The following is a 56,688-nucleotide window of genomic DNA, read 5'->3' on the forward strand; positions in this document are numbered from 1 at the left end:
GGCCCGAAGTACGGCAACTCCTCTTTGGTTCGCGCACCGAAGAACAGCATCAGTTTGCCGGTTGCGCCTTTGAGCCGACGGCGCCGGCGATACTCGGTCATCGCGCGCATCGGCGCTGAACCGGTGCCCGTGCAAATCATCAGCAGATGGGAGTTCGGATGGTTCGGCATCAGGAACGTGCCGCCGAACGGGCCAATCACGTTGACCACGTCGCCCTTCTTCAGATCACACAGGTAGTTCGAGCACACGCCATCGATTGCGTCGCCGTGTTGCTGCGACACGCGTTTGACGGTCAGCGACACGTTGTTATAACCGGGACGTTCGCCATCGCGTGGACTCGCGATCGAATACTGGCGAGCGTGGTGCGTGCGGCCATCCGTCGTTGCGCCCGGCGGCAGAATACCGATCGACTGTCCTTCCAGCACCGGAAACGGCATCGACCCGAAATCGAGCACGATGTGATGAATGTCGCTGTCGGTCGAGCCGTCCGTGAGCCGGTAGTTGCCCACCACGGTCGCCGTGGTCGGTGCCTTATGCGTGTACAGATTCACATACGGCTTCGCGGCCGACCAGGGCGGCACCACCGAGCCACGCACGGTATCCACTTCGATCCCGCTCGCGCCCTCCGGCGAGTCACCCGACGCTAACGACTCGTCAACAACCGGCACCGCCATCGTGTTCTGTTCCGGCAATACGTCCCACGTCAACTGCTCGCCGATCGGATAAGCGTCGGCCTTCAGCACGGTGCGCCAGTTGTCGATCGCACCGGTCGGACACGGCGGCACGCACGCCATGCAGCCGTTGCACAGGTCGGCCTTGACGACATAGTTGTTGTCGTCGTGCGTGATCGCATCGACCGGGCAAGTCTCTTCGCACGTATTGCAGCGAATGCAGATTTCCGGATCGATCAGATGCTGCCTGAGAACTTCGATCGACACTGGGCCGTTCATGACTTCCTCCATCGGGTAATGCCAACGCAACACAACACACGCGTTCAGTTAAAGCGCACGTACTCGAAATCGACCGGCTGACGATTCACGCCCATGGCCGGCGGCGCGATCCAGTTGGCGAACTTGCCGGGCTCAGCCACTCGGCCCATCAGCGACGCAACGTACGCGCGGTCTTCCGGCGACGCGAGCCACTTCGCTTCATTGGCGGCCCATTCGGTTTCGCTGATCACGCGGCCATCGGGCGACACCCGCGTGCCTGCAAACGTGCCGATCTGCCGGTTGAACGCTTTGTGCGGCACGGTCATGCGGAAGTCGATGCCGGCTTTTTCGAGCACCTTGTTCCAGCGCCCCACGCCCGCCACCGAATCCTTGATGTAATCGTCGCGCAGTACTTCGTTCATTGCGTTGAGCATCGGCACTTCGCGTTCGGTCAGCTTGCCGTCCTGCACGTCGAGCAGTTTGTAGCTCTGTCCATTCAATTGATGGTCGTCGTCGCGCTTGTTTTCTTCATAGCGGCCTTTCAGACCCGAGCTATAAAACGTTGCCGCATTCGACGAATGATCGGCGCCGAACAGATCGATCGTCACCGAATAATGGAAGTTCAGATAGCGCTGAATGGTCGGCAGATCGATCACGCCGGCCGCGCGAATCTTCGCGACGTCGTCGGTGCCGAGTTCGTTCATCACCTGCGCGGTGCGCTGGATCACGCGCGACACACCGGACTCGCCGACGAACATGTGATGCGCTTCTTCGGTCAGCATGAACTTCGTGGTGCGCGCGAGCGGATCAAATCCCGATTCGGCGAGCGCGGACAACTGGAACTTGCCGTCGCGGTCGGTGAAATACGTGAACATGTAAAACGCGAGCCAGTCCGGCGTTTTCTCGTTGAACGCGCCGAGAATGCGAGGATTGTCGTCGTCGCCCGAGCGGCGACCGAGCAGCGCCTCGGCTTCCTCACGGCCATCGCGGCCGAAGTAGCGATGCAGCAGATACACCATCGCCCACAGATGACGCCCTTCTTCCACATTGACCTGGAACAGGTTGCGCAAGTCGTACATGGACGGCGCGGTCAAACCCAGATGCCGTTGCTGCTCGACCGAAGCCGGTTCCGTGTCGCCTTGCGTGACAATGATCCGGCGCAGATTCGCGCGATGTTCGCCGGGCACGTCCTGCCATGCCGCTTCGCCTTTGTGCTCGCCGAAGTGGATCTTGCGGTCCTGCTCGCCGGGCGTCAGGAAAATACCCCAACGGTAGTCCGGCATTTTCACGTGATCGAAATGCGCCCAGCCGCCCGCGTCGACGCTGACCGCCGTGCGCAAATAGACGTCGTAGCCGTGCGAGCCTTCGGGGCCCATATCGCCCCACCATGCCAGGAAATTCGGCTGCCATTGTTCGAGCGCGCGTTGCAACGTGCGGTCGTCGGCGAGGTTGACGTTGTTCGGAATCTTTTCGCTGTAGTTGATCGTTGACATGGTCGGTTCCTGGTTCGGAAACTGCAGTGCTTAATCTGACAAACGCGATGAGAGGTGTATCTGGCAGAAGGCGTTGTGTCAGGCCGCGTTATTGGCGTGCGGCGCCTGAGTCGAGTCGTGCGCGGTCAAACACGCGACACGTCGAATTGCGCCTTGCTGCCCTTGCCGTACACCTTGAGCGCGCCCTTCTCGCCCACTGCATTCGGCCGGTTGAAAATCCAGTTCTGCCATGCGGTGAGACGCCCGAAAATACGCGTCTCCATCGTCTCCGGACCGTTGAAGCGCAAATTCGCTTCGAGGCCGGTCAACGCGTCGGGCGACATGGCCGCGCGCTCTTCGAGTGCGATGCGGATTTCGTCGGCCCAATCGATATCGTCGGGCGAGGCGGTCACGAGACCGAGGCGTTCAGCGTCGACGGGTTTGATCGGCTGACCGATTCGCGAACGCACGGCATCGAGCGGTTCGGCTTCTTCATAGAAGCGTCGCGCGAGCCGCGATTGGTGCGTGACCATCGGATACAAACCAAAGTTGACTTCCGACAGCGTGATTGCCGGTTCCTCGTCTTCATTCGACGGCAAGGCAGCCATGTAGGAACGATCGCAGGCGAAAGCCAGTTCCGCGAACGTGCCGGCGAAACACGAGCCCGGTTCGATCAGCGCGAACAGCGAACGCGACGACACGTCGATGCGCGCGAGCGTGCGGCGCAGCAAGCCGATGGTCTCGCGCACCAGCCAGTGATCCTTGTGCTGCATCAGCGTGGCATCCGCGGCGAGCAACGCGCGGGCGTCGCCTTCGGTCTTGAACACCCAGGTGCCGACTTCGAGTTCGTTGGTGCGCATCGACAGAATCGCGTCGTCGAGTTCGCGCGCGAATTGCAGCGGCCACCAGTTCACGCCCGCGGCGACGATCGCGTCGATGCTCGTGGGCTGATCGGTGTGCGGCGCTTTGGCGGTGAAGGTGGCGATACGTTTGGCGCGATCGATCGTGACGTCGAGCGTTTTATAAGTCAGGCCGTCGTCCCGGTCGGTACGGTCGATACGCGTGAGCGCCACGCCTTGCGCGTTCTCCGGACGATCGCTCTGCGCGGCGAGTTCGAGCGCGCGCGCCTGGATCGCCTGATCGAACTGGTTCGGCTTCACGACTTCATCCACGAGACGCCACGCTTTCGCGCGTTCGCCGCGAATGCCTTCCACCACCGTGCAGAAAATGTCCGCACGATCGTGGCGCACCTTGCGCTTGTCGGTCACGCGCGTCAGGCCGCCGGTGCCCGGCAACACACCCAGCAACGGCACTTCCGGCAACGACACCGACGACGAACGGTCGTCCACCAGATAGATCTCGTCGCAAGCGAGCGCGAGTTCGTAACCGCCGCCGGCACACGCGCCGTTCACCGCCGCGAGAAACTTCAGACCGGAGTAGCGCGACGAATCTTCCAGACCGTTGCGCGTTTCGTTGGTGAACTTGCAGAAGTTGACCTTCCACGCATGCGTGGACAAACCCAGCATGAAGATGTTGGCGCCCGAGCAGAACACGCGGTCCTTCAGACTCGTCAGCACGACGGTTTTGATTTCGGGATGTTCGAAGCGAATACGCTGGATCGCATCGTGCAATTCGATGTCGACGCCGAGGTCGTACGAATTCAGCTTCAGCTTGTAGCCGTCACGAATGCCGCCGTCTTCGGCGATATCGATGCCGAGCGTTGCAACGGGGCCGTTGAAGCTCAGCTTCCAGTGTTTGTACTGCGAGGGATCGGTGCGGTAGTCGACCGGCGCGATGGCGGTTGCTGCTGTGGACATGGGGCGTCTCCTGACTGGACGATGCAACATTGTTTTTTGAACAATAGTGCATCGTCACACTCATGTAAAGCACTTTAATGCATGTTAAGGCGTAAACCCTGACGCCTCAGTGCATCTCAGCCGCCCACATCGTCCGGCGCTTCCGCCGCGACGCGCGCCGCGAGACGGTCGCGCAGTTGCAGATAGGCGTCGGCGAGGGTTTTCTCGCTAGTGTCGAAGCTCATGTCGGCCCGCCCGTACAGCTCGCCGCGGCCGGCCAGGATACGCTTGAGGTCGTCCATCGCTTCCTTGTTGCCGGACATCGGCCGCAAATCGCCTTGCGCGACGACGCGGCGCATGTGCTCTTCCGGCGTGGCCTGCAACCACACGGTGAAGCAGTGCGACAGCAGCGCGTTGAAGGTGCCCGACTCCGACACCAGCCCGCCCGGCGACGCGATCACCGCGCGCTCGTGCTCCTGAATCACGGCCTCGAGCGCGCGGTGTTCATAACGCCGGTACGCGGCCGCGCCATACAGCGAGTGAATCTCCGACGGCGGGCAGCCGGCCAGTTGTTCGATCACGCGCGTCAGCTCGACGAACGGCACTTTGCGCTCCTGCGCGAGCATCCGCCCCAACGTCGACTTACCCGCGCCGCGCAGGCCGATCAACGCAATCCGGTCCTTGCGATGCGGGTCGCGCGGCGCCTGCGCGAACATCTCGGCGAGCGCCACGCGGGCGCGCTGCAACGCTGCCTGATCGCGGCCCTGCAACAGCTCCCGAATCAGCAACCATTCGGCGGACGCGGTGGTTTCGTCGCCGATCACTTCAGCCAGCGGGCAGTTCAAGGTCGCCGCGATCTGCCGCAGCACCAGCACCGAAGCATTGCCGACCCCCGACTCCAGATTCGCCAGATGCCGCTCGGACAAGCCGGTTTCGGTCGCCAGCGTCTTGCGCGTCATGCCGCGACGCGCGCGCAGCAGGCGCACGCGCTCGCCCATCGCGGTCAGGAACGGATCGCGCTCCTCGCGCTCGGGCCGTTCGGCGCGGGTGGCGTCTTCGTCGGCGGCATCGTCCAAGGGTGCGGGAGAGTAATTTTGGTTCATGTTTTACAACCTCTCAACTTCGATACACGTACTATAGTGCTTGACACACACCGGGTGAACGGTTAATTTTCGCCAAATATTGATCCAATAACAAACGCTGCCGAGATTTATCGGCGGCGTCACGGAGATGGCGCCGCACCACGCATGAATTAAGTTGCGTGCGCACCGATCTGGAGGCTCACATGTCCCCCCAAGAATTCCAGCGTCTGATTGCCGGCGTGACCACGCAACTCGCCGACCGGCCGCTCGACGGCCAGCTCGCCGCCTGGCTGAACGACACCTGGCCGGCGGATGGCGAGACTTTCCGCGAATTCGCCGCGGCGTGCCGCACCGGCGTCGCCGAAGGCTGGCTGTGCAACCGCGAAGGCGGCGGCATCCGCTACGGCCGGATCTTCAAGGCGCTCCCCGACACCCACGGTTTTTCCGTCGATGTGGTCGCGATGCACAACATCGCCGGCCCGCATCACGTGCATCCGCATGGCGAGATCGATCTGATCATGCCGCTCACCGAGGGCGCGACGTTCGACGGCCATCCGGCCGGCTGGTGCGTGTACGGCCCCGGCTCGGCGCATCGGCCGACGGTGGCGAACGGCGACGCGCTGGTGTTGTATCTGCTGCCGCAAGGCGCGATTGAATTCACTGCTGCCTGATTGCCTGTTGCTCATCGCTCACCGCTCACTGCCAGAGACATGCCATGACTGAACTTTTGAAGAACTACGTAGCGGGCCAATGGGTCGCCGGCGGCGGCACCGGTGTGACGCTCACCGATCCGGTGACGGGCGCGGCGCTCGTGCGTGTATCGAGCGAAGGCCTCGACCTCGCGCAAGCATTCGACTTCGCTCGCGAGGAAGCCGGCGCCGCATTGCGCGTACTGTCCTACGCACAGCGTGCCGCTCGTCTCGCCGACATCGCCAAACTACTGCAAGCCAGCCGCGACGACTACTATGCGATCGCCACCGCAAATTCGGGCACCACGCGCAACGATTCGGCGGTCGATATCGACGGCGGCATTTTCACGCTGTCCTACTACGCGAAACTCGGCGCGGCGCTCGGCGACGTGCATGCGCTGCGCGACGGCAACGCCGTGTCGTTGAGCAAGGATCAATCGTTCAGCGTGCAGCACGTGCTGACACCCACGCGCGGCGTGGCGCTCTTTATCAACGCGTTCAATTTTCCGTCGTGGGGTTTGTGGGAAAAGGCCGCGCCTGCCCTGCTCTCCGGCGTACCGGTGATCGTCAAGCCCGCAACGGCGACGGCCTGGCTCACTCAGCGCATGGTTGCCGACGTGGTCGACGCGGGCATTTTGCCGCCCGGCGCGTTGTCGGTGATTTGCGGCGGCTCGGCGGGCCTGCTCGACCAGATCCAGGCGTTCGACGTCGTGTCGTTCACCGGCTCGGCCGACACCGCCGCGACGCTGCGCGCGCATCCGGCGTTCGTGCAACACGGCGCGCGTCTGAACGTCGAAGCCGACAGCCTGAACAGTGCGATTCTGTGCGCCGACGCAACGCCCGAAACGCCCGCGTTCGAGTTGTTCATCAAGGAAGTGGTGCGCGAAATGACCGTGAAATCCGGGCAAAAATGCACGGCGATCCGTCGTGCGTTCGTGCCGGAAGCTTCGCTGGAAGCCGTGCTCGACGCGCTCAAGGCGAAGCTCGCGAAGATCAGCGTCGGCGACCCGCGCAACGACGCCGTGCGCATGGGTTCGCTCGTAAGCCGCGAACAGTACGACAACGTGCTTGCAGGTATCGCCACGCTGCGCGAGGAGGCCGTGCTCGCGTACGACGGCTCGGCCGTGCCGCTGATCGATGCGGACGCAAGCATCGCGGCTTGCGTCGCGCCGCATCTGTTCGTGGTCAACGATCCGGACAGTGCAACGCTGCTGCACGATATCGAAGTGTTCGGACCGGTGGCGAGCGTGGCGCCGTATCGCGTTTCGACCGATGCGAACGCGTTGCCCGAAGCGCACGCCGTCGCCCTTGCGCGACGCGGTCAGGGCTCGCTCGTTGCATCGATCTATTCGAACGACGACGCGCACCTCGGCCGGCTCGCGCTGGCGCTAGCCGATTCGCACGGCCGCGTTCACGCGATTTCGCCGTCGGTGCAACAGAGTCAAACCGGCCACGGCAACGTGATGCCGATGTCGCTGCACGGTGGACCAGGACGCGCGGGCGGCGGCGAAGAACTCGGCGGCTTGCGGGCGTTGGGTTTCTATCACCGGCGCTCGGCCATTCAGGCGCCGGCCGCGGCGATCGACGCGCTCACGCACACGACGCATTTGCCCGCGGCCTAGCAGAACGAGACAACGACGCAACGAGACATCGAGATCAGGAAACACGCAACACGCAATAAGCCACACATCGAGCGGATCAAGAGCGCACAACAGCCGGACCGCCCCACCCCGATGGAGGAGACACATGCAAGCTCTGATGGAACCGGCTGCAAGCCAGCCCGCCGCGACGGTCGCGCCGCCGCCCGCGCTGTTCAATTTCGCGTCGTATCTATTCGGACTAAACAAACTCCGCGCCGCCAAAACGGCGTATATCGACGACACCGGCGCGACCTCATACGCCACGCTCGAAGACCGCGCACGACGCTTCGCGACCGCGCTGCGCACGCTCGGCGTGCATCCGGAAGAACGCGTGCTGCTCGTCATGCACGACACGGTCGAATTGCCGATCGCCTTTCTCGGCGCGCTCTATGCGGGCGTCGTGCCGGTCGTCGCGAATACCCTGCTCACCGCCGCCGATTACGTGTACATGCTCACGCATAGCCACGCGCGCGCCGTGATCGCCTCGGGCGCGCTCTTGCCGAACGTCATCGAAGCGATGAATACGGCGGAACATGACGGCTGCCAGTTGATCGTCTCGCAACCGCGCGCCGATGATCCGCAATCCGCGCCCGTGCTCACCGACCTGATCGACGCCGCCCTGCCCTCAGTCAGGTCGGCCCAGTCCGGTTGCGACGACATTGCGTTCTGGCTGTATTCGTCGGGCTCGACGGGCAAGCCGAAAGGCACGGTCCACACGCACGCGAATCTGTACTGGACCGCCGAGCTGTACGCGAAGCCGGTGCTCGGCATCATGGAAAGCGATGTGGTCTTTTCAGCGGCCAAACTCTTCTTTGCGTACGGTCTCGGCAACGCGCTGACCTTTCCGCTGTCGGTCGGCGCCACCGCTGTTCTGATGGCGGAACGGCCCACCGCCGACGCGATTTTCACGCGCCTGATGCGGCATCGGCCCACGGTGTTCTACGGCGTGCCGACGCTCTACGCGAGCATGCTGGTGTCGCCCGCGTTGCCCGCGCGCGCCGACGTCGCGATGCGCGTGTGTACGTCGGCGGGCGAGGCGTTGCCGCGCGAAATCGGCGAGCGCTTCACCGCGCACTTCGGCTGCGAGATTCTCGACGGAATCGGTTCGACCGAAATGCTGCACATCTTCCTGTCGAATCGCGCCGGGGCGGTCGAATACGGCACGACCGGACGTCCCGTGCCCGGTTACGAAGTCGAATTGCGCGACGAGGCCGGGCACCCTGTGGCCGATAGCGAAGTCGGCGATCTGTATATCAAGGGGCCGAGCGCGGCGCTGATGTACTGGAGCAATCGCGAGAAGTCGCGCGCGACCTTCCTCGGCGAATGGATTCGCAGCGGCGACAAATACTGCCGCTTGCCGAACGGCTGCTATGTGTACGCCGGTCGCAGCGACGACATGCTGAAAGTCAGCGGACAGTACGTGTCGCCCGTGGAAGTGGAAATGGTGCTGGTGCAACACGACGCGGTGCTCGAAGCGGCGGTGGTCGGGGTCGATCATGGCGGCCTCGTCAAAACCCGCGCGTTCGTCGTGTTGAAGCGTGAATTCGCGGCGTCTGAGATACTCGCGGATGAGTTGAAGGCGTTCGTCAAGGAACGCCTCGCGCCGCACAAGTATCCGCGCGATATCGTATTCGCCGACGACTTGCCGAAAACCGCCACCGGTAAAATTCAACGCTTCAAACTGCGCGAACAGTCATAAGGTGATCCATGCAGAACCCCGCCGTCGGCGCTGCCGTCAGTAGTACGGCCAGTCGCTTTGCCGAATTGCCCGCTGGTGCGTCGCAAGCTCCGCTGCGTATCGAGTATCGCTGGGTCAACGAGGCGGCGCAAGAAGCGCCGATCGCCGTGTTCCTGCATGAAGGGCTCGGCTCGATCGCGATGTGGCGCGACTGGCCGCAAGCGTTGTGCGAACGGCTCGGCATGCGCGGTCTGGTCTATTCGCGGCCCGGCTATGGACTGTCGACGCCGCGCGCGCATGACGTGAAATGGCCGGTCGATTTCATGACGGCGCAGGCGCGCGAGATTCTGCCGGCGTTGCTCGACGCACTCGAGATCGATGCGAGCGAGCGTCGGCGCATGTGGCTCGTGGGCCATAGCGACGGCGGTTCGATTGCCTTGCTGTATGCGGCGCTGCATCCGGATGCGCTGGCCGGCGCGGTGGCGATTGCGCCGCATGTGTTCGTCGAAGATATTTCGGTGGAAAGCATCGCGCAGACGAAACAGCTTTATGAATCCACGGACCTGCGCGGCAAACTCAGCCGCTATCACGCCGACGTTGATTCGGCGTTCTATGGCTGGAACGACATCTGGTTGAATCCGGCGTTCAGGCGGTGGTCGATCGTCGACGAGTTGAGTTCGATTCGCCAGCCGCTACTCGCCGTGCAAGGTCATGACGACAACTACGGCACGATGGCGCAGATCGACACCATTGCCGAGCGCGTGCCGCATGCGCAACTCGCCAAACTCGACGCTTGCGGACATTCCCCGCATCGCGACGCGCCGCAGGCGCTGAACGACGCGATTGCCGCGTTCATTTCGCAGCAGAGCTTGTAGCAGGAAAAAACGCGGCGCGTCTTCTCGACGCGCCGCGCGCACTTCATCCTCTACTTCATCAGATCACCGTCGACAAACCCAGCGTTAACAACAACGCCGTCACCGAAATAATCGTTTCGCAGACCGTCCACGTCTTGAAGGTCTGCGGCACGGTCATGCCGAAGTACTCCTTCACCAGCCAGAAGCCGCCGTCGTTCACGTGCGACAGAATCAGCGAACCCGCGCCGGTCGCCAGCACCAGCAACTCGGGACGCACACCGCCCACCGTGCCCGCCGCCGCGGCGGCGATCGGCGCGATGATGCCCGCGGCGGTCGCCATCGCCACCGTCGCCGAACCGGTCGCCACGCGAATCAATGCCGCCACCAGCCAAGCGAGAATCAGCAGCGGCACGTGCGCGCCGGTCGCGACGTCGACGATCGCCTTCGACGCGCCGCTGTCGATCAGAATGCGTCCGAAGCCCGCACCCGCCCCCACCACTAGCGTGATGCCCGCGGTCGGCGCGAGACATTCGTTGGTGAACTTGAGGATCTGCTCACGGTTGAAACCGCGTGCCCGACCGAAGGTGATAAAGCTCAACAGCACGGCCAGCAACAGCGCCATATCAGGGTGACCGATCAGACGCAGCGCGTTGTTCGCCGCCGACTTCGCCGGCACGATCGCATCGGCCCAACTGCCCACCAGCATTAGCAGCACCGGCAGCAACACCGTCAACAGCGTGATGCCGAAGCCCGGCAGGTCCTGCTGCGAGCGCTTCGCGTCCTGCTCGATGAATTGCTGCGCCATCGGATTGATTCCGTCGAGCACGACGAACCGCGCGATCAGCTTCGAGAACAGCGGCCCGGCCAGCGCCGCGGTCGGAATGCCGACGATCAGCGCGTAGAAAATCGTGTGACCGATATCCGCGTTGTACGCGGTCACCGCGAGCAACGCGGCAGGGTGCGGCGGAATCAGACCATGCACGACGGACAGCCCCGCGACCATCGGAATACCGACGCGAATCATCGACGTGCCGGTGCGTTGCGCGACGTTGAACGCGATCGGAATCAGCAGCACGAAACCGACTTCGAAGAACACCGGCAAGCCGACCAGAAAGGCGATACACATCATCGCCCAATGCACGTTCTTCGGCCCGAACAGACCGATCAGCGTGCGCGCGATCCGCTCCGCGCCGCCCGACTCGGCCATCATCTTGCCGAGCATCGTACCGAGACCGACGACGATCGCGATATGGCCGAGCGTGCCGCCCACGCCGGTTTCGAACGACTTGAGAATCGACGTCGCCGGCATGCCGACGGCCAGCGCCAACGCCACCGACACCATCATCAACGTGATGAACGGGTTCATCTTGAAGCGCGCGATCAGCACGACCAGCGCGATGATGGCGATCAATGCATAGACGAGTAACAGACTTCCTTGAACGGTCGCCATAGGTGCTCCTGAAGAGAAAGAACCGCGCCGCCGCTTTGCACGCGTTGAAGCGCGTGCAATGTTCTATAGGTGTGCGGCGACGCGGGCCGCGTGCTTAGAACTTGTGGCGGATGCCGGCGACGGTCACCAACTGGCCGTTGTTGCTCGACGGATTCGAAATACCCTCGACCCATGCCTTCGAACCGGACGAACGCTGGTAAATACCGTTCAGGTACAGGTCGGTTGTCTTCGACAGGAAGTACTCGCCGCCCACGCTCAACTGGTTGTAGTGCGCGTTGGTGGCCGTCGTGCCGCTGGTGTTCTGCGTCGTGTAGATGTAGCCGAGCGCGAGCAGCGTAGCCGGCGTCAGTTGATACTTCAGGCTCGCTTCGTAGTTGGCGAAACGCAGGCTGCCGCCCGTGAGCAACTGGAACTGCGAGTTCGTGTACAGCAACGCGACGGTCGCCGGGCCGAACACGTACGCGCCGCCCGCGCCCCACACCTGGTTGCGCTTCACGCCGCTAATGATCGACGAGCTGGCGCTGTAGTAGTTGTCCGACGGCGCCGCGCCCGCCGTGCTGGTCGCCGGCTGATTCACCAGCGAGTACGCCGCATCGAGACGCAGCGGACCGTTCACGTAATCCGCGCCGACGCTCCACGCGCGATTGTTGGCGAATTCGCCCGCGGTGTTAGAAAACGCGTACATGGCATTCGCGGTGAAACCGGCGTACGTCGGCGTGGTGTACTTGACCGCGTTATTGGTGCGGTAGGTATTGTTGATATCGTCGTTGTCGTAGATCGCGTTGCCGTACTGGCTCATCGCGCCGACGCCGTTGATCTGCAGATTCGACAGATAGTCCTGCACGCTGTTGTACTGACGACCCAGCGTGATCGTGCCGGCCTTATCGTTGACCAGCGCGACCCATGCGCTACGGCCGAAGATCCGTCCGCCCTGACCCGCCGCGCCGGTCTCCAGGCTGAAGCCGTTTTCGAGCTTGAACATCACCTTGTTGCCGCCGCCCAGATCTTCCGTGCCGAGCAGGCCCCAGCGCGAACCCTGCACATTGCCCTGGGTCGCCTGATAAGCCTTCTCGCCCTTCTGGTTATTCGTGAAGGTAAAGCCCGCGTCGACGATACCGTAAAGCGTCACGCTGCTTTGCGCGTGCGCGGCCTGGGCGGCGAGTCCGGCGGCGGCGAGCGCCATGGCGGTACGAAAGATCTGCTTGTGCATCATGGTTTCCTCAAGTCGAAAAGTGACGAACGCCGGTGACATTTCAATGTTCCGGCGATATTGGTAGTACTAAACAGACGAGTCAAAGCAACACCGGGTGGGCGTCCGGTGTTCGGGTCAAACAACAGTCTTCGGGGTGGCTAACTGAACCGAGTCAACCGGAAAAGATCAATCGGAGGACATCAGTCGGGCCAGTTGCGGCGCGCGGCCAGACGGCGCGCGTCGCGTTGATGGAACGGCGTGACGATCGGCTCGGACGCCATGCGCGCCCGGTCGAGTTCGGCCAGTATTCTGGCCAGCACGATCTGCTCTTCGCCCGCGTGCAGGTTGCACGGGTCGAGAAAAAAGAAATGCAGTTCCGCTTCGTGATCGCGCACGATCACCGGCGCGTCGCCCTCGGGCGCGCGGGCGAGCGCATCGGCGAGATCCCAGGCGGAGATGCCCGCCAGCTTCGGATCGACATGCAGCTTCAGACGGTCGAGCGGATTGCCGGTCGGATCGGCATCGAGTTCCGCCCAGATACCTTCGCAACGATTCAGCGTTTCGCGCCACAGCGTCAGGTAGCCGCGCTCGCGGGCGCGAATCGCGACGTGGTCGCGCTGCTGCCACTGTTCGAGTGCGACGATCGCGCCGACAATGCCTTCCTTGCCGACTTTCATGCCGCGGCCAATGCCGCCGTTCTGGAAATACGCGGCACGTACCAGCGCTTTCTTGCCCGCGACGATGCCGGCCGTGAGACCACCGAGGAATTTGTGCGCCGAGTACAGCGCGAGGTCCGCGCCAGCGGCGATAAAACGTTTGAGGTCGTATTCAGAGGCGGCGTCGACGATCACCGGCACGCCTTTCGCGTGCGCGACGGCGACGAACTCTTCGAACGGGATCAAACCGAATTGCACCGTATGATGCGAGACCACATAGAGTGCCGCGGCGGTACGTTCGGTGATCGCGGTGTTCAGTTGATAACCGTGCGCTTCGGTGGCCGCGCCAACCGGCACGACGCGCGCGCCCGACAGACGGATCGCCTGGTCCACCGGTGCGCCATAATTGACGAGGTGGCCGGTCTGGATCACGACTTCATTGCGCAAGCTGGGCATGCCAGTCGTATCCGGCAAACGTTCGATCAGGCCAAGGTCGTCGCCGGTCATCGCGGCGGCGATGGTCAGCGTGATCGCCGCCGAGCACGACGCGGTGACATAACCGGCTTCGCAGCCGCACGCCTCAGCGATCACCGCCGAGGCCTTACGTTGCAGATCGTCGATCTCGACGAATTGCGGCAGCACCTGCGCCACCGCGTCGATCACCGGTGCGCCGACGCTGGACGCGCCCAGGCCTGTCATCGTGCCCGAAGCATTGATGACAGCGCGTAAGCCAAAACGAGAGCGAATGTCCATGAAGCGCCTCCAACCGGTATTTCTTAATTATGGAATATATGTTGTAATTGCGGATCAGTCTAGCATACAATCCCCCTGCGTCAACTGGACAAAAACAAGCTGTGACAGAGGAGCACGATGGCCCGTACGTCCCGACCTTCCGCGGCTGTAACCGCCGCCGCGCGCCCGTCCGCGGCATCGGCGGCCGAGCCCGTTGCGGCGCAAGCCGACGCAAACCCACCCGCTGATACGACCGCGCCGCGCACCCGCACCAGCGCGCTCGACCGCGCCGTGCAGATCCTCGACGCGCTCCAGCAGGCGAACCGCCCCGCCACCGCGTACGAAGTCGCGCGCATCGTCGGCGCGCCGTTGTCCACGGTGTATTCGATCATCAACGATCTGGTCGACAAGAATCTGCTGGCGCGTCGCATGGACGGCACGATCTGGCTCGGCTCGCGTCTGTATGGTTACGGCCTGACGTACGCGAGTTCGCTCGACTACCTCGCGGTCGCGAATGAGGAAATGCAGCGGCTCTCGGCGGAAGTCGAAGAAACCGTGCAGGTCTGCGGTCTCGAAGACGGCATGATGGTCGTTCAGCAAATGGCCGAAGGTCCGGGCCATTTTCGCGTGACGTCGCGCGTGGGCAGTCGCGTGCCGTTGAACTGGACGGCGTCGGGCCGCCTGCTGGTCGGTCATCTGCCGGACGCCGAACGCGTCGCGTTCTTCGTGCAGCATGCGCAGAGCTCGCCGACGGGTCGCGCGGAAACGCGACCCGAGGTTCTCGCGCGGATTGCGCGCGAAGCGCTCGACGCGCGGCTGTCGATTCAGATCGGCGAGTCGGACGCATCGGTGGCGTGTCTCGCGGCGCCCGTGCTCGACAACACCGGCGCGTGCGTCTTCACGATTTCGATCGTGATGCCCGAGGCTAAAGCCGAACTCGGCACCGAGCGTTTCGCGCAAGCCGTGCAAGCGGTGGCCGCCCGCATCGAAGCGCGCCTCGGCTGGCGGCATCGCGATCCGGAACCGGCTGCGTAAGCGTCGCCGCGCCACCTCCCCTTAAACGATCTCCCTCACTTTCCTATCGATGAACTGCTACGACCGGCTGCACACGCGCGGCCTCAAGCTTCCGCAGGTGCCGACGCCGATCGGCAACTTCACGCACTGCACGCGCGAGGGCAATCTGCTGTTTCTGTCCGGCCAGGGTCCGCTCGACGAAAGCGGCTCGCTGATGACCGGCAAGGTCGGCGTCACCGTCAGCGCCGACGAAGCGTACCGGCACGCGCAACTGGTCGGCCTCAATCTGCTGGCTGTCCTGCACAACGAACTCGGCGATCTCGCCCGCGTGAAACGCGTCGTCAAACTGCTCGGCATGGTCAACGCGGCGCCGGATTTCACCGAGCATCCGCGCGTGATCAACGGTTGCTCCGATCTGTTCGTCGACGTGTTCGGCGACGCCGGCCGTCACTCGCGCTCCGCCGTCGGCGTGGGTTCGTTGCCGGGCAATATTACCGTCGAGATCGAAGCCATCGTCGCGGTCGAGGATTAAATACCGCCCGACCGGTCAAATCCTCAATTTTCCCCATCTCACCATTTCTTCACAAAAGTTACACAGGTAAGCGACTATCCTTCGGCATCGCTGACCCGGGCGCATGCATGCCCTGGCGCTCTTCCCCCGTGCCGGAGACGTTGCCATGTCCTGTGTGTCGAAACCGACTGCCGCCCTGCATCGCAAACGTTTAGCCGGCGTGCTGATCGCCGTCGCGCTCTGCGCGCTGACCGGCGCCTGCAGTGACGACGACGATAAAACGCCGGACCAGGCCACCACCAGCGCCGCCGACGGTGCCAGCGGTCCCGCCGCGAACGACAACGGCGCCGACAACAGCACGGCCGTGCTGTCAGCGAACCCCGCATCCGTAGCACCCGCACCCGCAGCACTCACGATTCAAAGCCCAGCACTGCCCGCCTCAAGCACCGACCCGGCTTTGTCCGCCGCCGCGTCGGCGCCGCTCGCCCCACCCGTCATTCACACCGTGGACTGAGTTCCGCGCTCCGTACGGTGCGTGGCTCACGCTCGCGCGCCGTGTGCATCGTTCCTCTACCGAAGATCGAAAGCCAATACCATGACCTCAAAAAATCGCCGTGATTTTCTGCGCTCCGCCGCGCATGCAGCCGGTTCCGCCACCGCGCTGAGCATGTTGCCGCTGGGCATTCGCAATGCACTCGCCATTCCGGCCAACAACAAGACCGGCACGATTCGCGACGTCGAACACATCGTCGTGCTGATGCAGGAAAACCGCTCGTTCGACCACTACTTCGGCACGCTGAAAGGCGTGCGCGGTTTTGGCGACACGCGCGCGATCAATCTGCCCAACGGTCAACCGGTGTGGTATCAGCCGCTCGCCGCCGATCTCGGCTACGTGCTGCCGTTCCGCCCGAGTGCGCCGAATCTCGGCCTGCAATTCCTGCAGGATCTCGCGCACGACTGGACCAGCACGCACACGGCGTGGAACGGCGGCCGCTACGACCAGTGGGTGCCGTCCAAAGGCACCACCACGATGGCCTACCTGACGCGCGACGACATTCCGTTTCACTATCAGCTCGCCGACGCCTTCACGATTTGCGACGCGTACCACTGCTCGCTGATGGGCCCGACCGATCCGAACCGCTACTACATGTGGAGCGGCTGGGTGGGCAACGACGGCAGCGGCAGCGGCCCGGTGATCGACAACGCGGAAGCCGGCTACGGCTGGTCCACCTATCCCGAAGTGCTGCAGAACGCGGGCATTACGTGGAAGATCTATCAGGACGTCGGCACCGGACTCAACGCGAACGGTTCGTGGGGCTGGACGTCGAACCCGTATATCGGCAACTACGGCGACAACTCGCTGCTGTACTTCAACCAGTACCGCAATGCGCAACCGGGCAATCCGCTGTACGACAACGCGCGCACCGGCACGAACGCCTCGCAGGGCGACGGCTATTTTGACATTCTGAAGCGTGACGTGCAGAACAATGCGCTGCCGCAAGTGTCGTGGATCGTCGCGCCGGAAGCGTATTCCGAGCATCCGAACTGGCCGTCGAACTACGGCGCGTGGTACATCGATCAGGTGCTGCAGATTCTCACGTCGAATCCGGAGGTGTGGAGCAAGACGGTGCTGCTGATCAACTACGACGAGAACGACGGTTTCTTCGACCATATGGCGCCGCCGTTCGCACCGGCTTCGAGCGCGAACGGTTTGTCCACCGTCGACGTCAGCAACGAAAACTTCGCGGGCAATACGAACTACCCGGCCGGCCCGTACGGTCTCGGACCGCGCGTGCCGATGCTGGTGGTCTCGCCGTGGTCGAAAGGCGGCTATGTGTGCTCGGAACTGTTCGACCATACGTCGGTGATCCGCTTTATCGAAAAGCGTTTCGGCCACGACCACAACCTCGGCGAATCGAACATCACGCCGTGGCGCCGCGCGGTGTGCGGCGATCTGATGTCGGCCTTCAATTTCAGCAACCCGAACGACGCGATTCCCGCGCTGCCGAGCACGAGCGGCTACGTGCCGCCGGATCAGAACCGCCATCCGGATTACGTGCCGCTGCCGCCGCTGGTGCAGGCGGTGCCGAAGCAGGAAGCCGGCGTGCGTCCGGCGCGCGCGTTGCCGTATGAACTGTTCGTGCGCGTGCATGGCGAGGGCTCGGCCAACATGCTCACCATGCGCTTCGTCAACTCGGGCCGCGCGGGCGCGGCGTTTCTCGTCTATGCCGCGAAGAGCCTCAACGCGCCGCGCACCTATACGGTCGAAGCCGGCAAGCGCCTGCAGGATCAGTTGCCGTGCAACGCCGACGGCACCTACGACTTCACTGTCTACGGTCCGAACGGTTTCCTGCGCCGCTATGCGGGCAAGCCGGTCGCGCGTAGCTGGTGGAATGGTTCGGATATCGCGCGTCCCGAAGTCGAGGAAGGCTACGATGTGTCGAACGGCAACCTGCAATTGCGCCTGGAAAATGTGGGCAGCGCACGTTGCAAGTTCACGATCGTCAACGCGTACGATCCGGGCAACGTGATCACGCATTCGGTGCGCGGCGGCGACACGGACCCGCTCTACCTCGATCTGCGCAACGCGCACGGCTGGTACGACCTGACGATTACGGTCGATACCGACCCGCTGTTCGCGCGCCGCTTTGCGGGTCACGTGGAAACGGGCAAGAGCAGCATGAGCGATCCGGCGCTGGGTAGCTGATCGCGACGCTGCACGCTGGTGATTGAAGGCGACGGCCGCTGCGGGTAACACCGCAGCGGCCGTTTTTTTACTCGCGTTACTGTTTCACGCCGCCACCGCCGCGCTCAGCGTCTCCCGCTCGCGCAACTTGTCGCGGATCGCCTGCACGATGAATTCCGCGTCGCGCGCGACGCCGGAAAAGCGCCCCGAACCCCACGTATGCAACCACGGCAAACCGACGAAATACAAACCGTCGATCGGCGTAATGCCGCGCGCGTGCGCCGGATAACCACGACCGTTGAATACCGGCGCGTCGAGCCAACTGAAGTCCGGCGTGAAACCAATGCACCAGATGATCGCGGCGATGCCGCTGGTCTCCACGTCGAGCGTGGCGCGTTCTTCGAGCGGACGCCAGACCGGTTCGTAGGGATCGCCCGCCGGTGCATCGATACCGTGCTTCGCGATAAATCCGTCGATGCTTGCGTTGATGCGGTTATAGACGTCGTCGGCCGCATCGAGATTGGCCGCTAGTGTCGGCGCGAAATGGAACTCGCCGTCGCGCAGGTCGTCGAGCCGGCCGTACAACTCCATGCCCTCGGCGGCGAATTTGCGCAGATCGATATCGCGTCCGCCGTCGCGGCCGGTCACGTAGTGATTGGTGTTGTCGCGTACCCCTTCCCGCAACGGATGCTGTTCGACCGGCATGTCGTAATACTGCATGTCGGCAAGCCAGTCGACCACGTCGCGGCCCCGATAGAAGCGCGCGCAACGCGGCGCTTCGCCGACCGCGAGCACGACCTTGCGGCCCGCCAGATGCAAATCTTCGGCGATCTGCGCGCCGGACTGGCCGGTGCCGACCACCATCACCGCGCCGTCGGGCAGCGCTTGCGGATTGCGATACGCGGACGATTGCATTTGCACGATGCGCGCAGGCAAGCGCTCGGCGAGACGCGGCACGATCGGCGTGTGATAGCCGCCCGAGGCCACCACGATCTGATCGGCAGTGAACTCGCCTTGCGTCGTCGCGACCGTATAGACGCCGTCGTCGCGCCGCTTCACGCGTTTCACCTCCGCGCGCTCGACGACCGGCGCATCGACGTGCGCGATAAAACCGTCCAGGTACGCGAGGATTTCATCCTTCTTCATGAAACCGTGCGGATCGTCGCCGCGATACGGATAGCCGGGCAACGCGCATTGCCAGTTCGGCGTGACGAGACAGAACGCGTCCCAGCGCTGCTCGCGCCACGTATGGGTGACCGTGTTCTTCTCCACGACCAGATGATCGATGCCGGCCTGCTTCAGACAATAGCTGACCGACAGACCCGCCTGCCCGCCGCCGACGACGAGCACGCTGTAATGCCCATCGGCGTGCGCTGGATGGTTTCGATTCGACATGATGCGTCCTCTGAAAAATGACCGTCTAGCTGAAGGCGATGACCTTGACGGTCGCGTCGGGCCGGTCGCGAAACCGCGCCGCGTCGCGCTCGATCTGCGCGAGCTGGTCCAGTGCCGCCGAGCAGGCGAAACCGTATTTCTCGCGTACCCGTTCGGACGCGATGCCGAGCGCCTGCTGTGAACGCGCGACGAAATCGTCGAGCGGATAAGCTTCGCCCGGCGTGAAAAAATCGCCGATCACGAGCGACGGCGAATAGCAGTTCGCTTCGTCGCCGTCGGGCCATTGAATCCGAAAGTGCATGACAGGCATGGCTAAACCTCGATCAGTTGATAAGCGGTGCGTGCTTCGCGACGAAGCGGCGGTAAATGTCGACGTGGCGCTGTGCGCTCGCCGTCCAGTTGAAGCGCGCGAGCAAGGCGGGGACCGCGTGCTCGAAATCGGTTGCGTTCGCACCTGATGAACCCGGCGCACTTAGCGCGCGTAGCAGCGCGGCCGCAATCGATTCGACGTCGACGGGATCGGCCCAGTAGCAGGTGCTGTCGTCGAGATACTCGGTGAACGGCGCAATCGCCGAGGCCACCACCGGCGTGCCGCTCGCCAGCGCTTCGAGCACGACGAGGCCGAATCCTTCGCGCAGGGACACTATCGCCAGCACGTCGGCGCTGCGAAATAGCGCGGGCATCGCGGCATCGTCGAGTGGCCCTGTCACCACCACGCTTTCCTGCGGACCGATCGACAGACGCAACTCGGCTGCCCGTTGCAACAGACGGCGGGTGTAAGCGTCATGGTCGAGCAGGCTCGCGCCACCCGCAATGACGAGTTGCGCGCGCGGCAGAACGCGCTCTACGACAGCGAATGCTTCTAAAAGAGTCAGTGTGTTTTTGCGTGCTTCGATGCCGCCGACGGCGAGCACGATGGGACCGCCGTCGCTGTTGATGCCCAGGTGGTGTCGCAGCGATGCGTCGTTGTGCGCTTGCTCGCGCTCGCAACTAGAAAAACGCTCCACGTCGACGCCATTCGGCACGGTGATCGCATCGACGCCAAAGGTCGAGCGCATTTCCGACGTCCACATCTCGCTCACGCACAGCACCTGATCGGCGTCCTCATACGCACGACGCTGCCATGCCGCCAGCCGGGCATCGTCGAATTGATCGAGGTGATGCACCGTGCGGATAAATCCATGAATGCACTCTTCCGCTTTCAACTCGGCGAGCGCATTGCCGCTGATACTGTCCTGCGCATGCAGCAGATCGAACGACGACGCTTCGTGTTCAATCAATGCGCGTTTGAACGCATCGATACGCGCTTCGACCATCGCGACCGTGTTGGACTGAGGCAGCACGATAGGCGCATAGACCACGCGGCATGGCGGCGAGCGGAAGAGTTTTTCGCCCTGCACGGCTGGGACGAAGACAGTGACGTCGTGGCCTAACGCCGCAAGCGCCGTTGCCAGTTCGAGCGTATGCACCACACCACCGCGCGGATTGACCGAATGCGTGAGCAACGCAATACGCAGCGGATTCATCGCGCACCGCCTTTCCCGGCCATGATGAACGGCTCGCGCTCGAAGTCCCACAGCGTCGCTGCATCATCGTGCTGATGCAGTATCACCTGACGCGTCGCATCAACCGATCCGATCACCGCGCAAGCCAGCGCGCGCTCATCGAAAAGCGCCTGCACCGCTTCCACCTGATGCGCCCGCACCGACAGCAAATAACCGAAACTCGGAAACGCCGTGACCCAGCGCGACAGCGCCACCCCCTCCGGTTTCGGAATCCGCTCGAGGTCGATCCATGCGCCCACCTGCGAGCACTCGAGCAACATCAGCGCGGTGCCGAGCGTGCCGGCCATGCTGATGTCTTTCGCGGCATCGCACAGCCCGCTTTCCGCGAGACGCGGCAACAGGTCGAGATCTGCACGCAACCGCTCCGACGGCGCATCCACCGAAGCATTCCAGAACGGATACGGTTCCTCGAAGCGGCCGCGCAGATCGACCACCATCATCAGGCTGTCGCCCGGCCGCGCATTAAAACTAGAAAGCAACGCGTTAGCGCGGCCGATAATCGACACCGCCAACTGCGCGGCGTCACTGCGCGTATTCGTATGACCGCCGACAATCGGCACGCCGTAGGCCACGGATGCCGCCGCCATGCCCGCCAGGACCTGTTCCGCCGCGTCGCTGCCTTGACTCCACAGCGCGTCCACCACCGCCAGCGGCCGGCCGCCCATCGCATAGATATCGCTGACGTTGACCATCACGCTGCTATAGCCGGCGAACCATGGCATCGCGCTGACGAAATCGCTGACCAGGCCTTCGATCGCAAACAGCAGATAGCCGTTGCCATCGGCAATCGCCGCGCAATCGTCGCCGAGCGCGACCGCCTGATCGAGGTCGCGCGTACCGCGGGGCAAGTGCCCCGCCAACGCGCCGACCACGTCGACGATATCGGTCTTATGGCGAAAGCCGCGGCTCTCGCGCAAGGCGGCGACCAGATCGGCGACACTCATGCCGCGCTCCGGGCAGAAGCGGAAGCGGCTTCTGAGCCAGCTTCACGCTTCGGCGACGCAGCCGGCGTACGCGTCACGAAGCCGCCATACGGCGTGACACACGGCGCGTACCAATCCAGTTGCGCCTGCATCAAATGATGCGGACGACCGAGCAAGGTTTCTTCGGCCAGCACATCCCAATTCATCGCCCGAAACAGCGGCACATTCTGGCTCTGCACATGCGCGAGAAACGTTTCGCAACCGAGCGCATGCGCGCTGCTAACCGCAAGCCGAATCAGCGTCGCACCGATCTTGCCGTGCCGCCGGAACGCCGCATGCACCGCGAGCCGCGAGCCGAACCACACGTTGTCGTGGTCGCGATGAATCCGCACCGTGCCGACCACCTGCTCCGGCATACCGGCCACGCAACTCACCGCCACCAGTTGCTGCGCCTGCCGGTCGATCTCGTCGCGATCGTCGCCGACAAAAATGCCCTGCTCGATGCAGAACACCGCGCGCCGCAACTTAAACGCTTCATCGGCTTCCCAATCCAGCGTAGTCCACTTGATACGGAATTCGCTCGGCGTATAAGGCGCGAACTCAATATCGGAGTTCAGCGCAATGCCTGCAATCGCTTCACCAAACATGATCACGCCTCGTACGATGAAAGCGACGAACACGCGCCGCATTTGCCGCAACCCGCCTTGATATCGCTGGAGCGCATCGCAGCGGCGTTGAGCATGCCGCTGAGCGGTTGCAGCACCGACTTCATGAACTCAGGCGTGGGCGCCGGATGATCCTCGAGCGGCGTACCGCTGATCGGCACGAACGGCACCACGAACGGATAGACCCCCAACTCGATCAACTCGCGCGAGATCGTCAGAATCGCTTCCGCGCTATCGCCGAGTCCCGCGAGTAGGTACGTGCTGACCTGTCCGCGTCCGAACACCGCGACCGCCGCCTTGAAGGCCTCCATGTACCGCGACAGCGGCACGCTCGCCTTGCCCGGCATGATGCGTTCGCGCAGCGCGGGCGTCACCACTTCCAGATGCATACCGAGCGTGTCGATGCCGCTCGCCTTCATGCGCGCGAACCAGCGGTCGTCGTCGGGCGGTTCGCATTGCGCCTGGATCGGCAGATCGACCGCGGCTTTGATCGCGAACGCGCTCTCGCACAGAATCTGCGCGCCGCGATCCGGCGTGGGCGGTGTGCCGGTGGTCAGCACCATATGCTTCACTCCGTCGAGCAATACCGCCGCGCGCGCCACTTCCGCCAACTGCTCCGGCGTCTTGCGCGCAATCGTGCGTCCCGCCGCGAGCGACTGACCGATCGCGCAGAACTTGCAACTCTTGCGGCGGCTCTCGTAGCGGATACAGGTTTGCAACACCGTGGTCGCGAGCACGTCCGCGCTATGCAGCGCAGCGATCTTCGAATACGGCACGCCGTCGAGCGTCTGCATGCCGTAAAAGCGTGGCGCTTTTGGAAAGCTGATGTTCGCGATCGGAATCGTGCCGCGCAGCAACGCGCTCGATCCCGACGCATCCGGTGTTTGCGCAACGAACGGCGAGTGCCACGCGGTGCTGGTATGCACCGGCACCATGATCGTCACGCCATCCACCGTTACCGCCTTGTGGTCCGACGGTCCCGCGCCGCCGCGCCGGCTCGCCGCGCCCGCATCCGGCGAGACGAGCCGCAAGCCGGCCGACTGCAATTCAGTCATCAATTGCCGGCTCTCGGCCGACAACGTCTCGCTGGCGTTCATCGCACTCTCCTGCGGTTGAAATGAAATCGGTCTGCGCCGCGCTGGACCAACCCGGCATCGGCGCGACGGTTTCCGCCGGACGCCGGTTGATCGCGAGACTCAGCAACTCGGGCCGCGCGTAATGGCCGACCGAATCCATCATGCGTTTGCGCTTGGTGATCAGCGCCATGTCGAGATCGGCAATCACCATGCCCTCGCCTTCCCGCAACGGCGGCGCGAGATGCTGCCCTTCCGGCGACACGATCGCGGTATTGCAGCCGCCACGCAGCGCCTTCTGCAGATTCGTATCCGGTGTCACCGACGCGATCTGTTCCTCCGTGAGCCAACCCGTTGCGTTGACCACGAAACACCCCGATTCCAGCGCGTGATGGCGGATCGTCACCTCGATCTGCTCGGCGAAAATCGGCCCCACCAGCGAGCCGGGAAACTGGCTGCAATGAATCTCTTCGTGCTGCGTCATCAGCGCATAACGCGCGAGCGGGTTGTAATGCTCCCAGCAGGCGAGCGCGCCGACGCGCGCCACCGCCGTGTGCGCCACCTTGAGGCCCGCCGCGTCGCCTTGCCCCCAGATCATCCGTTCGTGAAACGTCGGCGTGATCTTGCGGCGCTTGAGCACCAGTTGACCGTCCACGTCGAAGATCAACTGCGTGTTGTAGAGGCTGCCGTGATCGCGCTCGTTGACGCCGAGCACCACCACCATCCGGTGCAAACGCGCCTGCTCGGCCACCGCCTGCGTCACGGGTCCGGGCACGAGCACGGCTTCCTCGTACAGCTTCATATGCTCGGCGCCGGAGGCAACCGGCGGCTTCACGAAAGAAAAGTACGGGTAATACGGCACGAAGGTTTCAGGGAAAACGATCAACTGCACGCCTTCGCGCGCCGCCTTGCCGATCGCCTCGCACACTTTGTCGAGGGTGCCGCCGCTGTGTTCGAAATCCGGTGAGATCTGGACCGCGGCGGCACGCACGATGCGTTTGTCGGACATAGTGGTCACCCGTGTTCCGTCAAACCGTCCACGTGTGGATGACGAGCGCGTTGTCCTTGCGATGCAGAAGCTGGATATCGAGCACGTCGAGCGGACTGATCGGCCGGATACCCTCGATCAGCGAGGCTTCGCCGTGTCCATACAGCGCCTGCAGCGCGAAACGGCACGCGTAGACCTTGCCGCCCTCTTCCATGAATTTCATCAGCTGCTTGTTGAAGTTCAGATGGCCGGGGAACGCTTCGTCGCCGAGGGTCGGAAAGCCGCGTTGCAAACCGAGCGTGACGCCGGGCCCATACAGCAGCACCGAGGTTTCAAAGCCCTTGCGTTGCAAACGCGTGGCCTGCAGCAGATTGACGAAACCGATCGAGCCTTCGAACGCGACCGTATGGAACGTGACGAGCGCCTTCTCTCCCGGTTCGGCTTTCACGTCCTCAAAGACTTTCTCCTCGTAGTCGACAAGGTAATCGCCCTTCTGATGCAGCGGTTTGTTGACGGCTGGCATGACACTCTCCGATCAGGTTTGCTAAGTAAAAGAAGGCGCGTGTTCAGTGTGTGCGCGCTTCTCTCAATGCAACGGCCGTGCCATTGATCGGCTGCGCGAATGCGATCAATCAGCAATCAATTCCGCCTCGATTCGAAGTCCGACACAAAAATTTTTCGGGTGTGAAGTTTGCATACCGCCGGGACAGGCCGCGCAAGCGCGATCCGCGCCGCGCCACCGCACCAGCCGGGTGCGATTCGCGGGCGCGAACGTGTCGGCATGGTGCAGTCATTCACCACGGGCGATCAATCCGATCATTGATCGCATTTAGATCCGATCAATTTTTTATCGGTCCTGTCACTCCAATCGAAAGCGCGCATGCGATGAACAGCCCAACCCATCACTGGATCAAACGTCTCGCCGACATCCGCAAGCCGGCCTACCTCGCGATTCCCGATCTGATCGAAGAAGACCTCGCCACCGGCCGGCTGCGGCCACGCGACCGCTTGCCTGGCCTGCGCGATCTGGCCGAGGAACTTGCGTTGAATTACACGACGGTGGCGCGCGCGTACGCGGAGGCACGCAAACGCGGCCTGCTCGATTCGCGCGCGGGCAGCGGCACGTTCGTGCGCGGCCGCACCGCCACGTTGCCGCTCACTGGCGGCAGCAGCATTGAAATGTCGATGAACACGCCGCCCGAGCCGCCCGATTACGCGAACCGTCTGCGCGATTCCGCCGCACGCCGGATGGCCGACAGCGATCCGTACCAGTTGCTGCGCTATCAGGACTTCGGCGGCTCGGCCGCCGACAAGGACGCGGGCGCCGACTGGCTCCGGCGCCGCGTGCCGCACGCGGATGCGCAGAACGTATTGGTTTGTCCCGGCATTCACAGCGCGCTGGTGGCGCTGGTGTCGCAACTCGCGCGGCCCGGCGGCACGATCTGCCTCGACTCGCTCGCCTATCCCGGCATCAAGGCGATCGCCGCGCAACTCGGCGTGCGTCTGCAGGCGTTACCGCGCGACGACGAAGGTCCGCTCGCGCATGCCTTCGAAGCGCTCTGCAAGACCGACAAGCCGAGCGCGTTCTATTGCAATCCGACGCTGCAGAATCCGAGCACGCTCACGCTCACGCACAAACGGCGCGAGGCGCTGGCCGACGTCGCGTTGCGCTACAGCGTGCCGATCATCGAAGACGACGCCTACGCGATGCTGCCGCAAAGCGCGCCAGATGCGCTCGCCACCTTCGCGCCCGAGTTGACCTACTACGTGACCGGTTTATCGAAGAGCCTCGGCGCGGGCCTGCGCGTCGCGCATCTGCATGCGCCGACGCCGCGTCAAACGCAGCGCCTCGCCGGCGCGTTGCGCGCGACCACCGTGATGGCGAGTCCGTTCACGGTCACGCTGGCCACGCAATGGATCGCCGATGGCACCGCGCTCGACATGCTCAACGCAATCCGCAACGAGTCGCGGGCGCGCCAGGCGATCGCCACGCGGCAACTCGACGCATGGCCTTATGACGCACATCCGGACGGCTTTCACCTGTGGTTGCCGGTGCCGGTAGCGAGCGGCTGGAGCGCCTCCGAACTCGCGTTGCAGTTGCGCAACCAGGGCATCGCGGCGGTCGCGGGCGCGGCGTTTTCCACCGACGGCAATCCGCCCAACGCCATGCGCGTGTGCCTGGGCGGCTCGAAGACCCGCGACGAATGCGCCGAGGCTTTGCGCATCGTGGCGGAGACACTCGACCATCCGCATCATCTGCATTCTCCGGTGATGTGAAGCGATCTCGCGGCAACGCGGCGCAGCGTTATTGTCTGATGAATATAGCGCCTCGCAGAGCCTCTGTTCATGCGGGTTTCGGTGTTTATTGAAAAGCCCGCGCCGCGCGAAAAATTGTGTAGCATCGCGGCGACCCGCCACAAGCGGGTCTCACGGCCTCTGTCACAAACTGAAAGCATTACCCGCTCAAGTCCACACTGCCCACGCCGTATACCTCTGGTGAGGCCCCCGCCTCACCGACTACGGCTCACTGCTTACTCCGAAAGACTCCCGACATGTTCTCTTCCATTCGCGCGCGCATTGTTGCCCTGTGCGTCGCTATCGTTGTGGTTGCGCTCGCCGCCAACGCGGTCCTCAACTATGTCGTCGCCAATTCGTATAACGCCGACGCGATCGAAAACAGCCTGAACGCCGTCGAAAGCGGTCACGCCGACGGGATCGACGACTGGGTCGTCACGCACAAGCAGATGATCGATTCGTTGCAGGACGCCGTGTTGCAACCTGACCCGAGCGCCGCGTTGAAGCTGGTTGCCGCCGGGGGCAAGTTCACCAACGTCTATGTCGGGTACGCGGACAAGACCGCGAAATTCTCCGACCCGACCGGCATTCCGCCGGACTACGATCCGACCGGGCGTCCGTGGTACAAGCAGGCCGCCGCGGCCGGCAAGCCGGTCGTGACGCCGCCGTACGTGGACGTCGGCACGGGCAAGCTGGTGGTCGCGTTCGCCGCGCCGGTGGTGCGCGACGGCGTGGTGAAAGCGGTGGTCTCCGGTGACGTCGCGATGGACAGCGTGATCGCCAACGTCAAGGCGATTCATCCGACGCCCGCGAGCTTTGGCATGTTGATCGACGCGAGCGGCCATATCGTTGCACATCCGGATTCGAAGCTGACGTTGAAGCCCGTGTCGGACCTCGTCCCCGCACTCACCAGCGACAAACTGGCCGCCCTCCTCAGCGCCGAGCATCCGCTCGAAGTCGACGTGAACGGCAGCGCCAAACTGCTGCGCACCGAAGCGATTCCCGGCACCGACTGGTACGCGGTCGTCGCGCTGGATAAAGCGGAAGCCACCGCCGGCATGCGTTCGTTGCTGACGGCCTCGCTGATCGCGCTGGTCGTAATCGCGGGTATTGCCGCAGCGGTCGTGGCCGCCGTCACCGCCGTATCGTTCAAGCGCCTCTCGAACGTGCGCGACGCGATGGACGCAATCGGTTCGGGCGAAGGCGATCTGACCCAACGTCTGCCCGCCGACGGCAACGACGAAGTCGCGCAGATCGCGCGTTCGTTCAACACCTTCATCGACAAACTCAGCCACGTGATGCGCCAGATTCGCGACGCCAGCGAATCGGTGCGGGTGGCCGCGAATGAAATCGCCGCGGGCAACGTGGATCTGTCGGGCCGTACGGAATCCGCAGCGGCGAGCTTGCAGCAAACCGCCGCGTCGATGGAAGAAATCACCTCGACAGTCACGCAATCGGCAAGCGCCGCAAAGCAGGCCGACGACACTGCCGTGTCCGCGTCGCAAGTGGCTTCGCGCGGCGGCGTGGTGATCGCGGAAGTGATTACGACTATGGGTGAAATCGAACACGCGTCGGTGAAGATCGCCGATATCATCGGCGTGATCGACGGCATCGCATTCCAGACCAACATTCTCGCGTTGAACGCAGCCGTCGAAGCCGCGCGCGCCGGCGAACAGGGCCGCGGTTTCGCGGTCGTGGCCGGCGAGGTGCGAAGCCTCGCGCAACGCAGCGCGCAGGCCGCGAAGGAAATCAAGGCGCTGATCGAATCGACGGTATCGAGCGTCACTTCAGGGTCAGGCCAGGTGCGCCAGGCCGGCGAAACGATGACGGAGATCGTCAGCAATGTCGCCAACGTGACCACCATCATTTCCGAAATCACCCAGGCCGCGAACGAACAGACGCGCGGCATTCAGGAAGTGAATCGCGCCGTCAGCCAGCTCGACGAAATGGTTCAGCAGAACGCCGCGCTGGTCGAGCAATCGACCGCGGCGGCCGCCGCGTTGCAGAGCCAGGCGGTGAGCCTCGCGGGCGCAGTGACGCAATTCAAGCTCGATTAATCGCACTACCGGTACGCCAGGGAAACACGCAGTGACGTTCTATCGCAATCTGAAAATCGCCATCAAGTTGGCGTTACTTGGCGCGGTGCTGCTCGCCGCAACGATGGTAGTCGGACTGGAAGGCTGGCATGCGTTGTCCGAAACGCATGCGCTGCAAATCCAGTCGGCTCAAACCTTGAGCCAGTACGCGCAAGCGGCCGACACGGCGCGCGTCGCCCAGGTCGAGTTCAAGAAGCAGGTGCAGGAGTGGAAAGACCTGCTGCTGCGCGGCGCCGATCCGGCCGCGTTCGCCAAATACCGCGACGCGTTCAGCAAGGAAAGCGGCACCACGCACGCCGCGCTGACGCGCCTGAAAGACCAGTTGAGCGCGCTCGGCGCGAGTGCGGACGGCGTCGACAATGCCCTCGCCACGCACGCCTCGTTGCAGGACAGCTACCTCGACGCGCTCAAGCATTACGACGCGGCGGATCCGAATACCGCGCACGTGGTGGACGGCCTCGTCAAAGGTATCGACCGCGCGCCGACGGCCGCGATCGACGACATCGTCGCTTCCGTCATGCAGCAGGCGCAGGCGTCGAACGTGAAGACGGCGGAAGCCGCGCAAAGCGCTTACACGCTGGCTAGCGCACTGCTGCTGAGCGTGGTGATCGGCTCGCTCGGGCTCGGCGCGTTCGCGGTGTGGTTCCTGAGCCGCAGCATCACGCTGCCGGTGAAGCAGGCGGTCGGCGTCGCGCAGGCGGTGGCGGCCGGCGATCTGCGTGCCGATGTGACCGTGGTGAGCAGCGACGAAACCGGCCAGTTGCTGGTGGCGCTGAACGACATGAACCATCGTTTGCGCACGATCGTCCACGAGATTCGCGAAGGCGCGCATACGATTTCGTCGGCGACGCAGGAAATTGCGGCCGGCAATCTCGACCTCTCGGCACGCACCGAACAGCAGGCCGCGTCGCTCGAAGAAACCGCCGCATCGATGCAGCATTTCACCGACTCGGTTCAGCGCAACGCGGAGAATGCACGCGAAGCCACCTCGCTCGCGCAAACCGCTGCGCAAGCGGCACGCGAAGGCGGCGTCGTGATGACCGACGCGGTGCGCACGATGGATCAGATCAACGTAGCGTCCAAACGGATCGTCGACATCATTGCGGTGGTCGAGGCAATTTCCGCGCAGACCAATATTCTCGCGCTCAACGCGGCGGTCGAAGCCGCGCGCGCCGGTACGCAAGGTCGCGGTTTTGCGGTGGTGGCAAGCGAAGTGCGCAGCCTCGCGCAACGTTCCGCCGACGCCGCGCGCGAGATCAAGACACTGATTCGCGAATCGGTCGCGACGATCGACGCCGGCACGCAGTTGATCAATCACGCGAGCAATACGATGGAAGGCGTGGTGCAAAGCGCCGGCAGCGTGACGCGCATCGTCGAGGCGATCGCCACGGCCAGCGTCGATCAGGCAACGGGTATCGCCGAAGTCAACGACGCGGTGACGCAGATGGATCAGGTGACGCAGAGCAACGCGGCGCTGGTCGAGCAAGCCGCCGCCGCTGCCGACGCGGTGCAGAGCAAGGCGTCGGGGCTGGTGCAGAGTGTGAGTTTCTTCCGGTTGGGCGCAACGGCCTGATGGAGCGGCGCCGCGTTTGTTGCGGCGCCGGTTGTAGCGGCAGTTGTAGTTGTAGCCGCGGTTGTCGTGTTCGTTGGCTACTTGTAAAGCGCCGCACGGGTTGCGGCGTTTTTGCTTCTGGCACGCGGCGCAGGTTACGCGCCGCTTACGATTCGAAGTCGAGCCCGCCGATCAAGGCCACCGGCTCAGCCTGCGTGTGCGACAGAAAGTCCAGTTCGCGCGCGTGGTTCCACGCGGCAAGCTTGCGCGGCAGCGCGGCCAGATAGCCCGCGAATCTCGCCTCCCCTTGCGCGCCCATCAGTCGTTCGATTTCGTCGCTGTCCCACGTCAGGTACAGATTCAGCGGATGCGGATAGTGGCCGAGATTGTCGAGCGGCGCGGCATGGATACGCACGCGTGTAGGTTGCCCGTGACCGCCGTAGGGCAGCACTTCGGTATGCACGGTGGCGGCGAAACAGGCGGCGATCGCTTCGGCGATACGCGGCGCAAACTGTTCGTCGAAACGGGCGGCATTCTCCGGGTGCATCTGGGTCTCCGACTTTTATGCTCGATGAGCGAAGCATCGTAGCATGCGAGTGGGCTCGGATCCGTTGCGTCAGTGCCGCGCTTGTTGCGCTTACGGGGGTTTCCTATAATCCGCGGCTAAGCCTAACAATTAGAGGCAGTGAATGTTCCAGAAGCAGTTCCAAACGCGGTTCCAAATGCGATCCCAAAAGCAGTTCCAGATGCATTTCACAACGCGGTGGCCAACCCGAATCGCTTGCCTGCTCGCTGCTGCCGGATGGTTCAGCACGCAGGCCATGGCGGCCGATCTGATCGCGACGAAGCCCGGTGTGATGTGTGTATCGGCGCAAGCGCTCGCGCAACTCACGCTGCCCAACGGCGAGAGCCGCAGCCACGGCGCGACGGCCACGGCCGAGCAACTCGCGCAAGCCCAGGCGGGTGGCTGCATCGACATTCAACCGGGCATTACCGTCAACGTGCTGACGGCGCGCAAGAATACGTCGGTGGTGAGCTACCAGCGTCCAGGTGCGACGACAGTCGAGACATTCGTCGTGCCGAACATCGATTTCTCGCCGGTATTTACCGACGACGCTGCGGCATCGCAACCGGCCGTGCAAGCGTCAGCGGCAGCGCCGATGCCGACGCCAATTCAAGCGCCTGCGGCAACAGCAACAACACCGGCAACACCGGCAGCGCCCGCCAAACCCGCAACGCCCACGCCCACCGTTGCCGCCCCTGACGGCTACCACGTCACGCAGCGCGCACCCGGCCTGGATGGCGATTCGATCGAACTGCTCGAAGACGAACGCATCACGCCCGCGCTGCAAAAGCAGCTATGGGGCACGGGTGCGTCGGAAGAAGGTCTGCCCGGCAACGATCCGAAGCCGCTCGTGAAAGCTCAGTTGCGCCTCGTGTCTGCGTCGGGCGCGATTGCGGCCACGCGACAACTGGACTATCCGCTGGCCCGCGTCGAGCCCGCGCCGCTGCACGGTCTGCCCGGTCCCGTGCTGTTTCTGACGGTGGACGCCACCGCGCCGATGGGTTCCTACAGCGGCCCCGCCACGCAAATCCTGATGCCGGCCAGGCAGTCGCTGGACCCCGTGCAATACACCACGGACGACGGCAAAAGCAGCGCGCTGGTGCTCGCCGCGACCGGCAAGGCGGCCTGGAAGATTTCGCCGTCGCGCAAAGGCGGCGCCGATGAGATTCAACAGGTGAGGTGCAGCCCGGACTTCGACAAAAAAGACAGCACCGGCGACGACGACGATTTCGTGACGCGCTACGAAACCTACCGCTTTGTCGACGGCAAATGGCTACTCGCGCAGCGTCAACACTCCGGCATCTGGGAAAGCGATCAGGAATTTCCGAAGCGCAACATGTTTCCGTAACCGCGTGACGCTCACCTTGTCGCGCGTTACACGTCAAACCGTCTTCAGAATCCGCGGCCGTGCTTCGCTCACGGCCGCCGTCATTTCAGGCGCCGTCTCGGAGATGGTGACGCCCTTCTCCGTGCGCATCGACAGATAGCGCAGACAGCACACCCGCAAAAACGAAGCGAAGTTGGTCGGCATTTCGCCGCGCAACGCGATCAGTTCGTCGTAGAGTTTGACCGCGAACTGACTGGTCGTCATGCTCTCGCGCGCGGCGATTTCGTGCAGCACGTCCCAGAACAGATTTTCCAGCCGGACTGTCGTGATCACTCCGTGAATCCGCAACGAGCGGGTGCGCGATTCATAGAGGATCGGATCGGCGTTGATGTAGATCCCACACATGACGTTTGCTCCGTGTTTCGCAGCGCATGCGGCGGCGTCTTCATGACGCCGCCGCACCCCGCCGCTTCTGGTCAACATACGCCGGCCTTCGCGGCCCGACAATCGCGTCGAACCCGAACGCCGCGCTGGCCCCGACAAACTAACCAACCAGCCAACGAACCAACCAACGCACCAACCGACGCACCCCGCTACACCGTGCGTTTGCCCATCTGCGCCGCGATGTGATCGGCCTGACGGATCGCCAGCGTCACGATCGTCATGGTCGGGTTTTCCGCCGCGCCGGTGGTGAACTGGCTGCCGTCCGAGATGAACAGGTTCGACACTTCGTGCGTCTGGCCGAAGCTGTTGCACACGCCGTCTTCGGCACGCGCGCTCATGCGCGCGGTGCCGAGGTTGTGCGTGGACGGATACGGCGGCACGCGATACACCGTCTTCGCGCCGGCCGCCTCATACACCGCGGTGCCCTGCTTGAACGCGTGCTCGCGCATGGCTTCGTCGTTAGGATGATCGTCGAAATGCACGTTGGCGACCGGCTGGCCGTACTGATCTTTCACGTCGGTATTCAAGGTCACGCGATTGCTGTCGCGCGGCATGTCCTCGCCGACAATCCACATGCCCGCCGTGTACGCGTACTGATCCATCGCCTGCGCGAAGGTCGGGCCCCACGCGCCGGGATTCAGAAACGCCGCGTAAAACGGCAGCCCGAGCGACACGGTCTCCAGGTGATAGCCGCCCGCGAAACCACGCTGCGGATTGAACACCGCCTCGTCTTCGATGATGCCGGCCATCGTGGTGCCCTTGAACATGTCCACTTTGTCGTTGAACACCGCGTACACCGAGCCCGTGGTGTGGCGCATGTAATTGCGGCCCACCTGGCCCGAACCGTTCGCAAGTCCTTGCGGGAACTTGCTCGAATGCGAGTTCAACAGCAGGCGCGGCGTTTCGATCGAATTGCCGGCCACGGCGATGATGCGTGCTTTCTGCCGCTGCAATTTACCGTTGCTGTCGTAGTACAACACCTCTTTCGCTTTGCCGCGCGCGTCGGTCTCGATTCGCACCACGTGCGCCTGGGTGCGCAATTCCATATGCCCGGTGGCCTGGGCGCGCGGCAACTCGGTGTACAGCGTCGACCATTTCGCGCCGGTGCGGCAGCCCTGAAAACAGAAGCCACGCTGGAAGCAATGCGCGCGATCGTCGCGCACCACGCTATTGATCGCCATATGGCCGGTGTTGCATTCCTTGTAGCCGACCTTCATCGCGCCGGCCGACATCACCTTGAAGTTGTTGTTGCCCGGCAAACCCGGCAGACCGTTGGTGCGCGTCACGCCCATCTTCTGCTGCGCGCGGTCGTAGTAGGGATCGAGTTCCGCGCGGGTGAGCGGCCAGTCGAGCAGATTGGCGTCCTTGATATCGCCGTAGGTGGTCTTCGCCTTGAACTCGTGCGGCTGGATGCGCAGGCTCGCGCCTGCCCAGTGCGTGGTGGTGCCGCCGACTGTTTTGCAGATCCATGCGGGCAGATTCGGGAAGTCTTTGGCGACGCGCCAGGTGCCTGACGTGGTGCGTTTGTCGAGCCATGACAGCATCTGGAACGCGCCCCATTCGTCGGTGGTGAAATCAGCTTGCGTGTGCAGTTTGCCGGCTTCCAGCACGACGACGTCGATGCCCTTCTGCGCCAGTTCGTTGGCGAGCGTACCGCCGCCCGCGCCTGAGCCGATGATCACGACGACCTTGTCGTCGTTGTGCGAAAACCGCACCTTGTTGTTGTCCTGATTCATATCGTGTCTCCAGTGTCGATTCAGTGTCGATTAACTGTCCGACGGGATCGGACCACTCGCCCCGGCCGGCGGATTCGGCAGCCACGAGAGACTGTTGAACCCCTTGGTCAGATAACCGCCGTCGCCCTCCGACGCGCCATAACCGAAATGCGCATACGCCATCGTGTTGGCGTACAGCGACACCACCGCCGTGCTGCGGATCGTGTTGAAGAACGGCGTACCGGCGAGCGCCGCGACGTCCTGCGCCTGATCGGCGGGCGGCCGCTTGAGCCAGTCCGAACCGGCCTGCGCGTCGAGTTGTTTGACGCCGTCAGCGAGCTGCTGACGCACCGCCGGATCGGCTTTCGCCTTCGTGTCGAGATCCTTGACCACCAGCGCATACACCGCGTTGTCGAGCGTGGCGTGCGGATAGAGTTGCCGCGTGAAGGCGAGAATCACTTCGCCCTGATGCGTGTCGAGCCCTTGCAGTTCGAGCGCCCATACGCGGCTCGGCGCAAGCGTCGACAGTACCGACGACAACGCCAGCGTGCCCATCAGCACGCCGGTGCCCCGCAACAGCGCGCGTCGCGTGAGCGGAATGCGCAGGGCCACGGCCGCCGCCTGCCCCGCGCGATGCTCGTGGTCATGGTGAGGCTCATGGCCGTGCCCGGGCTCATGATGATGATGCGTGGCGTGTGCGTGATCGGACGCGACGATCGGAATGACCGTTGTCTTCATGTCTGTCTCCTTGTTGACCGGAGCCGGCGCGTTTGCGCTGACCCAGGTCCCATGCAAGATAATTTCTGTGGGGTATTGCTCAACCCGCGGCGGCCGCCGGATTGCCTGTTCTATTGATAGTGGCCGTAGCGTTCCAACACTTCGATCTTGTAGCCGTCAGGGTCCTGAATGAAAAAATAGCGCGCCAGCAATTCGCCGCCGTCGTTGTGAAATTCCCGTAGATCGTTGGGCGTCATGCCGAGCTCGATCAGCCGCTGCCGCTCGCTTTTCGCGTCGTCCACGCAGAAGGCGACATGACCGTAACCGTCGCCGTGCGAATACGGTTCCGCGCGGCCTTTATTCCAGGTCAGTTCTATTTCCGCGTCGGCTTCGTGGTTGCGCAAATAGACCAGCGCGAACTCCGGAAAGTCGAGCCGGTGCGAGACGTCGAAATTGAAAGCCTTCTGATAGAACTGCAGAGAACGCGGCAGATCCTGCACGCGGATCATCGTGTGGATGAGTTTGGCCATCGGTGTCCCCTCCTTGTTTGATTCAAGTTTAGGAGGCTGCCCACGCGAGTGGTAATGCACGGCTAAATCGCGCCAGGGACTTGCCCTATGTTGCGTGCGTGTCAGGTTGCATTGCAGCACGCGCGCGCCGAATGGGATTCGGCAAAAACCGCTCGCGACGCCACGCCAACGCAGGTTCGGCGAAGCGCATTCGTTTTTACCGCGAGGGCGTGCACAAGCGCCGTGCTTTCCCTAACATTCGGCAGTAGATCAGTTTTTTATCTGTGCGCTAACGCGCTGTGGAGCGATGTAGAAGATGGAATTCGATACGAAGGTCGCCATCATCGTGCTGGACGATCTGGCCGTATGGCAAAAACTCAATGTCACCGCGTTTCTCGCGACGGGTATCGCGGGCGCCGCGCCCGAAGCACTAGGCGAACCGTATGAAGACGCCGCCGGCCGCCAGCACGCGCGGCTGCTCGGCCAACCGATGATGGTGTATCAGGCGGACAGCGCGGGTTTGCTGCGCGCGTTCCGTCAGGGCATCGAGCGGGAGTTGACGCGCGCCGTCTATGTGCGCGCGATGTTCTCCACCGGCCACGATCAGGCGAATCGCGAGGTGTTCCGCGCGGAACCCGCGGACGCGCCCGATCTCGTCGGGCTGGCGGTGCGCGGGTTGAAGAAGGCGGTCGATAAAGCGGTTAAGGGTTTGTCGCTGCACGCGTGAGCGGCAACGTGGGACGTGGTGACGCGATATCGCAGCGACGCGGTGACGTCACCGCACCCACGTCACAACTCCGGACTCGGCCCACGCTCCAGATACGTGGTCAGCGCGATATAACTGCGCGTGCCCGTGAAGCCTTCAATCGCATGAATCCGCGCCAGCAGTTGTTCGAGCGTCTGCGTATCGCGCGTGCGGACTTTGAGCAGCATCGCGCTCTCGCCCGTCACGGTGTGAATCTCCTCGACGTCCGAGAGCTCCTTGAGCGCCAGCAGTTGCCGCGTGACCGCCCAGCTCGTCGTATCGACATGCACGAACGCGAGCAACGGACGATTCAGACGCGCGGCATCGAGCGCGGCGACGGTGGCCTTGATCACGCCTTCCTTCTTCAAACGCCGCGCGCGCTCGTGCACCGCGGGCGCCGACAGGAACAGTAGCTTGCCGAGTTCCGCGTAGGTGCGCGTGGCGTCTTCCGCGAGCAGGGCCAGCAGTTTGCGGTCCGTGTCGTCGAGCACGGCCGCGACGGCCGGTTGCGCGCCGGGCGTCTTCAGTGCCTTGCCGGTTCGGCTCGCAGGTGGACGGGAATTGTCGGTCATCGGGATTCAGGTTTGGCGGCGGGATGCTCGCCATCTTGCCCGAGTCCGGCGCGCAACGCCCGGCGAATCACCTTGCCGGTCGCCGTCAACGGCAGGCTGTCGACAAAGCGGATCTCGCGCGGATACTCGTGCGCGGCGAGACGCGTTTTGACATGCTGCTGGATCTCGCGCACCAAGGCGTCGTCGCCGATAAAGCCGGGTTTCAGCACGACGAACGCCATGACGATTTCGGTGCGTTCGCGATCGGGCGCACCGATCACGGCCGCCATCGACACCGCCGGATGACGCAGCAGCGAATCCTCGATCGAAGCCGGGCCGATCCGGTAACCGGCGCTGGTGATCACGTCGTCGCCGCGACCGACGAAGCGGATAAAGCCGTCCGCGTCGCGCGTGCCGAGGTCGCCGGTCACGAGAAACTTGCCGCGGTATTTCTCGCGCGTGGCCGCTTCGTTGCCCCAGTAGCCGAGGAACATCACCGGATCGGGCGCGGCCACCGCGATATCGCCGATCGCGCCTTGCTGCAGTTCGTTGCCGTCGGCGTCGACAATCGCGACATGATGCCCCGGCACCGCGCGGCCGATCGCGCCGAAGCACGGCTCGAACAGCGCCGCGCACGACGACACCACCACGTTGCACTCCGTTTGCCCATAGAACTCGTTGATCGTGACGCCGAGCGCTTTGCGGCCCCAATCGATCAGTTCCTCACCGAGCGATTCGCCGCCGCTCGCCACCGAGCGCAGCGCGAGCGGCCAGCGCTCGGGATGCTCGACGCCGCGCATCATCTTCAATGCCGTGGGCGGCAAAAACGTATGGGACACCGCGTGACGCGCCATCAGATCGAACGCGGCCTGGCCGTCGAATTTCGCAAAGCGGCGCGCCAGCACGGCCACGCCGTGATGCCACGACGGCAGCAGCACGTCGAACAGCCCGCCGATCCACGCCCAGTCGGCGGGCGTCCACATGAGCGTGGCCTGCACGGGGAAACCCTGCTGCGACAGTTCGACGCCCGGCAGATGCCCGGGCAGAACGCGATGGCCATGCAACGCGCCCTTCGGTTTGCCGGTCGTGCCGGACGTGTAGATGATGACGGCGGGATCGTCGGCGCTGGTATCGGCCGGCGTGAACTCGGCAGGCGCATTGTTCAGCGCGTGCCAGAACGAACGCACGGGGTTGGCTTGCGCGGCGTCGTAGGCGCTTTCATCGGCGATATCCACGCTGAACACATTGCGTAGCGCCGGCAAGGCCGCGCGAATCTCGGCGATCTTTTGCACGCCCGCGTTGTCGGTGATTAACGCGACTGCGCCGCTGTCGCCCAGGCGATGTTCGATCGCATCGATGCCGAACAGCGCGAACAGCGGCACCGCCACCATGCCCGCCTTGTACGCGGCGAGATGCGCGACGGCCGTCTCGATCGACTGCGACAGAAAGATGCCGATGCGGTCGCCGCGTTGCGCGCCCGCTGCGAGCAGTGCGTTGGCGAAACGATCCGACAGCGCCTTCAATTCGTCGAACGTGTAGTGCGTGGCCCGGCCTTCGGGATCTTCATAGATCAGCGCGAGACGTCCGGAACCGTCGGCCCATTTGTCGCAGACATCGACGCCGATGTTGTAGCGCGGCGGAATCCGCCACGCGAAGCTGGCCGTCAGCGATTCGTAGGTCTGGCCGTCGAGATTCATTGTGTCTGCTCCTGCAAGCCGGTCGGCGGTTGATAGCGTGGGAAACCGTTGTATTCGATCGTACGCTCGGCGGCGGGCAGCGGCCATGAATGGCGCGCGTTCGGCACGCCGCCATCCACGCGAATCACCGTGCCGTTGATAAATGCCGACGCCTCCGACAGCAGAAACACGGCCGCGCTCGCCAGTTCGGATTCGGTGCCGAAGCGTTGCAGCGGCACTTTGTGTTTCAGCGAGCGCAGCAGCGCGCGGTAGCTTTCGTCATAGCTGTCCATGCCGGCGGAAGCGATCCAGCCCGGCGCGACCGCGTTGACCCTGACACCTGAGTGACCCCATTCGCACGCGGCCGTTTCCGTGAAGTTCCACACGCCCGCGCGCGCCGCGCCCGAGTGGCCCATGCCGGGCATGCCGCCCCAGATGTCGGCCAGCATGTTGACGATTGCGCCGCCGTGGTGCTGCATCCATTGCGTATAGCACTCGCGGGACATGAGGAACGTGCCGTGCAGGTTGTTGCGCACGACGGCGTCCCAGCCGTTCAGCGAGATCGCCTCCAGCTTCGCGGGGAATTGGCCGCCGGCGCAATTGAAGAGGCCGTCGATCTGACCGAGGTCCTGAACGACGGCGGCGACCGTGTCGCGCACCTGTTGTTCGTTGCGGATATCGCACGAGTAGATGCGATGGCCGCTGACATTTTGATGATCGGCGACAAGTTCGGCTTGCACGGCTTCGAGTTTGTCCGCGCTACGGCCGATCAATGCAATCGTTGCGCCCAGCGACGCGAGTTCATGCGCCGTACAGCGGCCCAGCCCGCTGCCCGCCCCGGTGACGACGACGATCTTGCCTGCGAACAGGCCTTCGCGGAAGACGGAACGGTAGCCGCTCAACGGCGGCGAAGTACTCGGCGAAGCGGTGGGCATTCGGGTGTCTCCTTCACAAGCTGCTCGATATAGTTTTTTGAGTTTAGCTCAAGTTATATGAACGCACAGTGTCGAATGCATTTTTTAGCGCACCTTTAGCCAAAGCTATCACTTCAAATACATTTGAGCTAGACTCAACTCCAACAACTCCACTCTTCTTTTATCGACAATGACCGTCTCCGCCGCATCCCGCCGCGTGCCTGTGCAGGCGCGTTCCGAGCAACGTCTCAGGGCTATTCTGGAGGCGGCTCGGCTCGTGTTCTCCGAGGTCGGCTATGCGTCCGCCACGATGACGGAGATTGCGCGCCGGGTGGGCGTATCGGAGGCGACGATCTTCACGTACTTCGCCAGCAAGCGGGATTTATGCGTGCGCGTGCTGGGCAATTGGTACGATGAAATCATCGCGCAGGTGGAGGGAGAATTACCGCTGATCGACGGCACGCGCAGCAAGTTCGCGTATCTGGTGCGCACGCATCTTTACCGGCTAACGGTGGACGGAACCGGCTTGTGCGCGCTGATTCTTTCCGAGGGACGCGAGAAGGACGACAAGTTCGGCGACGTCATTGTCGAACTGCAGCGACGCTATACGGCGCCGATGATGCAGGTACTTGCCGAGGGTGTTGCCGGTGGCGACGTACGGGACGACATGCCGCTCGGCCTGCTGCGTTCGGCGGTTTATGGTCCGATGGAGCACGTGTTGTGGGACGCGGTACGCAAACAGAAGGCTGTCGACATTGAAGCGACGGCTGCGTCGTTGAGCGATCTGCTATGGCAAGGACTCGTACCACCCGATACGCGACAGGCCGCGTTAAAGCAGTTGCGTAACGATATCGTCGGCGCGGTAAAGCGATTCGAGGCTGCGGAATCGAAGTAAGCCAGGCAGAAGGCAGAATAACCGCCGCCCGAACCACAGCGCAGGGTTGATAGCAAACCGTCCCGGCGAGCGCAGAGCGCGAGGCGGGATGAATGACGGCCTTGTCACGCGTGCGGAGTGTGCGAGAGCACGGATTCCAGATGGTCCACCGCTGGTGGTGGACCACGAAACCCGCTTATGAGCTAGCGGTGTGAGCCGCTTTCTTTTGCCTACTTTTCTTTGCGGCATGCAAAGAAAAGTAGGTGCCCCCCGCACAGGGGGAACGCCAATAGACCACTAACAAACCAAGGAGAGGCCAACACAACAGCAACAGCAACACCAACAGCACCACCTACTCAACCCCACCAAAAACCCTTTCCCCTTCAAACAGAGTCATCCCCACCTGCACCTCCGCGACGCGATGCGGCGCCACATCCCGCACATCACCGCTCAACACAGCCAACGAAGCCGGCCGCCCAACCGCCAGCACCCCAGCCTCACCATCAAACCTGAGGCTAAAAGCAGAGTTATGCGTATAAGCCTTAAGCATCGCTTCAACCCCAACACTCTGCTCCGGCAAAAACGGCACATCTGCAACATCCCCAGGCGCCGCCCGCCGCAACGCGGTCTCAATCGCCACCAGCGGGTTCTGCGTGGAAACAGGCCAGTCGGAGCCCCCCGACAACATCGCCCCACCCCGCTGCAAATCACCAAACGCGTACTGCCGGCTCATCCGCCGCTCCCCAAGCAACTGCGTATAAAGCGCCTTTAAACCCGGCGCAACACTCCCCCACACGGCCTGCACCGAAGCAATCGCCCCCGTCTCCGCGAACCGCGGCACGTCCAAAGGATCGATCAACTGCACATGTGCCAATTGCGCACGCCGATCACGCCGCCCACGTTCGCGATTCAGCGCCTCGAGCGTATCGAGCGCCATCCGCACCGCGCGGTCGCCGATCGTATGAAAATGCAGATCGAAGCCCGCCGCGTCAGCGGCAAACACAGCCTCATGCAACTGCGCCGGCGTCCAATGCGCGGCACCGTTGTGATCCACATCGGCATAGTTGTCGAGTAACGCGCCGGTGTGACTCTCCAGCACGCCATCGATAAAGATCTTCGCCGTATGCAAACGCACGCGGCCACCGTCGTACTGACGACGCCAATCGATCAGCTTCCCGATCTGCGGCGCGAGCGCCAGATTCGGCGACACCAGCAACCCAAGGCTCACATTGGCCTTCAGATTGCCGCTGTCTCGCGCTCGCACATAGGCATCGACGAGCCGCTGACCGACCATCGCTTCAAACCATCCCGTGATACCGTTTTCGTGCGCCTGGCGCTGCGCTTTCTGCAAAGCGCGCGCGGATTCGTCGGCGCCCATTTGCGGCAGATGGCGAAACAGTCCATACAACGCGGCTTCATGGACGACTCCGGTGGGCGCGCCGTGCGCGTCGCGCTCGTAGATCCCGCCTTCCGGGTCCGGCGTCGTCGCACTCACGCCAAGCACCCGCAGCGCGGCGGTATTCAGACAACCGGAATGGACGTCATGACCGATCAGCAACAGCGGCCGGTCGCCGACCATCGTGTCGAGCGCGCTGCGGTTCAACTGGGCGCCGAGCGCTTCGAGCGCGACGTTGCCCGCCATCACCCAACTGCGCTGCGGATGCAGCGCGGCGCATTCGCGGACCTGGTGCGCGATCGCGTCGAGTGAATGGGCATCGCCGAGATCGGCGTCGCATGTGAGCTGGAATCCTTCGACCGGATGGGCGTGCGAGTCCGTGAAACCTGGCACGATCATGCGGCCTCGCAAGTCGACCTGTTCGGCCGCATGCAACTCCGCCGGCAAATCCGCATAGCTGCCCGCGTACGCAATCACGCCGTCGCGCACAGCGAGACAGGGCACCACGGTAGGCGTCGTGCCACCCGTATAAATCGTGCCGTTGACGAACGTGCAGTTGCGGTAGCGCAGATTCTCGCGCGCCGCGTCGTGTGAATCGTGTGAAAAGTGGCTCATGTCGTGCTCAGAAAGAATAGATGAACTGGGTCGCCAGAATGTCGTTGGCGCGTGAATAGGTGCCGTCGTTCATCAGGAACACCGGATGATTCGCCTGGTCATGCCGGTATTCGAACTTCAGCGTGATCTGTTGGGTCGGGAAAAACAGCAGGTCGGCGGTGATGTCGTAGTGCGCCGCGCCCTTGCATTCGGTGCCGTTGCGCGTGGACGCCGCGAAGCACGCGGGGTCGATGCCAAAGCCGCTGCTCGCGTTCACCGCCGGATTGCCACCCGCGAGCCCGTACAGAATGTTCGGCGCGCCGCCGCCGTTGGCGGTGTCGTTCAGATAGTCGAAGCGCAGCGTCGCGCCCATATGGCCGAGCCACGCCGAGGTCCACTTCTTGTGCCCCTGCAATGAGAAGCCGTACCAGCGCGCCGTGCCACCGTCGTACGCGCCTTTCTGCTGATCGCCGTAATCGAGTTGCGCATTCAATTGCAGTTTGTCGCGCGTGTAGGTCAGGTCGGTTTCGACGTAGCGCATCATGCCGAACGGCGTCGACGCGCTGCATTGATAGCCGTAGCCGCCAGGATTCGCGCACGGCGAGAACAGCGTCGAGCGGCCAACCATACCGGCCACACCGATGTCTAACGCGGTAGATAGCACGTCGTCGAAGCGCGCGGTCAGCGACGGCACCCAGTTGCTATGCGACGTGTTGTCCGGACCGTTCACGATCGCCGCCGACGTACGCAACTGCTCGTTCGACAGATACACCTGCCAGAAATGCGTGAAGATCGCGTTATTGCCCTTCAGACCAATGCCGACCATGCCCGCGGGTTCGCTGAAGTCGTACAGCAGGTTGTGCGTGAGCGTCAGCATCTGATTCGACGGTTGCGGCTCGTAGCCGATCGGACTCTGCAACAGACCGGCCGTGAACGTGGTCAGCGAGTTGAGCGGCACCGTCACATCGGCCTGCGTCAGGATGTTGTTGCCGACACTGCCGTGCCCGCTGCTTAGCGTCGAGCCCACGCCACGATTCGGCTGGATCACGATTTCCGCGGCTGGCGCGAGCGGCCCGACGCCGAAGGTCTTCTTGATGTCGAGATAGACGTCACCGATCTGGCTTTCGAAATAGTCGTACACGCCCGGATCGTGATTGACGAACTGGAAGCTGCCCGAACGGCGCGCGCGGTTGTACAGATACAGCGGGTCGAGATAGCCGGTCACGCTCAGGCCGGCGAGCGGGCCGGTGGTAGCGGCGTCTTCGAGCGAATCGGTTTTCAGCGTGAGGTTGTTGACCTGTTCATGCATGGCCTGGAAATCGCGCGTCAACGCGGCGGGGTCGCGCACAGCGTTGTCGGCGGCCGATGCGGATGCCGGCGCCGTGCCCGGCGCCGTCCCCGCTGTCGCGCTCGCCACAGCCGGCGCTTTCGCCTTCGCCTGCAAGCTATGAATCTGCGCCTGAAGCGCCGTGATCTGCGCCTGCAACGCATCGAGTTGCGTGGCGACCGATGGCCGTGCCGCGGCGTCCGTCTGCGCGGCAAACGCCGCGCACTGGAACGCGAGCGCGCTCACCAGAACAATCACTTTCAGTTTCATGATGGAAGACATCGAATGGACGTGTTGATCCGCACCGCGTCGCGAGACGCGGCGGCGGAATGCGTATTGGTGAGGTGGGTTTGAAGCGGCCGGATCAGGCCGTCAGTCGGTTTTGTATTGCTGCCACAGACGCGTCACCAGGCGGTTGATTTCAGTCGGCAACGGCTTGACCGCGAACAGCTTGTTGAAATCTCCCGACGTTGGGAACACAGCCGGATCGGCCAGCACATCCGCATGCACGAGCTTCGACGCACTCGACACCGCCGTGGGATACGAGGTGTCGTTCGTCAGGTTCGCGCTCTCCTTTTCCGACAGCACGAAGTTGACCCACTTCAGCGCCGCCTCCGGATGCGGCGCGTCTTTCGGCACGGCCATCACGTCGAACCAGATCGGGCCGCCCTCGTTCGGCAGAATGTATTTGATGTGGTACGAGCGGTGCGCGTCCAGCGCGGACCGCCGCGCGGTATTCACGTCGCCGGACCAGCCGAGCGCGAGGCAGATGTCGCCGTTCGCCAGATCGCCGATATAGCTGCCGGTGCTGAACTGCGCGATGTACGGGCGGATGCCCTTCAACACAGTCAGCGCGTCCTGGTAGTCTTTGGGATTCGCGCTGTTCGGATCGCGCTTCATGTAGAGCAGCACGCTGCCGAACACGTCGCGCGGCGAATCGATCAGCGAAATGCCGCAGCTCTTCAGCTTCGCGGCGTTCTTCGGATCGAATAGCAGATCGAGTCCGTCGAGCTTCGCGTCCTTGCCGAGCGCCGCCTGCACTTTCTCGACGTTGATGCCGAAGCCGTCCGTGCCCCAGCTCCACGGCACGCCGTACTGGTGAGTGGGGTCGTCGGCGGCGAGCAGCGCCATCAGTTTCGGGTCGAGCAGCGCGTAGTTCGGCAGCTTCGTCCGGTCGAGCGGCTGGTAGATGCCCGCCGCCACCTGCTTCGCCCAGAACGCGTCCGACGGCACTACCACGTCATAGCCGGAACTGCCTGACAGCAACTTGGCCTGCAAGGTCTCGTTGCTGTCGAACTCCTGATAGACGACATGAATGCCGGTCGCTTTCTCGAAGTTCGCGACCGTATCCTTGCCGATCGAATTACCCCAGTTGTAGATATTCACCACCGCCGGGTCCGCGTGTGCCGCAGCGGCCAGCAAACCTACCGACAGCGCCCGCAACGGCCGCGCCCACCTGCTACTCCACCCGCTGATTTCCATCCCGACCTCCGTCCCCGATTCACGATGATGTAACGATGGAGAGAGTCTAGGGAGGCGAAATCCGGCCGTCTGTCCCGACTACGGGGGGACACGGTGGATATAGCGTGCGACGTCTCATCGCGGCGGACGGACGGCGGCGGGTTAGCCGCAGTGGGCGCACGGTTTTTTTCGTGTTATCAGTGAAAGCTGCCGCGGGCCTTCGCCCGCCACCCAAGGCCATGAACGCTCCACACTCCTTCACCCCGCTCGCGGTCGGTCAACTGGCCGCGCTGTCGAGCGCGCTGGGCCCGGTCGTCGACTGCGCCGGTTCGTCACGCTTTCTGCGGCAAATGTTCGATTGCGTCAGGCAGTTCGTCGACTGCGATTCGCTGCATCTGATGCGCGCGCGTGTTTTGCCGCATGCCGACCGGACGCGCCGCATGGAATGGATCGGCAGCTATGGCGGCGATCCGGAGCAGATCCAGCGGACCATGGAAACGTATTTCGGCAGCTTCGCGGAGCGGGACCCGCTCAATGACCGGATCTCCGATGTCGAACAGATCGAGCTGATTCATCTGTCCTCGCAGGCGATCGAAGACGCCGAGATTCGCAGTCTGATCTACGACGTCGCCAATATTCACGATGAGTGCCTGGTGGTGCGGCGCTCGAACGGCAGCGCCTATTCGCTCTCCGTGTGCCGCGCGCGGCGCCTGCCGGCGTTCTCGCTGCACGAGCTTAGCGTGCTCAAACATCTCGGTCAGATGCTGCTGCCGCTGGCGGAACTGCATACGCGCATGGTCGGCGTGCCGCTCGACGACAACGTCAACAAGGTGGCGCCCGCCGACGTATTGCAAGCGTATCTGACACGGCGTGCGATCCTGCTGTCGTCGCGTGAGGCGAGCGTCTGCTCGGCCTTCGTAAAGGGCATGACCACGCTGTCGATCGCGCACGCTATGGGCGTGAAGGAGTCCACCGTCGAAACCTACGCGAAGCGCGCGTTCGCGAAGCTCGGCGTGAGTTCGCGGCGCGCGCTGCTGTCGGCGGTGCATGGCTGCGAGGCGGCGACCGCGACAGTAGTGTAGTTTCGCGCAGTCCCGGATCAGGCCGAGCGCGGCGCTTCTTCCCGTTCCTGCACGGCGCGCGGCGTGGCCGCCACTTCCAACTCCGCCTGCGCCGCCGCCAACACCCCACGCCCCGGTTTCGCCAGCGCCGCCTTCAACCGGTCGCGATCCAGTTCCTTCTCCCACGCCGCAATCACGATCGACGCCACGCCGTTGCCCATCGTATTGGTCAATGCCCGGCACTCGGACATAAAACGGTCGATACCGAGTATCAGCACCATCGCCGTCACTGGCACGGTCGGCACCACGGAAAGACTCGCGGCCAGCGTGATAAAACCCGCGCCCGTCACCCCCGTCGATCCCTTCGACGTGAGCATCGTCACCGCCAGCAAGGTGATCTCCTGCGTGAGCGTCAAATGCGTATTGGTGGCCTGAGCGAGAAACAGCACCGCCAGCGTCATGTAGATATTGGTGCCGTCCAGATTGAACGAGTAGCCGGTCGGCACCACGAGCCCGACGATCCCGCGTGAGCAGCCGAGCCGTTCGAGCTTCTCCATCAACTGCGGCAGCGCGGCTTCGGAGGTCGACGTGCCGAGCACGATCAGCAGTTCGTCCTTGATGTACACCACGAAGCGCCACAGACTGAATCCGCAGGCGCGCGCAATCAGGCCGAGTCCGCACGAGACGAACAGGAACGCGGTCAGATAAAACGTGCCGATCAGTTTCATCATTGGCAGCAGCGAGACGATGCCGTATTTGCCGATCGTGAAGGCAATCGCGCCGAATGCGCCGAGCGGCGCGAGGCTGGTGATCATCCGCACGATTCTGAAGAAGGTTTTCGACAGCAGTTCGATCAGGCCGATCAGCGGTTTGGCGGGCTCGCCCATCACGGCCAGCGCGGTGCCGAACAGCATGGCGATCAGCAGCACCGGCAGAATGTCACCCTGCGTGAACGCGCCGGCAAACGTGTCCGGAATGATGTGCATGAAGAAGCCCGCGAGCCCTTCGCCATGCGCGGCTTGCGCCGTATAGGACGACACCGCGCCGGCGTCGAGTGTGGCGGGGTCGACGTTGAAGCCCGCACCGGGTTGCAGCACATGGGCGGCCAGCAAACCGATCGCCAGCGCCAGCGTCGAGACGACCTCGAAATAAAGCAGCGCCTTGCCGCCGACCCGGCCCACCTTGCGCATGTCGTGCATGCTCGCAATGCCGGTCACGACCGTGCAGAAAATCACCGGGCTGATGATCATGCGTACGAGTTTGATAAAGGCGTCGCCGAGCGGTTTCATCGCCACCGCGTGCGTCGGCCAATAATGACCGAAGGCCACACCGATCACGATCGCGACGATCACCTGCACGTACAGCACCTTGTAAAGCGGTTTGCGTTTCATGTCTCCTCCGGTTTGCCTCAGGCAAATTTTTGGCAAAGCGTGTCCCTTCCCTTCTCGCGGGGAATCGGTCACGCGTTGCGGTTGAGCGGCGGCGCCGTGCGACGCGCCGCCTGGCGGACTAGCTGACTAGCTAGCGGTTACAACACGGCGGCCCAGGGATGCCGGGCGAAGTGATTCCGCTCGAACGCCTCGATGTCAGGCAAAGAAGCGAGCGTGAGGTCGATCGTGTCCATGCCTTCGATCACCATCTGTTTATGCCGCGCGCCAAGCGGGAACGGGAAAACGAGGCCGTCGGCGGACGTCACGGTTTGTTGCTCGATGTCGATACGCAGTTGCGCGGCGGGATGGGCCATAGCGTCGCGCAGCAGCACGTCGATCTGCTCGCGTTCCAGTTGCACCAGCAACAAGCGGTTATTCATCGCGTTCGAATAGAAAATCTCCGCGAAGCCCGGCGCGACGATGGCGTCGAAACCGCCTTGCTGAAGCCCCCAGACCGCGTGTTCGCGGCTCGACCCGCAACCGAAATTCGCGCCGCCCAGCAGAATGCGCGCGCCGCGATACGCGGGTTGATTCAGCACGCAATCGTCGCGCAGCGCGCCTTGCGCATCGAAACGCAAATCGTAAAGCAGCCCCTCGCTGAGTCCGGCCTTGTCGATAATGCGCAGAAACTGCTTCGGCATGATCTGATCGGTGTCGAGGTTGTCGATCGGCAACGGCGCGGCCGTGCCGTCAATGTTGGCGAGTCTCGTGGATCTTGCGCTCATGATTGCGTCTCCAGCGTGCGGACGTCGGTGATACGTCCGGTCAAGGCCGCCGCCGCCGCCATCGCGGGGCTCATCAGATGAGTCCGGCCGCCGCGTCCCTGGCGTCCTTCGAAATTGCGGTTGGTGGTGGACGCGCAGCGCTCGCCGGCCGTCAGAAAATCGTCGTTCATCGCGAGACACATCGAACAGCCCGGCTCGCGCCATTCGAAGCCCGCCTCGCGCAGCGTCGCGGCCACGCCCTCGGCTTCCGCCTGGCGGCGCACGCTGCCCGAGCCCGGCACGATCATCGCGCGTACGCCTTGCGCGACATGGCGACCTGCCACGATCGACGCGACGATGCGCAAGTCTTCGATACGTCCGTTGGTGCAGGAGCCGATAAACACGCGATCGATCGGCGTGCCGGCAATCGGCTGCCCGGCGTCGAGGCCGATGTAGTCGAGCGCGCGCTGCAACGACGCGGCGGCTTCCGGCGTGGCCTGGGCGGCGGCCGACGGAATGGGCGCGTCGACCGCGATGGCCTGATCGGGACTCGTGCCCCACGTGACGAACGGCGCGACGTCGTGCGCATCGAAACGATGTTCGATATCGAAGCGCGCGTCCGGGTCCGATTTCAGTTCGCGCCAGTCGTTCAGCGCGGCGTTCCAGGCGGCGTCATCCAGCGACGTGGCATGCGCGCGGACATAGTCGAACGTCGTCGCGTCGGGCGCGATGAGCGCGGCGCGCGCGCCCGCTTCGACGGTCATATTGCACACGGTCATGCGCGCTTCCGCCGACAGCGACGCGATCGTCGAGCCGTCGAATTCCACCGCATAGCCGCGCGCGCCCTGCGCACCGATCCGGCTGATGATCCACAGAATCACGTCCTTTGACGAGGTGCCGTACGGCAACGCGCCGTCGATCGTGATACGCATGGTCTGCGCGACGCGATAGACCAGCGTCTGCGTGGCGAGCACGTGCTCGACCTCCGACGTGCCGATGCCGAAACCGAGCGCACCGAGCGCGCCATACGTGGTGGTGTGGCTGTCGCCGCACAGCACGGCCATGCCGGGGCGAATCAGACCGCGCTCCGGCGCGACGATATGTTCGATGCCTTGCAGAGGGTCGTTGGCGTCGTGCAGTTGAATCCCGGCCGCGTGGCAATTGCGCGCCAGATTATTCGCCTGCAACAGCGAAGCGGCATCGCGAATCACGCGCGGCGATTCCGCGTGCGTCGGGATGATATGGCTGACCACCGCAAGCTGCTGCTTCGGACGACGCACACTGCGCGCTTTGTCCTTCAACGCGCTGAATGCCTGCGGGCTGGTGTATTCGTTCATCAGATGCAGATCGACATACAGCAGCACGTTTTGCGCATCGATCCGTTTGACGACGTGCGAATCGACCAGCTTCTGATAAAGGGTAAGAGAGGGAGATGACATGATGGACACGCGCCTAAGCCTGCAAAAACGGAAGCACGCGTTCGAGCAGCAACTCGGGCGCTTCCTCGGGAATGTAATGACCGCACGGCAGCGCTTCGCCGCTCACCTGCGCCGACCATTGCCGCCATTCGGCGAGCGGTTCGAAGCACTGTTCGATCACGCCCTGCGCGCCCCACAACGCGAGAAACGCGCAGTCGATCTTGCGCCCTTCATCGAGCGAAGCCCGATCGTGATCCAGATCGATCGAGATACTCGCGCGATAGTCCTCGCAGATGCCGTGCGCGGTCGCGGGGTCGCTCAGACAGCGCAGATACTCGGCGTAGGCGTCTGCGGTGAAAGGCGCGAGCCCGGCGCTGCGCGCGCCGATGGTCTGCTTCAGATACAGATCGGCATCCGCGCGAATCAGCGTCTCGGGAAACGGCGCGGGACGCACGAGAAAAAACCAGTGCCAGTAAGCGCGCGCGAAGGCGAACGAGGTTTGCTCGTACATCGCAAGCGTCGGCGCGACGTCGAGCGTCACGAGTTTCGTCACGGCTTGCGGATGATCGAGCGCCATGCGTGCGGCGACGCGTCCGCCGCGATCGTGACCGATCACGGCAAACTCGCTGAAGCCTTGCGCCTGCATCAACGCGACCTGATCCGCGGCCATGCGGCGTTTCGAATAGTTGCCGTGATCGTGCGCGCCCGGCGGTTTGCCGCTGTCGCCGTAACCGCGCAAATCCGCGGCGATCACCGTGAAGTGCCGCGCCAGCGTAGGCGCGACCTTGTGCCAGATCGCGTGGGTCTGCGGATGGCCATGCAGCAGCAGCAAAGCCGGCCCGTTGCCGCCGCGAATCGCGTTGATCCGAATCCCGTCGACCTCGGCCGACGCGTCTATGAAGTCTGCAAACATCGTTGCCTCCGGTGTGTGAATGCAGTCTAATTGATGCCTGCAGCGATGTGGTTTCTCTTCAGGCAATCCGGAATTAACTTTTAGGAACGAATCGATGGACGGCTTTTCCGACCTGAATCTGTTCGCGCTGGTGGCGCGCCACCGCAATCTGGCCGCCGCCGCGCGCGAACTTGGGGTGACGCCGCCGTCCATCAGCAAGCGCCTGGCGCAACTCGAACAGCGGCTTGGCGTGCGACTGGTCAACCGCACCACGCGGCGCGTCAGTCTCACGGCGGAGGGCGAGATCTATCTGGCGAACGGCTCACGCATCCTCGACGATCTCGCCGAACTCGAACAGTTGGTGACGCAGAGCCGCGCCGAACCGACCGGTCTGTTGCGCGTGAACGCGTCGTTCGGTTTCGGCCGCGCGCATATAGCGCCGGCCATTTCGCGCTTCAGCGAGCGGTTTCCGTCGATGAAAATTCAGCTCCATCTGACCGACCGGCCGCTGAGCTTGCAGGAGGAAGGTTTCGATCTGGGCATTCGTTTCGGCGATGTGCCCGACGCGCGTATCAATGCGCGTTTGCTGCTGAAGAACCAGCGTCTGGTGTGCGCATCGCCGGCTTATCTGAAGCGGTATGGCACGCCCCAAATGCCGCACGATCTCACGCGCCACGCGTGCCTGGTGTTACGCGAAAACGAATCGGCGTATGGCACGTGGCATTTTTCGCGCGGCAAGAAATCAGAGACGGTGAAGGTAGACGGTCCGTTGAGCAGCAACGACGGCAGCGTCGTGTTGAAGTGGGCGCTCGACGGTCGCGGCATTACCGTGCGCTCGGCGTGGGAAATCGGCGAACACGTGCGGCGCGGTGAGCTGGTGCCCGTACTGAGCGATTGGACGCTGCCCAACGCGGACATCCACGCGATCTACCTGGAACGGCACAGCTTGTCGGCCAAGCTCAGAACGTTTATCGACTTTCTCGGTGACGAGTTGCGCGAGAGTGTGAAGTTGATCTAGTGCGACGGGCACGGCGGCGGAATGTACATCACGCCCGCTACGACGCGAGCTTTTCCATCAGAAAATCGACGAAGCTCCTTACGCGCGACGACAGATGCCGGGCATGCGGATAGAGCAGCACGAAGGGCCGCGAGCATCCGCCATGAGGAATCAGTAGTTCCTTCAGCGTCCCATCGGCAATGTCTTTGTCGACGATGAAGCGATAGGTCTGGAACAGGCCCGCGCCGTGCCGCGCCAACGTTACGCCCGCCAGCACATCGCCCGACGACACGTTGCCGCCGCGCGTCATCAGCTCGACCGCGTCGCCCGACTGTTTGAAGAGCCACGGAATGTTCCGGCCGGTGCTCGGCAACGCGAACTGAATGCAGTCGTGAATGAGCAGATCGTCGGGCGTGTCGAGTTTGCCCGCGTGGCGCAGATACGCGGGCGACGCGACGACCACCAGTTCCGCGTCCTCGATCTTGCGCGCGATCAAACCGGAATCGCTCGGCGCGCGCCCGCGAATCGCGAGATCGAAACCTTCGTCGGCGAAGTCGATGTTGCGGTTGCTGAGGTGGGTTTCGACCGTGACGCCGGGATAGCGCGCGCGAAACTCCGCCAGCAGCGGCAGCACCCGATAGTGGCCGTACGGCGTCGGCATGCTGATCCGCAGCACACCGCTGGGCGCGGTTTGCTGGCCGGTGGCTTCGCGCTCGGCGTCGGCCAGCTGACCCAGCGCCTGACGGCATTGTTCGAAGTAGCGCCGGCCCGCATCCGTCAGCCGGATCTGCCGCGTGGTACGCACGAACAGACGCACACCGAGACGCGCCTCCAGACGCGCAACCGTGCGGCTCACCGCCGCCGGCGTCACGCCCGCGGCGGTCGCGGCCACCGTGAAGCTCTCCAGTTCGGCCGCGAGACAGAACAGTTCGATACTGCCTAGAAGGACATCTTCAAATTGACGCTGCATGGATTCCCGACGAGCTTCGGTAGCGGCCTGGTCGCCCAGCGGTAAGCGTCCGGAACGGCCGCGAGCTGAGTGCTAAACGCTGAACGCTGAAGGTCGAACACCGCGGACAGCCGAGGCCGCCTGCGGTGCGCAACAAGGATCCACACAGAATATCAGGACTATCGGGCAAACCGATTCGACGCGGGGTTCACTCCGGCTTCAATGCCCGCTGCTTGCGAAACGCGTCGACCGGCATGCCGCCCCACCCCCAGTTCTCCAGGTTCACCTCTTCAATGACGACAAAGGTCGAGTCGAGCGGCTTGTTCAGCACGTCGAGCAGCACCTGACTGACGCCCGCGATGAGCCGGGCTTTTTCGTCGGCGGTGACGGAATCGTTGCCGGGCTTGGACCCCTCGCGGGTCACCTGGATCGTGACGATGGGCATATCGTGCTCCGTAGTGGTGGATTCGATGGATTGAATGGCTTGCGTTGGTTGAGTCGAAGGGCGCCACTCGCGGCGCCCCGGGGTCGATCAATGGCCGGCGCTTTGGCCGCCGTCCACGTGCAGGATTTCGCCCGTCACGAACGGCGCGGCATCCAGATACAGCACAGCGTTCACGATATCGCTCATTTCGCCCATGTGGCCCATCGGATGCAGTGCGCCGAGCGCCGCATGCGTTTGCTCGGCGTGCATCGGCGATTTGATGATGCCCGGCGAGACCGCGTTGGCGCGGATACCGCGTTTCGCGTACTCGATGGCGAGCGACTTGGTCGCCGCGTTCAGGCCGCCTTTGGTCAGCGACGCCAGCACCGACGGCACGCCGTCGATCGCGTGATCGACCAGACTGGTGGTGATCGTGACCACGTGGCCGCTCGCGTGCTTTTCCATCTCGGCGATCGCCAGTTGCGTGATGTGGAAGAACCCGGACACGTTCACGCCGATGGCGGCTGCGTAGTCTTCCGCGGAATACTGCGTGAACGGCTTGGCGATGAAGATGCCCGCGTTGTTGACCAGCGTGTCGACGCGGCCAAAGCGCTCGACCGCCGCGGCGATCACGCGCTGCGCGGTGGCCGGATCGGCGATATCGCCGGCGACGGTCAGCACATTGGGATCGTCCGACGGGCTGACCGAGCGCGCAGTGGCGACGACCCGGTAATCGAGCTTGCGGAACGCCTTGACGATTTCCGCGCCAATGCCTTGGGATGCGCCGGTGACGACGACGACTTTTTGCGATGTGCTCATGATGAACCTCTGGGTGACATGTTTGGGATCAGATGCTGATCGGGCCACGGGCTCCGATGGGGTTGAAATCTAGGCGCATTGGCCCGGATTTCGAATACCCGCCGTGGACAAACAGTCGTGCGTACGAGGTACAAATGAGGCGTGGTGCGGGTTTGAGACCGAAATAACGCGACGCGGCGGTTCGAATGCTGCGCCGCGTCATGTCATTTAGTGCTCACATTTCACGTCTTGCCTGCGCACCTGGATGATGACCGGATAGGTGCCGTGCTCGAGTTCCACGCGCGCGACCACGGCCATCGTCGTCTCGTCGATATCGTCATAGACGCTGACTTCTTCGCGCCGAAGGTTGGTAACGCCGGTGCAGCCCGACGCGCGTCCTTCGTCGGAGACCTTGCACTGGATCGGGTTGTCGGCGATGTAGCGGTATTTGTCGCGATCAGGCGTGGCCAGATATTCGCGGAAGCTTTGCGCCGCGCCGCCGACCCCGGTAACGTAACCGATCGCGCATTGCAGGTTGGGCGTGCTGCCGCTGTTCGAGGTTTGGGCTTGCGCGCCCACACTGGCGGCGGCCGCGACGAGCGCCGCGAGAGTCAAGGCGAGAGAAGATTTCATGGCGTCATTCAGGTGGGTCGGATCGAAGTAGCGGATTGTAGCTGGCTACCCGGGCGCACCTTCATCAACGCGTCAATCAGTGCATCGACACGCACGGGTCGCGTTCGCGAGCCCGGCACGATCACGTTGACCGGCAACGGTGCGGGACGGCATTGCGGCAGCAACTCGTCCAGCGCGCCGCTATCGAGGTGCCGGCGCGCCATGAACTCCGGCACCTGGACCAGCCCGGCGCCCTGCACCGCCGCGCCGATCAACGCCTCGCCATGACTGATCCGAAACCGCGATTTCGGCGCGATCGTGACGGCGTGCCCCTTCTCGACGAATTCAAGCGGCCGCTCCCGCCCGCTCGTCGGCATTCTGAAAGCCACAACGCCATGTTGCGCGAGATCGGCGACCGCGCGGATCTTCGGATGAGCGGCGAGATAAGCCGGGCTGGCGCACAACACGAGCGGTTGCGAATCGAATTGGCGTGCAATCATGCTCGAATCGTTCAACGCGCCAAAACGGATCACCGCGTCCAGTCCCTCGCCAACCACATTGACCTGCTCGTCCGACAGCCGCAGATCGAATTCGAGCGCCGGATAACGCCGCTGCAAAGCGGTCAGGACCGGCAACACGACCTGGGTGCCGTAGCCGATCGGCGCGCCGATGCACAGCGTGCCGGCCGGCTCACCGGCGTCGGAAACGCTGCGCAGATCCAGCGCGTCGATCTCGTCGAGCAGCCGCGAACACTTGGCAAAAAGCGTCTGACCTTCCTCGGTCAGATGCACGGAACGCGTCGTGCGATGAAACAGCCGCACGCCAAGCTCCTGTTCGAGCCGCGCAATGCTTTTCGCCACCGACGAAGGCGCAAGGCTCAGCTCTCGCGCGGCGCGCGCAAAGCTGCCATGCCTCGCGACGGCGGCGAAATTGAGGAGCTGACTCAGGTTTTTCATCCAGGCTATTCCCGACAATCTGTCATCAATGAAACGGCAGTGGGGAGATCAAACGACGGTGCGTATGCGGGTAAATTGGACATCGACGAACTCGACACCCAAGGAACCCACCATGTCTTTCCAGAACATCAAACCGGTCGACTACGATTTCGGCGGCTCGCACGCCCGCATGCTCGTTTCCGGCAAGCAATCCGCCGGATCGTACTGCATGATCGAAATCTTTTCTCCCGCAGGCCGGGCCACGCCCGCGCACCGGCATCAGCATGAGGACGAGACGATCCATATGCTGGAAGGCGAACTCGACGTCAATATCGAAGGCACGACGCACACGTTCCGCGCGGGTGAGACGCTGTATCTGGAACGCGGCACCGCGCATCAACTGATTAACCGCTCGGACGCGACGGCACGCTATCTGGTCATCTGCGCGCCGGCCGGCTTCGACGAATTCGTCGAGACCTGCGCTGAAGTGCTGCCCGCACCCTACGAGACAGCGCCGCCGAGCGACGCGTCGAAACAAAAAATGCGCGACGCGGCACCGCGCTTCGGTATCACGTTGATTCCTCCGCAGAACGTAGCGCCCACGCCGGCATAACGGACGACAAGGACGTGCCTGGCGATGCCGGGCACGTCCGCACGCTCGCCCGGGAGCGAGCTTCACTTCTTCGTTTTTTTCGGGATCAGCAGCTTCGCCAGCTCCTG

The 56,688-nt window shown here is 63.5% G+C and carries 53 protein-coding genes (2 of these 53 cut by a window edge); 17 read left to right on the plus strand and 36 right to left on the minus strand.

What is annotated here, in order from left to right; translation table 11 throughout:
* From boxA to FA94_RS03500, 4 genes are all read right to left on the minus strand, one after another.
* Positions 1-950 carry the 5' portion of a benzoyl-CoA 2,3-epoxidase subunit BoxA gene (boxA, locus tag FA94_RS03485; protein ID WP_035546754.1) on the minus strand. 283 nt of this gene lie to the left of the window's left edge, so only the first 950 of its 1,233 coding nucleotides appear in the window; it begins with the start codon at positions 948-950; the stop codon falls past the left edge of the window.
* A 44-nt stretch (positions 951-994) separates the two neighbouring features.
* A complete protein-coding gene (gene boxB / locus FA94_RS03490; protein WP_035546756.1) occupies positions 995-2,422 on the minus strand; it encodes a benzoyl-CoA 2,3-epoxidase subunit BoxB in 1,428 nt (475 codons plus the stop codon).
* Positions 2,423-2,547: 125 nt separating this feature from the next.
* Complete coding sequence (gene boxC, locus FA94_RS03495; protein ID WP_035546758.1) at positions 2,548-4,218, minus strand: 2,3-epoxybenzoyl-CoA dihydrolase; 1,671 nt, start codon at positions 4,216-4,218, stop codon at positions 2,548-2,550.
* Positions 4,219-4,334: 116 nt separating this feature from the next.
* Positions 4,335-5,300, minus strand: coding sequence for a helix-turn-helix transcriptional regulator (locus FA94_RS03500; RefSeq protein WP_035546760.1), 966 nt, complete (start codon positions 5,298-5,300; stop codon positions 4,335-4,337).
* 182 nt (positions 5,301-5,482) lie between these two features.
* On the opposite strand from FA94_RS03500, the gene FA94_RS03505 reads away from it, so the two are divergent.
* From FA94_RS03505 to FA94_RS03520, 4 genes are all read left to right on the plus strand, one after another.
* Positions 5,483-5,950 (plus strand): DUF4863 family protein, encoded by a 468-nt coding sequence (locus tag FA94_RS03505; RefSeq protein WP_035546762.1) that lies wholly within the window; start codon positions 5,483-5,485, stop codon positions 5,948-5,950.
* A 44-nt stretch (positions 5,951-5,994) separates the two neighbouring features.
* The gene (locus tag FA94_RS03510; protein WP_035546766.1) at positions 5,995-7,590 is read left to right on the plus strand and encodes a 3,4-dehydroadipyl-CoA semialdehyde dehydrogenase; all 1,596 of its coding nucleotides are present in this window, start codon (positions 5,995-5,997) and stop codon (positions 7,588-7,590) included.
* A 124-nt stretch (positions 7,591-7,714) separates the two neighbouring features.
* Positions 7,715-9,307 carry a benzoate-CoA ligase family protein gene (locus FA94_RS03515; RefSeq protein WP_035546769.1) on the plus strand — a complete coding sequence of 531 codons (1,593 nt, stop codon included), beginning with the start codon at positions 7,715-7,717 and terminating at the stop codon, positions 9,305-9,307.
* An 8-nt stretch (positions 9,308-9,315) separates the two neighbouring features.
* Positions 9,316-10,161 (plus strand): alpha/beta fold hydrolase, encoded by an 846-nt coding sequence (locus FA94_RS03520; RefSeq protein WP_035546772.1) that lies wholly within the window; start codon positions 9,316-9,318, stop codon positions 10,159-10,161.
* Positions 10,162-10,219: 58 nt separating this feature from the next.
* On the opposite strand, the gene FA94_RS03525 is transcribed toward FA94_RS03520, so the two are convergent.
* The 3 genes from FA94_RS03525 to FA94_RS03535 all read right to left on the minus strand — a co-directional run bounded on the left by FA94_RS03525 (position 10,220) and on the right by FA94_RS03535 (position 14,191).
* A complete protein-coding gene (locus FA94_RS03525; RefSeq protein WP_035546774.1) occupies positions 10,220-11,590 on the minus strand; it encodes a GntT/GntP/DsdX family permease in 1,371 nt (456 codons plus the stop codon).
* Between the two features lie 94 nt (positions 11,591-11,684).
* The gene (locus FA94_RS03530) at positions 11,685-12,803 is read right to left on the minus strand and encodes a porin (RefSeq protein WP_035546775.1); all 1,119 of its coding nucleotides are present in this window, start codon (positions 12,801-12,803) and stop codon (positions 11,685-11,687) included.
* Between the two features lie 179 nt (positions 12,804-12,982).
* On the minus strand, positions 12,983-14,191 hold the full coding sequence (locus FA94_RS03535) for an aminotransferase class V-fold PLP-dependent enzyme (protein WP_035546783.1): 1,209 nt from the start codon (positions 14,189-14,191) through the stop codon (positions 12,983-12,985).
* A 117-nt stretch (positions 14,192-14,308) separates the two neighbouring features.
* Between FA94_RS03535 and FA94_RS03540 the strand changes: the two genes are divergently transcribed.
* The 4 genes from FA94_RS03540 (at position 14,309) to FA94_RS03555 (ending at position 18,402) form a co-directional block, all read left to right on the plus strand.
* Positions 14,309-15,205 carry an IclR family transcriptional regulator gene (locus FA94_RS03540; protein ID WP_035546786.1) on the plus strand — a complete coding sequence of 299 codons (897 nt, stop codon included), beginning with the start codon at positions 14,309-14,311 and terminating at the stop codon, positions 15,203-15,205.
* A gap of 49 nt (positions 15,206-15,254) precedes the next feature.
* Entirely contained in the window at positions 15,255-15,716 is a 462-nt protein-coding gene (locus FA94_RS03545; protein ID WP_035546788.1) for a RidA family protein, read from the plus strand.
* Positions 15,717-15,861: 145 nt separating this feature from the next.
* Positions 15,862-16,209 (plus strand): hypothetical protein, encoded by a 348-nt coding sequence (locus FA94_RS03550; protein WP_035546796.1) that lies wholly within the window; start codon positions 15,862-15,864, stop codon positions 16,207-16,209.
* Between the two features lie 81 nt (positions 16,210-16,290).
* Positions 16,291-18,402 (plus strand): phosphocholine-specific phospholipase C, encoded by a 2,112-nt coding sequence (locus FA94_RS03555; RefSeq protein WP_035546800.1) that lies wholly within the window; start codon positions 16,291-16,293, stop codon positions 18,400-18,402.
* Positions 18,403-18,486: 84 nt separating this feature from the next.
* Here FA94_RS03555 and FA94_RS03560 read toward each other — a convergent pair whose 3' ends face one another.
* From FA94_RS03560 to FA94_RS03595, 8 genes are read right to left on the minus strand one after another with little or no spacing between them, the layout of a single operon-like run.
* A complete protein-coding gene (locus FA94_RS03560; RefSeq protein ID WP_035546801.1) occupies positions 18,487-19,776 on the minus strand; it encodes an MSMEG_0569 family flavin-dependent oxidoreductase in 1,290 nt (429 codons plus the stop codon).
* Positions 19,777-19,801: 25 nt separating this feature from the next.
* The gene (locus tag FA94_RS03565) at positions 19,802-20,086 is read right to left on the minus strand and encodes an MSMEG_0570 family nitrogen starvation response protein (protein WP_035546803.1); all 285 of its coding nucleotides are present in this window, start codon (positions 20,084-20,086) and stop codon (positions 19,802-19,804) included.
* A 13-nt stretch (positions 20,087-20,099) separates the two neighbouring features.
* Positions 20,100-21,302, minus strand: coding sequence for an MSMEG_0565 family glycosyltransferase (locus FA94_RS03570; protein WP_035546806.1), 1,203 nt, complete (start codon positions 21,300-21,302; stop codon positions 20,100-20,102).
* Positions 21,299-22,285, minus strand: coding sequence for a sll0787 family AIR synthase-like protein (locus FA94_RS03575; RefSeq protein ID WP_035546808.1), 987 nt, complete (start codon positions 22,283-22,285; stop codon positions 21,299-21,301). Before FA94_RS03575 ends, FA94_RS03570 begins: the two co-directional genes overlap by 4 nt.
* Positions 22,282-22,911, minus strand: a complete 630-nt coding sequence (locus FA94_RS03580) for an MSMEG_0567/Sll0786 family nitrogen starvation N-acetyltransferase (RefSeq protein WP_051980464.1) — start codon at positions 22,909-22,911, stop codon at positions 22,282-22,284. Before FA94_RS03580 ends, FA94_RS03575 begins: the two co-directional genes overlap by 4 nt.
* Positions 22,912-22,913: 2 nt before the next feature.
* Positions 22,914-24,026, minus strand: coding sequence for an MSMEG_0568 family radical SAM protein (locus FA94_RS03585; protein ID WP_051980344.1), 1,113 nt, complete (start codon positions 24,024-24,026; stop codon positions 22,914-22,916).
* Positions 23,977-25,011, minus strand: coding sequence for a Nit6803 family nitrilase (locus FA94_RS03590; protein WP_035546810.1), 1,035 nt, complete (start codon positions 25,009-25,011; stop codon positions 23,977-23,979). Before FA94_RS03590 ends, FA94_RS03585 begins: the two co-directional genes overlap by 50 nt.
* A 19-nt stretch (positions 25,012-25,030) precedes the next feature.
* Positions 25,031-25,513, minus strand: coding sequence for an MSMEG_0572/Sll0783 family nitrogen starvation response protein (locus tag FA94_RS03595; RefSeq protein WP_035546812.1), 483 nt, complete (start codon positions 25,511-25,513; stop codon positions 25,031-25,033).
* 362 nt (positions 25,514-25,875) lie between these two features.
* Here FA94_RS03595 and FA94_RS03600 point away from each other — a divergent pair, with 362 nt between their 5' ends.
* From FA94_RS03600 to FA94_RS03610, 3 genes are all read left to right on the plus strand, one after another.
* On the plus strand, positions 25,876-27,267 hold the full coding sequence (locus tag FA94_RS03600) for an aminotransferase-like domain-containing protein (RefSeq protein WP_035546815.1): 1,392 nt from the start codon (positions 25,876-25,878) through the stop codon (positions 27,265-27,267).
* A 275-nt stretch (positions 27,268-27,542) separates the two neighbouring features.
* Positions 27,543-29,342 (plus strand): methyl-accepting chemotaxis protein, encoded by a 1,800-nt coding sequence (locus tag FA94_RS03605; protein ID WP_035546817.1) that lies wholly within the window; start codon positions 27,543-27,545, stop codon positions 29,340-29,342.
* 31 nt (positions 29,343-29,373) lie between these two features.
* Complete coding sequence (locus tag FA94_RS03610) at positions 29,374-30,954, plus strand: methyl-accepting chemotaxis protein (protein ID WP_035546819.1); 1,581 nt, start codon at positions 29,374-29,376, stop codon at positions 30,952-30,954.
* A 145-nt stretch (positions 30,955-31,099) separates the two neighbouring features.
* Here FA94_RS03610 and FA94_RS03615 read toward each other — a convergent pair whose 3' ends face one another.
* Entirely contained in the window at positions 31,100-31,480 is a 381-nt protein-coding gene (locus FA94_RS03615; protein WP_035546822.1) for a DUF5594 family protein, read from the minus strand.
* Between the two features lie 199 nt (positions 31,481-31,679).
* Here FA94_RS03615 and FA94_RS37180 point away from each other — a divergent pair, with 199 nt between their 5' ends.
* On the plus strand, positions 31,680-32,846 hold the full coding sequence (locus FA94_RS37180) for a hypothetical protein (protein WP_156126511.1): 1,167 nt from the start codon (positions 31,680-31,682) through the stop codon (positions 32,844-32,846).
* Positions 32,847-32,879: 33 nt separating this feature from the next.
* On the opposite strand, the gene FA94_RS03625 is transcribed toward FA94_RS37180, so the two are convergent.
* The 4 genes from FA94_RS03625 to FA94_RS03640 form a co-directional block, all read right to left on the minus strand.
* Entirely contained in the window at positions 32,880-33,230 is a 351-nt protein-coding gene (locus tag FA94_RS03625) for a ribbon-helix-helix domain-containing protein (protein ID WP_035546825.1), read from the minus strand.
* Between the two features lie 188 nt (positions 33,231-33,418).
* Positions 33,419-35,005 carry a GMC family oxidoreductase gene (locus FA94_RS03630; RefSeq protein WP_035546827.1) on the minus strand — a complete coding sequence of 529 codons (1,587 nt, stop codon included), beginning with the start codon at positions 35,003-35,005 and terminating at the stop codon, positions 33,419-33,421.
* A gap of 30 nt (positions 35,006-35,035) precedes the next feature.
* Complete coding sequence (locus tag FA94_RS03635; protein ID WP_035546830.1) at positions 35,036-35,722, minus strand: tat (twin-arginine translocation) pathway signal sequence; 687 nt, start codon at positions 35,720-35,722, stop codon at positions 35,036-35,038.
* Between the two features lie 110 nt (positions 35,723-35,832).
* Positions 35,833-36,231: a VOC family protein gene (locus FA94_RS03640; RefSeq protein WP_035546832.1), complete on the minus strand. Its 399-nt coding sequence runs from the start codon at positions 36,229-36,231 to the stop codon at positions 35,833-35,835.
* A gap of 295 nt (positions 36,232-36,526) precedes the next feature.
* On the opposite strand from FA94_RS03640, the gene FA94_RS03645 reads away from it, so the two are divergent.
* Entirely contained in the window at positions 36,527-36,937 is a 411-nt protein-coding gene (locus FA94_RS03645) for a DUF2000 domain-containing protein (protein ID WP_035546834.1), read from the plus strand.
* A gap of 62 nt (positions 36,938-36,999) precedes the next feature.
* Here the strand turns inward: FA94_RS03645 and FA94_RS03650 are convergent, their stop codons facing one another.
* Genes FA94_RS03650 through FA94_RS03660 form a run of 3 tightly spaced genes read right to left on the minus strand, consistent with a single transcriptional unit; the run spans position 37,000 to position 40,117 of the window.
* Positions 37,000-37,527, minus strand: coding sequence for an Lrp/AsnC family transcriptional regulator (locus FA94_RS03650; protein WP_035546836.1), 528 nt, complete (start codon positions 37,525-37,527; stop codon positions 37,000-37,002).
* The gene (locus FA94_RS03655; protein ID WP_035546844.1) at positions 37,524-39,203 is read right to left on the minus strand and encodes an acyl-CoA synthetase; all 1,680 of its coding nucleotides are present in this window, start codon (positions 39,201-39,203) and stop codon (positions 37,524-37,526) included. Before FA94_RS03655 ends, FA94_RS03650 begins: the two co-directional genes overlap by 4 nt.
* Positions 39,200-40,117 (minus strand): SDR family oxidoreductase, encoded by a 918-nt coding sequence (locus FA94_RS03660; protein WP_051980347.1) that lies wholly within the window; start codon positions 40,115-40,117, stop codon positions 39,200-39,202. The genes FA94_RS03655 and FA94_RS03660 overlap by 4 nt, the downstream gene beginning before the upstream one ends.
* Positions 40,118-40,286: 169 nt before the next feature.
* Here FA94_RS03660 and FA94_RS03665 point away from each other — a divergent pair, with 169 nt between their 5' ends.
* A complete protein-coding gene (locus tag FA94_RS03665; RefSeq protein WP_035546847.1) occupies positions 40,287-40,991 on the plus strand; it encodes a TetR/AcrR family transcriptional regulator in 705 nt (234 codons plus the stop codon).
* Positions 40,992-41,322: 331 nt separating this feature from the next.
* Here the strand turns inward: FA94_RS03665 and FA94_RS03670 are convergent, their stop codons facing one another.
* From FA94_RS03670 to FA94_RS03680, 3 genes are all read right to left on the minus strand, one after another.
* Complete coding sequence (locus FA94_RS03670) at positions 41,323-42,981, minus strand: amidohydrolase (protein WP_081935655.1); 1,659 nt, start codon at positions 42,979-42,981, stop codon at positions 41,323-41,325.
* A gap of 7 nt (positions 42,982-42,988) precedes the next feature.
* On the minus strand, positions 42,989-44,557 hold the full coding sequence (locus FA94_RS03675) for a DUF3138 family protein (protein WP_035546848.1): 1,569 nt from the start codon (positions 44,555-44,557) through the stop codon (positions 42,989-42,991).
* A 102-nt stretch (positions 44,558-44,659) separates the two neighbouring features.
* Complete coding sequence (locus tag FA94_RS03680; protein WP_051980348.1) at positions 44,660-45,769, minus strand: extracellular solute-binding protein; 1,110 nt, start codon at positions 45,767-45,769, stop codon at positions 44,660-44,662.
* Between the two features lie 218 nt (positions 45,770-45,987).
* Here FA94_RS03680 and FA94_RS03685 point away from each other — a divergent pair, with 218 nt between their 5' ends.
* Positions 45,988-46,830 carry a helix-turn-helix transcriptional regulator gene (locus tag FA94_RS03685; RefSeq protein WP_051980350.1) on the plus strand — a complete coding sequence of 281 codons (843 nt, stop codon included), beginning with the start codon at positions 45,988-45,990 and terminating at the stop codon, positions 46,828-46,830.
* A 17-nt stretch (positions 46,831-46,847) separates the two neighbouring features.
* Here the strand turns inward: FA94_RS03685 and FA94_RS03690 are convergent, their stop codons facing one another.
* The 4 genes from FA94_RS03690 to FA94_RS03705 form a co-directional block, all read right to left on the minus strand.
* Complete coding sequence (locus FA94_RS03690; protein ID WP_051980351.1) at positions 46,848-48,200, minus strand: dicarboxylate/amino acid:cation symporter; 1,353 nt, start codon at positions 48,198-48,200, stop codon at positions 46,848-46,850.
* Positions 48,201-48,337: 137 nt separating this feature from the next.
* On the minus strand, positions 48,338-48,964 hold the full coding sequence (gene leuD, locus FA94_RS03695) for a 3-isopropylmalate dehydratase small subunit (protein ID WP_035546850.1): 627 nt from the start codon (positions 48,962-48,964) through the stop codon (positions 48,338-48,340).
* Entirely contained in the window at positions 48,961-50,382 is a 1,422-nt protein-coding gene (leuC, locus tag FA94_RS03700) for a 3-isopropylmalate dehydratase large subunit (protein WP_035546852.1), read from the minus strand. The genes leuD and leuC overlap by 4 nt, the downstream gene beginning before the upstream one ends.
* Positions 50,383-50,395: 13 nt before the next feature.
* On the minus strand, positions 50,396-51,274 hold the full coding sequence (locus tag FA94_RS03705) for an alpha/beta fold hydrolase (protein WP_035546854.1): 879 nt from the start codon (positions 51,272-51,274) through the stop codon (positions 50,396-50,398).
* A 94-nt stretch (positions 51,275-51,368) separates the two neighbouring features.
* Between FA94_RS03705 and FA94_RS03710 the strand changes: the two genes are divergently transcribed.
* A complete protein-coding gene (locus tag FA94_RS03710; protein ID WP_035546857.1) occupies positions 51,369-52,271 on the plus strand; it encodes a LysR family transcriptional regulator in 903 nt (300 codons plus the stop codon).
* 37 nt (positions 52,272-52,308) lie between these two features.
* On the opposite strand, the gene FA94_RS03715 is transcribed toward FA94_RS03710, so the two are convergent.
* The 5 genes from FA94_RS03715 to FA94_RS03735 all read right to left on the minus strand — a co-directional run bounded on the left by FA94_RS03715 (position 52,309) and on the right by FA94_RS03735 (position 55,989).
* On the minus strand, positions 52,309-53,220 hold the full coding sequence (locus FA94_RS03715; protein WP_035546863.1) for a LysR family transcriptional regulator: 912 nt from the start codon (positions 53,218-53,220) through the stop codon (positions 52,309-52,311).
* A gap of 187 nt (positions 53,221-53,407) precedes the next feature.
* Positions 53,408-53,644 (minus strand): tautomerase family protein, encoded by a 237-nt coding sequence (locus FA94_RS03720; protein WP_035546865.1) that lies wholly within the window; start codon positions 53,642-53,644, stop codon positions 53,408-53,410.
* Between the two features lie 87 nt (positions 53,645-53,731).
* A complete protein-coding gene (locus FA94_RS03725) occupies positions 53,732-54,442 on the minus strand; it encodes an SDR family NAD(P)-dependent oxidoreductase (RefSeq protein WP_035546868.1) in 711 nt (236 codons plus the stop codon).
* A gap of 207 nt (positions 54,443-54,649) precedes the next feature.
* Complete coding sequence (locus FA94_RS03730) at positions 54,650-55,054, minus strand: hypothetical protein (RefSeq protein WP_035546870.1); 405 nt, start codon at positions 55,052-55,054, stop codon at positions 54,650-54,652.
* Positions 55,055-55,062: 8 nt separating this feature from the next.
* Positions 55,063-55,989 carry a LysR family transcriptional regulator gene (locus tag FA94_RS03735; RefSeq protein ID WP_035546873.1) on the minus strand — a complete coding sequence of 309 codons (927 nt, stop codon included), beginning with the start codon at positions 55,987-55,989 and terminating at the stop codon, positions 55,063-55,065.
* 112 nt (positions 55,990-56,101) lie between these two features.
* Here FA94_RS03735 and FA94_RS03740 point away from each other — a divergent pair, with 112 nt between their 5' ends.
* Entirely contained in the window at positions 56,102-56,581 is a 480-nt protein-coding gene (locus tag FA94_RS03740) for a cupin domain-containing protein (RefSeq protein WP_051980356.1), read from the plus strand.
* A 62-nt stretch (positions 56,582-56,643) separates the two neighbouring features.
* Here FA94_RS03740 and FA94_RS03745 read toward each other — a convergent pair whose 3' ends face one another.
* Positions 56,644-56,688, minus strand: the end of a protein-coding gene (locus tag FA94_RS03745; protein WP_035549225.1) for a TetR/AcrR family transcriptional regulator. It continues 549 nt past the right edge of the window; the window shows 45 of its 594 coding nt (coding positions 550-594); its start codon lies beyond the right edge, outside the window — the gene reads right to left on this strand; its stop codon occupies positions 56,644-56,646.

The organism is Burkholderia sp. 9120 (assembly GCF_000745015.1).
Lineage (GTDB): Bacteria > Pseudomonadota > Gammaproteobacteria > Burkholderiales > Burkholderiaceae > Paraburkholderia.

Coding starts and splice junctions, on each gene's coding strand:
- boxB (WP_035546756.1), bottom strand. CDS start 2,422: ATGTCAACGATCAACTACAGCGAAAAGATTCCGAACAACGTCAACCTC.
- boxC (WP_035546758.1), bottom strand. CDS start 4,218: ATGTCCACAGCAGCAACCGCCATCGCGCCGGTCGACTACCGCACCGAT.
- FA94_RS03500 (WP_035546760.1), bottom strand. CDS start 5,300: ATGAACCAAAATTACTCTCCCGCACCCTTGGACGATGCCGCCGACGAA.
- FA94_RS03505 (WP_035546762.1), top strand. CDS start 5,483: ATGTCCCCCCAAGAATTCCAGCGTCTGATTGCCGGCGTGACCACGCAA.
- FA94_RS03510 (WP_035546766.1), top strand. CDS start 5,995: ATGACTGAACTTTTGAAGAACTACGTAGCGGGCCAATGGGTCGCCGGC.
- FA94_RS03515 (WP_035546769.1), top strand. CDS start 7,715: ATGCAAGCTCTGATGGAACCGGCTGCAAGCCAGCCCGCCGCGACGGTC.
- FA94_RS03520 (WP_035546772.1), top strand. CDS start 9,316: ATGCAGAACCCCGCCGTCGGCGCTGCCGTCAGTAGTACGGCCAGTCGC.
- FA94_RS03525 (WP_035546774.1), bottom strand. CDS start 11,590: ATGGCGACCGTTCAAGGAAGTCTGTTACTCGTCTATGCATTGATCGCC.
- FA94_RS03530 (WP_035546775.1), bottom strand. CDS start 12,803: ATGATGCACAAGCAGATCTTTCGTACCGCCATGGCGCTCGCCGCCGCC.
- FA94_RS03535 (WP_035546783.1), bottom strand. CDS start 14,191: ATGGACATTCGCTCTCGTTTTGGCTTACGCGCTGTCATCAATGCTTCG.
- FA94_RS03540 (WP_035546786.1), top strand. CDS start 14,309: ATGGCCCGTACGTCCCGACCTTCCGCGGCTGTAACCGCCGCCGCGCGC.
- FA94_RS03545 (WP_035546788.1), top strand. CDS start 15,255: ATGAACTGCTACGACCGGCTGCACACGCGCGGCCTCAAGCTTCCGCAG.
- FA94_RS03550 (WP_035546796.1), top strand. CDS start 15,862: ATGTCCTGTGTGTCGAAACCGACTGCCGCCCTGCATCGCAAACGTTTA.
- FA94_RS03555 (WP_035546800.1), top strand. CDS start 16,291: ATGACCTCAAAAAATCGCCGTGATTTTCTGCGCTCCGCCGCGCATGCA.
- FA94_RS03560 (WP_035546801.1), bottom strand. CDS start 19,776: ATGTCGAATCGAAACCATCCAGCGCACGCCGATGGGCATTACAGCGTG.
- FA94_RS03565 (WP_035546803.1), bottom strand. CDS start 20,086: ATGCCTGTCATGCACTTTCGGATTCAATGGCCCGACGGCGACGAAGCG.
- FA94_RS03570 (WP_035546806.1), bottom strand. CDS start 21,302: ATGAATCCGCTGCGTATTGCGTTGCTCACGCATTCGGTCAATCCGCGC.
- FA94_RS03575 (WP_035546808.1), bottom strand. CDS start 22,285: ATGAGTGTCGCCGATCTGGTCGCCGCCTTGCGCGAGAGCCGCGGCTTT.
- FA94_RS03580 (WP_051980464.1), bottom strand. CDS start 22,911: ATGTTTGGTGAAGCGATTGCAGGCATTGCGCTGAACTCCGATATTGAG.
- FA94_RS03585 (WP_051980344.1), bottom strand. CDS start 24,026: ATGAACGCCAGCGAGACGTTGTCGGCCGAGAGCCGGCAATTGATGACT.
- FA94_RS03590 (WP_035546810.1), bottom strand. CDS start 25,011: ATGTCCGACAAACGCATCGTGCGTGCCGCCGCGGTCCAGATCTCACCG.
- FA94_RS03595 (WP_035546812.1), bottom strand. CDS start 25,513: ATGCCAGCCGTCAACAAACCGCTGCATCAGAAGGGCGATTACCTTGTC.
- FA94_RS03600 (WP_035546815.1), top strand. CDS start 25,876: ATGAACAGCCCAACCCATCACTGGATCAAACGTCTCGCCGACATCCGC.
- FA94_RS03605 (WP_035546817.1), top strand. CDS start 27,543: ATGTTCTCTTCCATTCGCGCGCGCATTGTTGCCCTGTGCGTCGCTATC.
- FA94_RS03615 (WP_035546822.1), bottom strand. CDS start 31,480: ATGCACCCGGAGAATGCCGCCCGTTTCGACGAACAGTTTGCGCCGCGT.
- FA94_RS37180 (WP_156126511.1), top strand. CDS start 31,680: ATGCATTTCACAACGCGGTGGCCAACCCGAATCGCTTGCCTGCTCGCT.
- FA94_RS03625 (WP_035546825.1), bottom strand. CDS start 33,230: ATGTGTGGGATCTACATCAACGCCGATCCGATCCTCTATGAATCGCGC.
- FA94_RS03630 (WP_035546827.1), bottom strand. CDS start 35,005: ATGAATCAGGACAACAACAAGGTGCGGTTTTCGCACAACGACGACAAG.
- FA94_RS03635 (WP_035546830.1), bottom strand. CDS start 35,722: ATGAAGACAACGGTCATTCCGATCGTCGCGTCCGATCACGCACACGCC.
- FA94_RS03640 (WP_035546832.1), bottom strand. CDS start 36,231: ATGGCCAAACTCATCCACACGATGATCCGCGTGCAGGATCTGCCGCGT.
- FA94_RS03645 (WP_035546834.1), top strand. CDS start 36,527: ATGGAATTCGATACGAAGGTCGCCATCATCGTGCTGGACGATCTGGCC.
- FA94_RS03650 (WP_035546836.1), bottom strand. CDS start 37,527: ATGACCGACAATTCCCGTCCACCTGCGAGCCGAACCGGCAAGGCACTG.
- FA94_RS03655 (WP_035546844.1), bottom strand. CDS start 39,203: ATGAATCTCGACGGCCAGACCTACGAATCGCTGACGGCCAGCTTCGCG.
- FA94_RS03660 (WP_051980347.1), bottom strand. CDS start 40,117: ATGCCCACCGCTTCGCCGAGTACTTCGCCGCCGTTGAGCGGCTACCGT.
- FA94_RS03665 (WP_035546847.1), top strand. CDS start 40,287: ATGACCGTCTCCGCCGCATCCCGCCGCGTGCCTGTGCAGGCGCGTTCC.
- FA94_RS03670 (WP_081935655.1), bottom strand. CDS start 42,981: ATGAGCCACTTTTCACACGATTCACACGACGCGGCGCGCGAGAATCTG.
- FA94_RS03675 (WP_035546848.1), bottom strand. CDS start 44,557: ATGAAACTGAAAGTGATTGTTCTGGTGAGCGCGCTCGCGTTCCAGTGC.
- FA94_RS03680 (WP_051980348.1), bottom strand. CDS start 45,769: ATGGAAATCAGCGGGTGGAGTAGCAGGTGGGCGCGGCCGTTGCGGGCG.
- FA94_RS03685 (WP_051980350.1), top strand. CDS start 45,988: ATGAACGCTCCACACTCCTTCACCCCGCTCGCGGTCGGTCAACTGGCC.
- FA94_RS03690 (WP_051980351.1), bottom strand. CDS start 48,200: ATGAAACGCAAACCGCTTTACAAGGTGCTGTACGTGCAGGTGATCGTC.
- leuD (WP_035546850.1), bottom strand. CDS start 48,964: ATGAGCGCAAGATCCACGAGACTCGCCAACATTGACGGCACGGCCGCG.
- leuC (WP_035546852.1), bottom strand. CDS start 50,382: ATGTCATCTCCCTCTCTTACCCTTTATCAGAAGCTGGTCGATTCGCAC.
- FA94_RS03705 (WP_035546854.1), bottom strand. CDS start 51,274: ATGTTTGCAGACTTCATAGACGCGTCGGCCGAGGTCGACGGGATTCGG.
- FA94_RS03710 (WP_035546857.1), top strand. CDS start 51,369: ATGGACGGCTTTTCCGACCTGAATCTGTTCGCGCTGGTGGCGCGCCAC.
- FA94_RS03715 (WP_035546863.1), bottom strand. CDS start 53,220: ATGCAGCGTCAATTTGAAGATGTCCTTCTAGGCAGTATCGAACTGTTC.
- FA94_RS03720 (WP_035546865.1), bottom strand. CDS start 53,644: ATGCCCATCGTCACGATCCAGGTGACCCGCGAGGGGTCCAAGCCCGGC.
- FA94_RS03725 (WP_035546868.1), bottom strand. CDS start 54,442: ATGAGCACATCGCAAAAAGTCGTCGTCGTCACCGGCGCATCCCAAGGC.
- FA94_RS03730 (WP_035546870.1), bottom strand. CDS start 55,054: ATGAAATCTTCTCTCGCCTTGACTCTCGCGGCGCTCGTCGCGGCCGCC.
- FA94_RS03735 (WP_035546873.1), bottom strand. CDS start 55,989: ATGAAAAACCTGAGTCAGCTCCTCAATTTCGCCGCCGTCGCGAGGCAT.
- FA94_RS03740 (WP_051980356.1), top strand. CDS start 56,102: ATGTCTTTCCAGAACATCAAACCGGTCGACTACGATTTCGGCGGCTCG.